We start from the raw sequence: 57,671 nt of genomic DNA on the forward strand, positions 1-57,671 counted from the left end.
GCAGAGGCCACTTCCCTAATTCCTTTTACAACACTGTCGTTTGTCTCAATCGCATTGGACATTTTTTCACCGATGTCCCGCGATGAAGACACGAGGCGGCCGGAGGAATCTTGGATACTTTCGACCATTGTGCTCATTGTTCCAATCATGTTTTGGAAGGATTCCGTCACTAGGGCAATTTCATCTTTTCCATTCGCCTTGATGCCTGACACCGTTTCCCGGGAATCGGAAAAATTACCTTCTGCCATTAAACTTGCAGCTTCGGCGATTGTTTTTAGCGGACTAAGCCTGCGGTTTAGCCACAAGCCAAGGACAAGAATGACAGCTAAAATGATTCCAGCACTGACAGCAAGCGACATTGGTAGTACACTCTTGTTCACTTCCGTTGTGATTCTGCCGATTGATTCGGCACCGATATCCACTCCAAGGATCCCGATCATTTTGCCTTCATGCATAATCGGCACGAATGCAGAAAGATAGTCGCCGTACTCCGGGTCCTTCACAATTCCGGTCATCGCTGTTTTGCCCTCAAGCGTTGGCTCGATATCTTCAAAAGTGGTGGCGGTTGTCGGTGTATTGATTTCACCCGCGTTTTTGAACGTTCTCGGTGCACCATCCACCATGAAATAAACTTTCCGTTTCTCCGGGTCTGCCTTTAAGGTATAGACATACTTTGCACCGGAGCTTTTGCGAAAAGCATTCAGTTGGTTGCGCACCATCCAATACTTCTGGTCCATCTCTTCATTCTTTAAAAAATCAGCATATCTCTCCGTGTCCATTGAAGCTTCCATTTTCTTGACGTTCTCCACACTAAAATTGGAAATGGTCGATTCCACTGCGTCGCTCGTGCTCTTGTACATTGCAGCAATGCTGCCGACAAGGATAAGCAGCATTCCTAAAACCATTGCAATAATGATTTTCCCGCTAAGCCTTTTCATCCTACTCCTCCTCATGGAAGTAAATTGCCACTACTCGTATTTATCGGCAACTAGATGATAAATGTTTAGACAATTTGCCCACTACGAAAAAAACACTTCCAGGATTAATCCAGAAAGTGCTTTTTTCGTAAAAATTATCTTTCCTTTGCAACGGAAATGCGATTGATGGCCCGCTGAAGAGCAAGCTCGGCACGCCTGAAATCGGTATGCTGCTGCTGTCTTTCGCGGAGGCGCTGTTCAGCACGCTCTCTTGCGCGAAGGGCGCGTTCAACATCGATTTCCTCCGATTTTTCGGCTGCCTGGGCAAGGATGGTCACTTGGTCTGGGCGGACTTCAAGGAAACCGCCGCTGACTGCTACTATCTCTGTTTGATTGGCGTTTTTCATACGGACAGCGCCAACTTGCAGGGGCGCAACCATTGGAATGTGGCCTGGGAGGATACCCAGTTCACCGGATTGCGCTTTGGTGCTGACCATTTGCACATCAGACTCATACACCGGCCCATCGGGAGTAACAACACTGACTTTAATCGTCTTCATTTTTTACCCTCCTGGTCCGTGATTAGACCTCTACACCCATACGTTTTGCATTTTCGATAACGTCTTCAATACGTCCAACCAGGCGGAAAGCATCCTCCGGAAGATGGTCGTACTTGCCTTCAAGGATCTCCTTGAAGCCTTTGACAGTTTCTTTAACAGGTACGTAAGATCCAGGCTGGCCTGTGAATTGCTCAGCCACGTGGAAGTTTTGAGACAAGAAGAACTGGATACGGCGCGCACGGTGAACGACTAGCTTATCTTCGTCAGAAAGCTCATCCATTCCGAGGATCGCGATGATGTCCTGAAGTTCTTTGTAACGTTGCAATGTTTCCTGAACTTGGCGGGCAACGCTGTAGTGCTCTTCCCCAACGATGTCAGGAGAAAGCGCACGAGAAGTTGATGCAAGCGGGTCAACCGCAGGGTAGATACCCATTTCAGAAAGCTTACGCTCAAGGTTCGTTGTTGCATCCAAGTGGGCGAAAGTTGTTGCCGGAGCCGGGTCAGTGTAGTCATCGGCTGGAACGTAGATCGCCTGGATAGAAGTAACGGAACCAACGTTAGTGGAAGTGATACGCTCTTGAAGCTTACCCATTTCCGTAGCAAGTGTCGGCTGGTAACCTACCGCTGAAGGCATGCGGCCAAGAAGGGCGGAAACCTCAGAACCTGCTTGAGTGAAACGGAAGATGTTGTCCATGAAGAACAGAACGTCTTGTCCTTGCTCATCACGGAAGTATTCAGCCATTGTCAGACCTGTCAGGGCAACGCGCATACGCGCACCCGGCGGCTCATTCATCTGGCCGAATACCATTGCTGTTTTCTTAATAACGCCGGAGTCAGTCATCTCGTGGTAAAGGTCATTACCTTCACGAGTACGCTCGCCTACACCAGCAAAAACGGAGATACCGCCATGCTCCTGGGCGATGTTGTTGATAAGTTCCTGGATAAGAACCGTTTTTCCTACACCCGCACCGCCGAAAAGGCCGATTTTACCGCCTTTTAGGTATGGCGCAAGAAGGTCAACTACTTTAATGCCTGTTTCAAGGATTTCTACCTCTGTAGAAAGCTGCTCAAAAGTAGGAGCTTCACGATGGATAGAATCGCGGCGTGCTGCTGATTCAATTGGAGAATCGAGGTCGATAGTGTCACCCAATACGTTGAATACACGGCCAAGAGTAACATCACCAACCGGCACGGAAATTGGCGCACCAGTGTCCACAACTTCCATGTTACGCTGAAGTCCGTCGGTAGAAGCCATCGCGATAGTCCTTACTGTATCGTCACCGAGGTGAAGGGCTACTTCAAGGGTTAAGTCGATGTCTACTTCTGTTTCATTTTGCGCTTTATTAACGATTCTCAAGGCATTATAGATTTCCGGAAGGCTGCCGCTTTCGAACTTTACGTCAACGACCGGACCCATAATTTGGAGAACGTATCCTTTGTTCATCTTTTTCCCTCCTATCAAACTCGTTACAATATATACATCATGATGGGATGCGGCATGAGAGCCACATCCCGGAAAGTTCTTTTTTCTATATCCTCTTGGAAAAATAACACGGCATTTCTCGGGAAATAACCGCTATTTCCAAGTTTCCCTCTACTCGAGTGCGGCTGCACCGCCGACGATTTCGGTGATTTCCTGGGTGATTGCTGCCTGCCGCGCACGGTTGTATTTCAAGCTGTATGAACTGATGAGTTCATTTGCATTATCCGTGGCATTCCGCATTGCAGTCATCCTCGCAGCATGCTCACTTGCCTTGCTGTCAAGGAGTGCTCCGTAGACAAGACTTTCTGCATACTGTGGCAGGAGAACATCCAAAATTTCTTCAGCGTTCGGTTCAAATTCGTAGGAAGTAAGCTTTGCAGGAACATCCAGGTCCGATAAAGGAAGAAGTTTCTTCGAAGTTACTTCCTGTGAAATGGCACTGATATAGTGGCTGTAGTAAATGTATAGCTCATCGAAAGTTCCATCAGAGTACATGCCAACAGCGTTGCTGGCAATCTCTTGGATTTCGGCAAAAGCTGGCTGATCCGCGATACCGCCGATTTCAAGCACAACATTCATGCCGCGCTTCGCAAAAAAGTCACGGCCAACACGGCCGATCGCAATAATTGCGAATTCATCATTCGATTTATGACGACTTTGGATATCCTGGTATACCTGGCGGATGACGTTACTGTTGTATGCACCTGCCAATCCGCGGTCGGAAGTAATAACAAGATAGCCGGTTTTTTTGACGGGACGTGAAACAAGCATAGGATGGCTTGCGTCCGTGCTTCCCATCGCAATTGATCCGACTACTTCCTGGATTTTTTCCATGTATGGCACAAATGCCTTCGCATTCATGACACCGCGGTTCCACTTAGCAGCGGAAACCATCTCCATCGCCTTTGTAATCTGGCTTGTCTTCTTAGTAGAAGTAATCTTGGATTTTATATCGCGTAAAGATGCCATAGGTTCTCACCACCCTTTATCAAAGAATGAACAGCATGGCGCAGGATGCTTTCGGTTCATTCGAATCCTCTTGCATCCTGACACATGCCTTTATGCTAGACCGTAATTATTATTTTTCAGAAGTTGCGAACGTCTTCTTGAAGTCATTAATTGCCGAAGCCATGTCTTCGTCGGAAGCAAGTTCCTTCGTAGTAGCAATGTGGTCAAGCAATTCTTTGCGGTTGTGATCCAACCATGTATGGAATTCTGATTCAAAGCGGCGGATATCCTCCAACGGTACATCGTCAAGGAAGCCGCGAGTAAGTGCATAAAGGATTGCAACCTGCTTTTCAACTGGCAGCGGCTTATGCAAATCTTGCTTCAATACTTCAACTGTACGCGCACCACGGTTCAGTTTCGCTTGAGTTGCTTTGTCAAGGTCAGACCCGAACTGAGCGAAAGCTTCTAGCTCGCGGTAAGACGCAAGGTCAAGACGCAAAGTACCGGAAACCTTCCTCATCGCTTTGATCTGTGCGGATCCGCCTACGCGGGATACGGAAAGACCAGCGTTGATTGCCGGACGTACGCCGGAGAAGAAAAGGTCAGATTGAAGGAAAATCTGTCCGTCAGTGATTGAGATAACGTTCGTCGGGATATAGGCGGAAACGTCCCCTGCCTGTGTCTCGATGAACGGAAGGGCTGTGATGGAACCAGCGCCTTTTGCATCGCTAAGCTTCGCAGCACGCTCAAGAAGGCGGCTGTGAAGGTAGAATACATCCCCTGGGTAAGCTTCGCGGCCTGGAGGACGACGAAGAAGCAAGGAAAGTTCACGGTATGCTGCCGCTTGCTTTGACAGGTCATCATATACAACAAGGACATGCTTGCCTTCGTACATGAAGTGCTCTGCCATGGAAACCCCTGCGTACGGTGCAAGGAACAATAGCGGTGCAGGCTGTGATGCAGAAGCCGTTACGACGATGGAATAATCCAATGCGCCGTATTTACGGAGTGTTTCAACAGCGTTACGTACTGTTGATTCTTTTTGGCCGATAGCAACATAGATACAAATCATGTCCTGGCCTTTTTGGTTAAGAATCGTATCGATCGCAACAGATGTTTTACCTGTCTGGCGGTCACCGATGATCAATTCACGCTGTCCGCGGCCGATAGGTACAAGCGCATCGATCGCTTTAATACCTGTTTGCAGCGGCTCATGAACGGATTTACGATCCATAACGCCAGGAGCGTTATATTCAATCGGACGTGTTTGTGTTGTGTTGATTGGACCAAGACCGTCAACCGGCTGTCCAAGCGGGTTGACTACGCGGCCAATCAGTTCGTTTCCAACAGGAACTTCCATGATGCGGCCGGTACGGCGAACCTCATCGCCTTCACGGATGTCTGTATAAGGTCCGAGAATGATGATACCAACGTTATTTTCTTCCAGGTTTTGCGCCATACCCATGACGCCATTCGAAAATTCAACAAGCTCTCCAGCCATGACATTGTCGAGGCCATGAGCACGGGCGATACCGTCACCGATTTGGATAACAGTACCTACATCACTCACTTGAATTTCCGCCTGATAGTTTTCGATTTGCGATTTTATCAGCGCACTAATTTCTTCAGCTTTGATGCTCATGAGTTTCACCCCTATCTACGAATCTTAGCCTAGCAATTTGCGTTCGAGACGATCGAGTTTACCGCGAAGGCTACCGTCAAAAATGCGGTTGCCGATGCGCAGCTTCGCGCCGCCAAGCAAATTAGGATCTGTAATGTTTTGAATTTGAAGCTTCAGTTTGCCAACTTGTGGGGCAAAACCGAGCGAGATGGCCTCTTCTTGAGGGCCGGTCAGCGGCTGTACCGTATAGACGACTGCTTCAGCAATGCCTTTAGACTCGTTTGAAAGCTCAATGTACTTGTCCGCAACCTCCGCGATTTGGCTCTCGCGATGGCGGTCAACAAGAATCATCAGGAGATTCTGAACGAAAGGGCTTGCAGAAGCAAAAGCCTGTTTCAACAGTTCCTTTTTCTTTTCAAGCGTAAGCTTTGGGGAACTTAACACGGATGTCAGGCCGGGATTGTTTTCAACTACCTGTTTCACTACGCGGAGTTCTTCTTCCACTGTGCCGGCAGCCTGATGCTCCGAGGCAACCTGGAAAAGAGCCTGCGCATAGCGCTTTGCTAATTGTGGGTTGCTCATCGACGCTCTCCTGCCTCTTGGATATAATCGTTAATGAGCTTCTCCTGGTCTGCTGCACTCAATTCTTTCTCGATCACTTTCGATGCGATCATGACAGACAGGGAAGCCACTTGTTCACGGATGGCAGCAACTGCCTGTTCTTTTTGCGTTTCAATTTCAAGCTTCGCAGCTTCCTTGATACGCTCGGATTCCGCGCGTGCAATGCTGATGATTTCATCGCGCTGCAAGTCGCCTTGTTTCTTCGCATTTTCAATCAAAGCAGAAGCTTCTTCGCGAGCCTGCTTCAGCATTTCGCGCTGCTCTTCGACATGCTTCGCTGCATCGGCACGGCTTTTCTCCGCCGCTTCGATTTCGCCTGCTATATGCTGTTCACGTTCTTGCATGATGCCCATCAACGGACCCCATGCGAACTTTTTAAGCAATGCCAACAAGATGATGAATATGACTAGCTGGAACAGAATATCGCCGCCATTGAATTGCAAGCCGCCTCCATGCTCCGCTGCGCCTAATACTAAACTATTTGTTAACACCCTCGATTCACTCCCTTCAAGAGTCTTTCCCTGAAAAAAGGGATGGGACCCGATTACCGGTTCCTTTTTTTATATATGCATAACCGAAAAGTTGTTAGGACATAAATGAATGGCGAAGGTTCGCTTGGAATGATCTTCGCCATCGAAAAACGACAATTGTATTAATTACCTTCCCAATACCATGAACGCGATAACAACCGCGATGATCGGAATCGCCTCAACCAACGCTACCCCGATGAACATAGTAGTTTGAAGCATACCACGAGCTTCAGGCTGACGTGCAATACCTTCAACTGTACGAGATACGATAAGACCGTTACCAATACCGGCACCAAGTGCTGCCAAACCAATTGCGATTGCTGCTGCTAAAAGACCCATTACTAAGTTTCCTCCTTTTGTGTATGAAAAAATGTTTTTTTAATAGTTTTATACCTGTTTGGAACAGGTAATATATTAATGGTCGTCGCTTACTTTATGCGCAAGGTAAACCATTGTTAACATTGTGAAGATAAAGGCTTGGATTGCCCCGATGAAAACGGAGAAGCCTTGCCATGCGAGCATCGGGATTGCTGCGGCAATGTTGCCGAAAGTCCCTGTCGCCAGTCCGCCTGCAATCAGGCTGAGCAGGATTTCCCCTGCATAGATGTTTCCGTAAAGACGAAGGCCGAGAGTGAGCGTGTTCGCAAACTCCTCGATAATTTTGATTGGGAACATAAACCAGAACGGCTTGAAGAATTCTTTGCCGTAGGCTGCAGTTCCTTTTAGCCTAACACCGTAATAGTGGGAAAGCCCCACCACCATTGTGGCTAGCGTTAGCGTTACGACAGGATCTGCTGTCGGAGATTTCCACCACAGCTCGTGGTTAACGACGACTGAAAATGGAAGACCAAGCATGTTGGATACAAAGATGTACATCATCAATGTAATACCAAGGACGTGGAATCTTCCGCCATCCTTCCAGTCCATTGTGCTGTTGATAATCCCTTTAACAAAATCCATTACCCATTCCATAAAGTTCTGGATTCCTGTCGGTTTCATCGCAAGCCTACGTGTGGAAAGAACAGCGATGATAAAAACAATGGCACTTGCCACTGTGATCATCAAAATGTTTGCCAGGTTGAAATTCAGCCCTAAAAACTCTTTTATTGGAGCTCCATGTTGCACCAGTATTCACCTCTCTTCCCCGCTATCGACTCTGCAAAGACTGGATCTTAAAATCTATCATAATGACAAAATAGGCTGTCATTAATCCCAAAACCACGCTGATCAAATGAAACTCTTCCGGATATTCGAATGCGATGAGAACAGCAAGTCCTGCTGAAGCCATCCGCGAAACCGTACCGAGCGATCTGACCTTTTCTCCTCTTAACAGCTTATCGCCAAATCCTGAAGTTCTCCTGGCTAACAGCCAGAGGTTGAACAGGCTGAGGGCTGTACCTAAAATCAGTCCCGCAAAGACTGATTTATACTCGGTGAAACCCCATCCGAGCACGTAAAGAGATAATAAAAAAAATATGTATTTCCTGTATCTTTGAAACATGACATTGATTTCCGGCATCTCTTGCTTTACTCCCCTGAGAAAAAGTGACTTACGAGACGAAGCATTGCGTACACGCCGGCGGCAAGCCCGATGAGCAAACCGAGGATTAAAAAAAGCGGTTCGGTGCCCATGCTCTCGTCCACCCACCTTCCTGCAAAAACGCCGATCAGGATGGACCCTACAAGCTGGGAAAGAATCGCGGACATCAGTGCCATCGCTTGAAACGGGCGGCGATGATCGTTACGCACAAAGCACATCTCCTCCCATAAAAAATGGAGCAGGAAACATTCTCACAGCTCTGTTGTAAAACACGAATAAAATTGTGTCAAACCGATGAAAACCTTATCATTTTACGCCCTTTGTAAGCATACAATAGCCCCATGTCAATGTCAATCACTTCAAAGTAAAAAGTTCACATACTTTTCGAATTCTTTCACTATTGAAAAACGGGGCGAAAAAGCCCCGCTTCAAAAGGAATTTTTTTCTCTCCGCCAACTTTGCAGACTGGGAATTATGCTAACATCATGAACGGATGCGTGGGCGGCCAGCCTCCTTGTTCATGTCAGCGCAAATGATTATCTTTTTAACAGTATCGCACCAGGAGGGCCAATCATGATGATTGTTTCGTACACATCCTCTCGTCCCGCTTTTTTAACAGAGACTTTGGCAATGTAACTTCCATCGGGCGGGAGCGATTCGTTTGGCAAATCCCGCTTCAAAAGGCCTTTGTTCAAGTCCCTGCCGTAATCGAGAAACCCGCGGAACCGGAAGCTGTCCTGATCAAACAAAGCAATGGAGAATTCCTCCGCACCACCAGGTAAATAGACTTCGTACCTGTAGCCTCCCTTGTCGCCTTGCGCAAACTCAAAACCCATCACCCTCGGATAGTCAGGCTCCTCGAACACATAAAGATAAGGTATTCTCACATCCTTGCCGCCGGTATGAAGGGTAATCGTTCCATCATGGATCTTCCCCTGAAGTTTCCGCGGATCCGCATGGAGGCCTATCTCCACTTCCATCTTCCCATTCGGAGCAAGCTCGAAAGGCATTGGGAGCTGCCATTCTATTCCTTGAACAGCACTCGGAACCTCGAAAGCGTAGCGCTGGGTCGTGTGATGGTGGTTTTCCACCAGTATCTTCGCAACATGCCGCTCTTTCGTGACGGAGACGGAAGGGCGGATTGGCTTAATCGGTGTGAGGTCGATTGTACGCCGGTCTGTCTGCCTTTCAGACCTGTTGGTTTGCCCGCTCCTCTCGGAAGGCTTTCCTATGTTAGGAATTTCTACGCTCCTCTCGGTCGCACTTGACCTGCGGAATGATGCTGCTGACTCGGAAGGCTTTCCTGACGCTCCAGTTGATTCAGCTTTGCTAAACTTGCCAAATCGCAGTGCCCCGGGAAGTACGAGTGTCCTCGCATGGACGGCATCAGCAATAGAGATTCGGCCAGCTCCCTGCTCATAAGCTTTATATTTTACGCCATGTTCGTTATGAATCGGGCGAGCCGTATTCATCAGGGCTGATTTGATTTGGTCTGGAGTCCAATCTGGATGATTCTGCTTTAATAGCGCAGCTGCACCAGCCACATGGGGTGCAGCCATGCTCGTTCCTTGGAGAGTCATGTAACCGCCGGGAATGGTGCTCTCGATTGCGACCCCCGGAGCCACAACATCCGGCTTCATATCCCACGTTACCGTAACAGGGCCACGCGAGCTGAAATCAGCAAGCTGATCGCTTTCTTCTATTAATACTATTCGTGAAAAAGCGTTTCCTTTTTGAACGATTTTTTTAAATCTTAATCCTTCTTCCCTCGTAACTGCCGCAACGGGTATTTCCAATGGTTCTTCCAGATTGCCGGAAAAACTCCCCTTTGTATTATTATAAATAATAATCCCCATTGCTCCAGCCTTGTTCGCATGCCTAGCTTTATCTGTAAAGCTGATTTCGCCCCGCTCTGCTAGAACGATTTTTCCAGAAGCATTCTTCACGTCTTCCTCTCTCCCAATGCCTCCATCTACTATTTCTATGCTCCTGTCAAATTCCCAGGCTACCGATCCTTGCAACGGTACAATCTTGATATTTTTATTTTCACCCGAAAAAGTAAGATGAGGAACCTTTAAGGGCGGTGTCGAGGCGCCAACCGAGATAGCCTTAGCGGCAGTTCCCGGTGAGCCGACCGTCCAATTATTCGGACCAGAGTTGCCGGAGGAAGTAACTGCAACAATCCCCTGTTCCACCGCTTTATTCAGCGCGAGCGAAATGGGGAGGTCAGGTCCGTTTACTTCATTGCCAAGTGAGAGATTGAGGACATCCACTTTATCCTCGATCGCCTTATCAATCGCAGCAAGCACCTGTTCCGTTGTCCCAAAGCCGCCAGGACCAAGCGCGCGGTAAGCTTTGATCGATGCGTCCGGTGCGATGCCGGAAATTTTCCCGTTTGCGGCGATGATCCCTGCAACATGGGTGCCATGCAACGTATCTGCCAACCCAAGATTTTGTGATTCCATCGGATCATTATCCCCATCGACAAGGTCCCGCCCCCCGCGATAATTTTTCCGTAAATCAGGGTGGTGGTAATCTACACCCGTATCGATTACCCCAACGATGACTCCTTTACCTGTCAAACGTTGGCCTTTCGCGTCAAAAATACCGCGCACCTCCTCGCTGCCGATTATTTTCATGTTCGGCAATGACTCCGCGCGGTAAGATTGCACTTCAGAGACTGCTTGGATATCAAAATGGCTTTTCAGCTCTTCCACTTGTTGAAGCTCTCCCCGCACGGAGAACCCGATGAGGGCGTGGCGGAATACGTGTCTGATCTTCAACCCGGGATGGGCGTTAGCGAACTTTTGGATTTGGGCATGATTCCACTCTGTTTTGGTGATTACAATGGCAGTTACTGTTCTAGTGGAATCCTCGCGTGGTAGCGGCGGTGTGCGCAGCGAAGCCGGCCCTGCGGCCAGGAGTATCGAAATCACGCATGTGAGCAGCACAGTAAAAAGTGATTTTTTCATCCCCGTTCCCCCTTTTTTGTTAGTTTTTTCTCATGTGGGTGGGAGTATGCAGGAGGAAAGGGGAAAGCGATTTCGGTCGATTTGTGCATTGGGTGTTGTAATCATATATAACTTAATCAGGAAGTTACTGTAGACACTTTCGCATTTACCGTTGATAAATGGCGAGTTACTGTGCGCCGAGGGCAGATTTCAAATTGAGGCACCGCATCCAGATTACAAATAAAACCACATATTACTAATTGAGGAACCTACCGTAGATATTTTCGCATTTACTGTAGATAAATGGTGCTTTACCGTTGATAAATCGTCATTTACCGTAGATAAATCGCTGATTACCGTTGATATCCTGTTTGGGACTGCGCTCGAACCTCTTTTTGCGCGTGTGGAATCGGTTACATACCGCCACCAACAGCAAAACCTTGATACTTTTTTTAAAAAACAAGCATTATCGCAGTGGATTTTCATTTAAAATGACAATTTTTCAGGGGTTTCTGCTTATGCTCTGGCCGAGGGCAGATTTCAAATTGAGGCACCGCATCCAGATTACAAATAAAACCACATATTACTAATTCAGGAACCTACCGTAGATATTTTCGCATTTACCGTTGATAAATGGTGCTTTACCGTTGATAAATCGTCATTTACCGTAGATAAATCGCTGATTACCGTTGATATCCTGTTTGGGACTGCGCTCGAACCTCTTTTTGCGCGTGTGGAATCGGTTACATACCGCCACCAACAGCAAAACCTTGATACTTTTTTAAAAAACAAGCATTATCGCAGTGGATTTTCATTTAAAATGACAATTTTTCAGGGGTTTCTGCTTATGCTCTGGCCGAGGGCAGATTTCAAATTGAGGCACCGCATCCAGATTACAAATAAAACCACATATTACTAATTCAGGAGCCTACCGTAGATACTTTCGCATTTACCGTAGATAAATGGTGCTTTACCGTTGATAGATCGTCATTTACCGTAGATAAATCGCTGATTACCGTTGATATCCTGTTTGGGGACTGCGCTCGAACCTCTTTTTGCGCGTGTGGAATCGGTTACATACCGCCACCAACAGCAAAACCTTGATACTTTTTTAAAAAACAAGCATTATTCTAAGATGTTTTCAATCAATTTTTCAGGATTTTACCTTAAATCAGTTCTTGTGCAATCCAAATCCAAACCTTCGAAACACACGCCGATTTTCATTAAAATAGCCGCACTCTCAAAAATGAAAGGTGCGGCTATCGTTTTACATTGGCTTGTAAGCTTCAGGTCGCTCTTCTGTTGCCTCGAAGTAGTAGCGAATTGCTTGGGCAATTCGCTCGGACGCTTTCCCGTCGCCATAAGGATTGACGGCTTTGGCCATCTTTTCATAGGCAGAGCGGTCTGTCAGAAGCTCTGTCGCCATTTCATAGATTGGCTGCTCTTCGTTTCCGGCAAGCTTAAGCGTACCTGCATCAATGCCTTCCGGGCGCTCTGTTGTGTCGCGGAGCACGAGCACTGGCACACCAAGCGATGGCGCTTCTTCCTGAACGCCGCCTGAATCAGTGAGAATCAGGTAAGCGCGGGAAGCAAAGTTATGGAAATCAATCACATCGAGCGGCTCTATCAGATGTATCCTGTCGTCTTCTCCAAGAATTTCCGCAGCGATTTCTCTAACGGCAGGGTTGAGGTGCACAGGGTACACAACCTGCACATCCTTCTGCTCATCGACAATCCGCTTGATAGCGCGGAACATATTTCTCATTGGCTCACCAAGATTCTCGCGGCGGTGGGCCGTCAAGAGTACAAGACGGTCAGAGCCGAGCTTATCGAGAACAGGGTGTGAATAGTTTTCTTTTACCGTTGTGGAAAGAGCATCGATCGCAGTATTTCCCGTGATAAAAATAGCTTCCTCCTTCTTGTTTTCCGCAAGAAGGTTTTCCGCTGCTTTACTTGTCGGCGAGAAATGGATATCCGCCATCACGCCTGTCAGCTGCCTGTTCATTTCTTCCGGGAACGGCGAGTACTTGTTCCATGTTCGGAGACCAGCCTCCACGTGACCGACAGGAATTTGGTTATAGAACGCGGCAAGACTTGCGACAAAAGTGGTCGTCGTATCGCCGTGAACGAGGACGATATCCGGCTTCGTCTCTTTCATCACTGTGTCGAGGCCCTCTAATCCTCTTGTGGTCACGTCGATCAGCGTCTGCCGATCCTTCATGATATTAAGATCATGGTCCGGTGTGATATTGAAAATATCGAGCACCTGATCGAGCATTTGGCGATGCTGTGCCGTAACAGTGACGATTGACTCGAAGTGCTCCCCATGCTTCTGAAGCTCAAGCACGAGCGGCGCCATTTTGATGGCTTCTGGCCTTGTTCCGAAAATGGTCATGACTTTGATCCGGCGGTTCATGTTATCCACTCCCATTAAAATGTTATCGTTGATGGTTCCCTTCAATACGACGATTATATTGCAAGAAATGTTTCATTATTTTTACATTTGACAAAAAGTAAGCGGCATCCCTGATCGGGCACCGCTTTTTCCATAAAAAAATTACTTCGTTCCGAACAATCTGTCGCCAGCGTCGCCTAGACCTGGCACGATATAACCATGGTCGTCCAGCTTCTCATCAAGCGCCGCAATATAAATATCGACATCTGGATGCGCTTCCTTTAATGCTTCCACGCCTTCAGGTGCAGCGATTAGGCACATGAATTGGATATGCTTGGCACCGCGCTTCTTCAAAGAGTGAATTGCTTCGATTGCAGAACCGCCTGTTGCAAGCATTGGGTCAACAACAATCAGTTCACGTTCTGGGATATCGCTAGGGAGCTTAACATAGTATTCAACAGGCTTAAGCGTTTTAGGGTCGCGGTAAAGACCGATATGTCCAACTTTCGCAGCAGGAATCAGTTTCAAAATTCCATCCACCATGCCGATACCAGCGCGTAAGATAGGAATAACTCCGAGCTTTTTACCTGAAAGAACTTTAGAAGTTGTTTTATCGACAGGGGTTTCAATTTCAATTTCTTGGAGAGGAAGCTCTCTTGTAATCTCGAAAGCCATCAGTGTCGCTACTTCGTCGACCAGCTCGCGGAATTCTTTTGTTCCCGTGTTTTTGTCACGGATGTAAGTCAATTTGTGCTGGATTAAAGGATGGTCGAAAACATATACTTTTGCCATGCTTATCTCTCCTTCTTATTGAAAGTTATTATGTAAAAAAAAATGCGTTCACGCACACTTCGTCTAATTTTACAGAAAAATGCCCTTAAGAGCAACTCATGCAATTAAATGTTAACAAGAATGCCTTAACACATAGAAAAAGCGGCCCAATAAGGACCGCTTTCGCATTTATCTCTCAGGGTAGAGCTCGAACTTAGCCGTTAGTTCTTCTACACGCTTGCTGGACTCTTCCAATACTTTTGCATCTTCGTGGTTTTTCAGAGTTGTCGCAATAATGCTTGCAATTTCGTCCATTTCTTCTTTTCCGAATCCGCGGCTTGTGACAGCAGCTGTACCGATGCGGATACCGCTTGTGACAAATGGACTTTCAGGATCGAAAGGAATGGTGTTCTTATTGACCGTGATGCCGATTTCATCCAATACTTTCTCTCCCACTTTTCCAGTCAAACCAAGGGAACGAAGGTCGACAAGCAGCAAGTGATTGTCAGTTCCGCCTGATACGAGGTCGATGCCTTCTTTTTTCAGGCTATCAGCAAGGCGCTGTGCATTGGAGATGATATTGGCTGCATATGCCTTGAAATCATCCTGCAATGCTTCGCCAAATGCAACAGCTTTCGCAGCGATTACATGCATAAGCGGGCCGCCTTGGATTCCAGGGAAAATCGACTTGTCAATCTTTTTCGCGAATTCTTCACGGCAAAGGATCATGCCGCCGCGTGGACCGCGCAATGTTTTATGTGTAGTCGTTGTAACAAAATCAGCATATGGCACAGGATTCTCATGAAGACCTGCTGCAACCAGGCCAGCGATATGCGCCATATCCACCATCAAATACGCGCCAATTGCGTCCGCAATTTCACGGAAACGCTTGAAATCAATTTTACGTGGATAGGCACTTGCACCCGCTACGATGAGCTTCGGTTTGTGCTGCTGTGCTTTTTCCATTACATCATCATAATTGATTAGATGCGTTTCTTTGTCGACGCCGTACTCGACGAAGTTGTACTGCATGCCACTGAAGTTAACAGGGCTGCCGTGGGTAAGGTGGCCGCCGTGAGACAGATTCATGCCAAGAACCGTGTCGCCATGCTCAAGAATGGTGAAATAAACCGCCATGTTCGCCTGGGCACCGGAATGAGGCTGAACGTTCACATGCTCAGCACCGAAAATTTCTTTCGCACGGTCGCGCGCGATATTTTCCGCTACATCGACATGCTCACAGCCGCCGTAATAGCGTTTGCCCGGATAGCCTTCAGCATATTTGTTTGTCAAAACAGAGCCTTGTGCTTCCATTACTGCTTCACTTACGAAGTTTTCCGATGCAATCAATTCAATTTTTGTACGCTGGCGCTGAAGTTCCTGCTGAATTGATTCAAAAATTTGGCTGTCCTGCTGTTGTAAATGCTTCATTCCTTGCTCCCCCTTTAGATTCTCCCGGAAATAAAAGATACGCTAGTTTGAAAATTCCTTTATATTGTATCCGATAATCACTAGAAAAGAAAGAACGAAACTAGCTGCATTCCTAGGGTAACGCTTACATTCTAAGTATGATGGGATAAAGTTTTTTATGGTATTGCTGGTGACCGGCTGAGCCGTCTACTTACGGCCCAACCAGTCTAAAATTTCATCTGCACGACTCGTTTTCCTGAGTTCGTTCATATAATGCCCGCTCGCCGCCAATCAGCTTTGGCCTCACTTTGGCAAGCGTGACGTGAGCGCTGCCGATACTCTTCTCTGTAACACGGACAGGGACCGCCACATTCTTTAAGTGCATGCCGATAAAGGTGTCGCCGATATCAATTCCAGCATCCGCTTTGATAAACTCAACGACAACAGGGTCAACCATCGCCCTGTAGGCATATGAAGCCATTGCCCCGCCTGCTGTCCTTGCCGGAACGACGCTCACTTCTTCATATCCCCGTTTTTCAGCCGTTTTCCGCTCGATTACAAGGGCCCTGTTTAAGTGTTCACAGCACTGAAATGCAAGTTCGATTCCTGCGGTTTTTGCCAGTTCGTCCAACTGTCCATAAAGCATTTCCGCTACATCATCCGTTCCAGCGGTTCCGATTCTCTTCCCTGCAATCTCACTCGTGCTGCAGCCAATAACGAGCAAGCTTCCCTTTTTCAAGTTCGCCGTATCTTTAAATTGTGAAAGAATGCTACGACATTGATCTTTCCACTGATCTATTAGCATCGTTCTCTTCCTTTCCAATCTCTTGGTAAAAAAATATCTGCAAAAAAGAGGCAGGACTCCCTTTGTCCCGCCCCTTTTCACCTTTACTTGCTTTCGTATTCTGTGATTTTACCTACGCGGTTTGCGTGACGGCCGCCCTCGTACTCAGTAGTCAGCCATGTTTGCGCTATTTCCCGGGCAAGTCCTGGGCCAATAACCCTTTCACCCATTGCAAGCATGTTGCTGTCATTATGCTGGCGAGTAGCTTTTGCACTGAAAAGGTCGTGCACAAGTGCACAGCGGATACCCTTTACTTTATTGGCAGCAATGCTCATCCCGATGCCAGTCCCGCAAATAAGAATGCCGCGGTCGAATTCTCCATTTGCTACTTTTTCCGCAACTGGAAGGGCATAATCCGGGTAGTCAACGGAAGTGTTGCATTCACAGCCGAAATCTTCGTACTGAATGCCCATTTCTTCCATAAGCGACTTGATCTCTTCGCGAATATTCACTCCGCCATGATCCGATGCAATTGCAACTTTCATATGTGGTAGCCTCCTGATTTGCCCGTTGAGCCGAGCTTGATTCTTTCATTATTTTCTCATACTCCCGGAAAAATATAAAGAAAGCTGTCGAGCAGGATAGTAAAATTTCATGACGATTTTCTTGAATGTAAAATTCTCTCAAAAATATGGCGGAGGAAGTATTTATTTCATATTGGGAAAATACATTCATGAAGAAGCAATCATCTAACAGCTTATCAATTGGGAAACTACAATCCCATCAATCGGAATAATGCGTATTCTACTTTTATCCATTTTCCAAAATAATATCAACGTAATAAAAAACTGCCGCAATGAGCAGCAGTCTTCATTAGAGAGTGAATCTCGAAATGGTCGTTTTTAATTTTTCCGCCTGATGCTTCAGCTCGTCCACAAGCTGCTCCACTTCTTCCATGACGGCAGCTTGGTCATGTGCGGATGTGGCAACTTGGATAGCACCTGCTGATGTTTCTTCTGAAATAGCAGCAACCTCTTGAGACTGCGTGGATGTATGCAAAATTCCTTCCATTTGCTTGTCCACATGTGCGGCAATTTTCTTGACAGAGGATGCTGTCTTTTGAACGGTAAGTTCCATATTTCCTAGTACAATGGACGTTTTCTGACTTTTTGTCACTTCAGATTCTACCGTCTCCGTCTGAAGCATCATTTGGCTGACAATCTCACTTACCCCGCTATGGATGCTGCCAATCAGTTCCGTTATCCCCTTAACTGCGTGAGCGCTTTCATCTGCCAGCTTTCGGACTTCCTCTGCTACGACCGCAAAGCCGCGGCCGTGCTCTCCGGCCCGTGCCGCTTCAATAGAAGCATTAAGCGCTAACAAATTAGTCTGTGCCGCCATATCTCCGACAAGTTGAATAATCTCTCCGACGCGAGCTGCATCGCTTTCGAGCTTTTGCACTGTGAGTAGGGAATTTCTGCTTCTTTCCGCGAGTATGTCCATCCCTGAAATGAGGTTTTCTAGCGCTGCTTTTGATGCATGCAATTCTTTTTCCATCTGTTTAGATTCCGAATTGGCTGTTTCCGCCCGCCGCTGGATATCTTCTGCAAGGCGTGCCATGTCGTCTACCGACTCCGCTGTCTCTTGTGTTGCTTCAGATGAACTCTCCGCCCCCGAAGATATTTCTTTAATCGTCGCTGCAATAACAGCAGCCTTGTGGGAAGCGGTTTTCGATCTGTCTGATATAGCATGCACGACTTCATTCGTTTGCTGAAAGTTCTCCTCTATCATTTGCACCATTTCTCTGACGCTTGTAAGCATTCTATTGAACGCCAATGCTAGCGACTGGATTTCATCATCGGACTCGGGAACTTCCACATTTACAGTTAAATCGCCGGCTGCTGCCTGGAGTGCCGTCTCTTCCAATTTCTTGAGTGGTTTAGTCAAGAGCCCTGCAGCGAAGTAAGCAAGAATGCCTGACCAAATCGCCCCAAGCAAAAGAACTCCAAGGCTGTAAACCATCTGACTCATGTTTAACGAATGTTCCACAAGCGGATATAGGAAGTAAATAAAAAATCCGCTAATCGTATATGTAATCACTGCTAATACAAATGTAAAAACGACAAGCTTTTTCCTTATTCCAAAGCGATAATTATTCCCTCTCCCCACAGTTTTGCCTCCCGAAATACTTGTTTTTCCCTTTCACAAGGTAAAAAACAGTTTATCTTTTTCTTCGGCATAAACGCAGGAAAAGTTAACCCTTTTCTAAAACATTATACATCTTTTATACAATCAATTACTTTCTCTATCGCTTCAGAAATCTCTCGAAAGGCAGCTCGATAACGCTCGGCATTCCCCCCAAACGGATCGGCAATATCGATTCCAGCTTCCTCGCCCGCAAACTCTTTCAAGGTGTGAACTTTCCCTTGAGCTTCGGGAAAATGAGCAAGTACCGCATCTTTATGGCTACCGGTCATCGTGAGGATCAAAGTAGCCCAGCCAACTTCCTGTTCTGTTAGAAGCGTTGACTGATGCTCCAAATCCAAGTTATTTTCGCTAAGGACCAGCTTGGCGTTTGGCGAAGCATCGTTGCCATTTGCCGCAAACACCCCCGCCGACCGAACCTCTACGCCAGGAATCTTCTTACCGGCAAGCACCGCTTCCGCCATCGGGCTCCTGCACGTATTCCCTGTACAAACAAACAGTATCTTAGCCATCGTTGTTTCCTCCCTTTTTTCCCATTATAAAATAAAAAGCCCGGCTTTTCACCGGGGCAGAAGTTGATCTATTACACTGATAGTTATGACCTACTTAACCACAAACATCAATTACAGATAAGTTTGGCTTGAATTTAGAAGAAAATAACTTTAGACCAGGTTGACGCTTAGCAGCCGATTCTCTGTAGTTCTATATACCCATTTTTACCATTTTATAGGTTAAATAACGTGTGCTAAGTTGGTGGATAAGTTAGAATAATACTTGAGTAAAAAATATTATTTTTAGCTTTCTACTTAGATAATTTTAAAAAAGGTGATGTCTATTATCAAAGTTGTATTGCATCTACTTCATCACAAATGCAGGAATTGACAGCATTGTTTCGTGAGAAAGAATAAAAATGAACAAAATACTGAATTGGTTTATAGAGCCCTACCTTATCGTGATTTCTGAACTAAAATACCTGTCTCGCTTAAAAAAAGAACCTATTTCGAAAGAAAAGAAGTCCAGAATTTGGAAGCTCCAATATTTTAATATCGTGTTCTGTGCTCTCTATTCTATTTTTGCGATAGGAACTGTTTCCTATATTATACTTTCATTCCTTGTCGCTTGGTATGGATTTATTTGTTTGATTGTAACTATTCCCATGATGATACTTGCAAAAACTGTCCAAAAGAATCGGTATTTAAAGCGCAGGGAAGCATTTTTAGCCGGTGATCCGTACATGATAAATTAGAGAAATATGGTATTTAAACTAGTAGTTAGGAAGGTTTTTAAAAGTGAACTATTTAAAAGTTTTATTTATTTTAACACTATTTTTAACAGGTTGCAGCATCGAGAAATCAACTGGGGAAAGTACTGATAGTAAAAGGGAACAAAAAGAATTATCAAAAAAAGAAAAACAGAAAATTTTACTTGAATTTGTAAATAAAAAAACTAAAAAGGTATCTGATTATGAAGAGGCAGCATTTAAGTCTTTAACTTCAGTTTCAGGAGAAAACTTCACAAATGACCAGGTTATGCACACAGAATTGGTCAATAATACAATCCCATCTTACAAAAAAGCTCTTGAAACAGCAAAAAAAATCAAGCCTGGATTTTCCGAATTAGAAGAGCCCAAAAAGCAGATAGTGAAAGCGACAGAAACCTTTTATGAGGCCCTCCTACTTGAAAAAGAGGCATTAGAAAAACAAGATAGCGACATAATGAAGCAATCAAATGAAAAGATGGTGGAATACAAAAAACAAATCGAGGAATACCATTCACAAATGCAACAGTTAGCGAAGAGATTGAATGTGGAATATACACCATATAGTAGTTGAGTATAAGTGCCACTGGCTGATGAATTCCTAAAAATGATTATCTTCAAGTAGCTTGTTTAGTCCCTAGAATTGATAAGCTTCCGTGTGTTATCAATCAAACTAAGAAATTTATCAATCTGATTCAACTAAACCCGAACTCACACCTCTCCTTGACAAGGTTTTAAGTAAAAAGAGTAACTTCGAGTTTGCTATTTTAATGATTGTGGATATTCTCAAGCCCTCGCCACACTCCAGCACGTCTGAGGGGTGGCTTTTTTTCTGGAATCAGCCAGCTTTTTCGCATTATCAACCACACTTCGAGATTTATCAACCAACTCCGAGCAAAAATCAACCAACTTACCGTCGTTATCAACCAACTTCCGTGCGAAATCAACCAAACGCAGCCGTGGCGCGGCTTCCGGGTTAAAAAGAGTAACTTCAAAAGGACTTGACCAAGTTCATGCCACACTCCAGCACGTCTGAGGGGTGGCTTTTTTTCTGGAATCAGCCAGCTTTTTCGCATTATCAACCACACTTCGAGATTTATCAACCAACTCCGAGCAAAAATCAACCAACTTGCCGCCGTTATCAACCATCTTCCGTGCGAAATCAACCAAACGCAGCCGTGGCGTGGCTTCCGGGTTAAAAAGAGTAACTTCAAAAGGACTTGACCAAGTTCATACCACACTCCAGCACGTCTGAGGGGTGGCTTTTTTTCAGAAATCAGCCAGCTTTTGCGCATTATCAACCACACTTCGAGATTTATCAACCAACTCCGAGCAAAAATCAACCAACTTACCGCCGTTATCAACCATCTTCCGTGCGAAATCAACCAAACGCAGCCGTGGCGTGGCTTCCGGGTTAAAGTGCAAATTCAACCAAACGCAGCCGTGGCGCCATTCAGGATAAGGTTATAAGCCAAAAGAGTAATTTGCAGACCCAGTCCCGGCACAGCTTCCGGCCCAAGGACCACACCCTCTCCTACTAAAGCGGCAATAACAGCTTCAAACCCATAACAAGCAAGATGGATCCGCCAAGGACTTCGCCGTATGAACCGAGGACGCCTTTCACCTTCCGGCCAATGAGAAGGCCTGCCCAAGAGAGGATAGCAGAAGCTGCGCCAAAACAAGCGATAACAAGAATGGTTCTTGCCCCGTAGATGCCAAGCGTCAGGCCGACGGAGAAGCTATCCAAACTTACGCTTAAGGCGAACAGAATCAGGCCGCTCCCGACCGGTGTTATGATGCTGTCACCGTCGGTATTAAATCCGGAGCGGATCATCTGCATCCCCATGAGCACGAGGAGACCGCCTCCGATATAGCCTGCAATTGCGCCGAACTGGTCTGATAAAAAGCTGCCGACCACGATGCCGATGAGAGGCATAAGCATATGAAAAAAGCCAATGATAAGGCCAATTTTAAAAATTTGCCGTTTGGAGAGGGAAATCATCCCCATGCCAAGGCCGACGGAAAAAGCATCCATGCTTAACGCAAATGCCATTAATAATAACGTAATCAGTTCTCCCATCGCTGCTGCCATTCCTATGCCTCCTTGGACTTGCTAGTTCAACATATGCACGTCCAAGAGGGTTTAGAAGAGGTTTATAAGCCAAATAAAAATAGCGGCAATCCGCCGCTATTTTTTGTATTATTTTTTCCTGATGATTGGATATCCCGAAGCCTTGGAGAGACGATTCATGACTGCCTCGCCCACGCCAGCATCAGAAAAGACTTCGCCAAAAATAATAGCAGCATTGCTTTCGTTGAAACGTCTAAGCGTATCATAAAGAGCTTCTGCCACCGTTTCGAGTTTTTCCCGGCTGCCGCAAGGGATAATAACATCAGCATCGTAAAAATCTTTATTCTCTTCCGTTGTCATCACACCGACTTTCATACCCTCCGCTCGCTTTTCATTGACGAGTTCTTGGATATCACCAGGGGTGCCATCTACCAAGTATAAAGGAGAATCCGGAGCATAATGGCGATATTTCATTCCTGGCGATTTCGGTGCTTGTCCCGGATCGGTGAGTGCAGGATCTACGCCAATCCTTCCGACTGATGCTTGCAGCTGCTCTCTTGTAATACCGCCCGGCCTAAGGATGACAGGATACTCCCCAGTGCAGTCCACAACAGTCGATTCCACTCCAACACCTGTCGGACCACCATCGACAACCCCGGCAATTCTTCCGTTCAAATCCTCCCACACATGAGAGGCTGTTGTTGGGCTAGGTCTTCCCGAGACATTTGCGCTTGGCGCTGCAATCGGCAATCCTGATGCCTCAATCAACGCTAATGCCACTGGGTGCTCAGGCATCCTGACTGCGACCGTTGAAAGGCCTGCTGTCGCTTTTTCCGAGAGAACGCCCTCCTTTTTGTAGAGAACGAGCGTAAGCGGTCCAGGCCAAAACTTTTCCATTAAAATTTGCGCCTGCTCCGGTATTTCTGCAACAAATTCCTCAAGCTGCGTTTTGTTGGCTATGTGGATAATGAGCGGATTATCTCCCGGTCTGCCTTTAGCCTCAAATATTTTTGCGACTGCTTTATAATTTTTCGCATTGCCCCCAAGACCGTAAACGGTTTCTGTTGGAAAGGCAACCACTTCATTTCCCTTCAATTTTTCCGATGCTTCCACAATTTGTGGATATGTGATTAAATTATCCACAAGTTTATCCACTGTCCATCGTGTTGTCTTCATATTAATCACCCTTCTAGACTGGGTCCTATTACCCTAAAAAATAGTCCTTCAATCCTTTATATACTAACATATACTGAAGTAATTCCTATGAAAGTATAAAAGAAGTAGCGAGAGAAGACAAGTTTTTATCCACAAATTGTGCATAATATCGGGGATTAAGTGGATAAGTCTGTGGATATAGCGAGATTTTTTATCGAAATTTTCATTATTATTGAGTTATCCACATTTGTTACTCTCTTAAAATGCTCTAATTCACCGACAGATCGACTTGCTTCCTCATAATGACAGCTTTCAAATCCTAGTTCCCGGAGAAAAATGGCTGCTGCCTGCTTGTCCGTTACAAGAAAAACATTCATTAGTCCTTTTTCCTTTGCCGTGCGCAACACGCGCCCTAGTAAAAGAAGGACCTCTTCATGGGAAGTGCCTTTCTGGATGACGAGCGAACGGATTAAACCAGCATTCACAGCCGGCTCCATTCCAACACAGGCCTTCAGTTTTCCAGAGCTTGTCTCCAAAAAAAAGTAGCAATCTAAATCTTCCTCCTGAAATTGGGTTCCCGGCTGCACTTCTGCTAAAAAGGACTTTAGTTTTTCAACGTCTTCCTTTGCAGCTACCCGAACAAGTTCTCCCATTCCTTCCACCCTTTCTATTAATCTTATATGCTATATGTATGTGAAAGGGAGATAACTAGAACTAAAAGGGAGACATAACCGCATCGTTGCGGTCATGCCTCCCTGGTGTCTGAATACTTCTGTTATTTGTATCATGTATCGCCTTGTTATTAGTCGTTCTTGCGCTGGCGGGATTCGCCGCCTTTTTCGCCGATCTCTTCGTAGAATTCGTCGCCATGCTTATCGCGAGTGGCTTCGCCGCCCTTTTTACCGATTTCCTGATAAAATTCTTTATCATGATTTTCGGCTGTTGCTTCGCCGCCTTTTTGGCCAATCTCTTGATAGAATTCTTTGTCATGGCTTTCAGCTGTTGCTTCGCCGCCTTTTTTACCGATTTCCTGGTAGAATTCTTTGTCATGATTTTCAGCTGTTGCTTCGCCGCCTTTTTTACCAATCTCCTGGTAGAATTCTTTGTCATGATTTTCGGCTGTTGCTTCGCCGCCTTTTTTACCGATCTCTTGGTAGAATTCTTTACCATGGTTATCGCTTGTTGCTTCGCCGCCCTTGCGTCCTCTTTCTTCACGAGTCATTTTTTCGTCATTATTTTTGTTTGCCATTATCTTTCATCTCCTTTTAGGTTGTTTTTTTTGTTTACACTCCTACATTATCCGCTGTGGACATACTCTAAACCACTTGAAACTAAACTGTAACTCTCCTGTTCTTGCAATGTAATAATTATGGGAATTTAGCTGGGATTTTTGCCACTTTATCCATATTTTTCTACAAAAAAAAGACCACAGACAGCTGCGGTCAATTAAATAGCTTTTTCCAAGCGTCTACAACGAAAAAGCGAACTTCGATTTCTTCCTCTTTTCCTTGAAAAACAGGCTGGCTTTTCTTTACTTTTTTCACTTTAGAAGTATCGGCTTCTTGCTCTTTAAGGTTTTTCAATGGAACTTCGCTGTTTTCAGTAGGAGTAGGCTCTTCTATTGCTGTAGGTTGCGCTGCTTCAGGTATCTCCACTTGTGCTGCAGGTTCTACTGTTGCTGGTTCCGGTGTTGGTTCTGCCGGTGACTGTTCTGGGCTTGATGGAGCAGAGGCCGGTTGAGACGCTGCTGCAGCCCTTGCTTCAGTCTCTTTATTCAGGTCAGCCTTTTCCTTCCCTTCCGCTTCTTCCTCTACTATGTTCTCTTCTCCTTCTTTTTTACTTTTTACGTTATCGCCTTTCTCCTCAAATCCCGGGCTTGTCGCTTCACCGTTTGAAAAATCAAGGAAGCACAGCGGCGGATACAGGACACACCACCAGTTAGCGCCTTCCCCTTTTCCAAGCGTGATTAAGATTGCCTCATACTCGCCTGCAGGGTAAAGAAATTGTCCATACAGCTTTGTCGGGAATTTTACGCGGCCAAAATCTACATTTACTGTCTGATCGCTCTTGTGGGCAGCAACCACTTTCTCCGCGATTGCTTGTATTTCCGGAAGCTTTGACTTTATCACTTTTCGTGCTTCCTTTAGAGAAGTCAGCTCTCCTACCCACACGGTAATTTGCTCGTTTACTCTGTCTCGAACTTCCCGTTTAATTTTCTGGTCGGCTGCGGTGTCGCTGTCAGCAAGAATCCTCAGCCTGATCGCCTCATGCGGAATGACGATTTCCTCCTCAGCCCTAGTTGTTTTCGGTGTATATAAGCTTAAAATTGTCGCAGCTGACAATAATATTAGATAAAAAATTGCAATATATTTTTTGTTCATCTCATAGCACCATCCCTTCACTATCAACAGTGTGGGCAAAATGCTAGATTCTTAAACTTGTAATTTTAAAAAATATTGGAGTACTATTTTTGCGGGAATCAACCAATCGCCGGACTAGCGCGCTGGAACCAGGCTTGAGCACCCCGGAAGCTTGCGCTCAAAGCGACTTTTTTCAGGAAATCAACCAACTTTTTTGAGTTATCAACCAAACTGAGGGGAAAATCAACCAGCTTGGTGCTAGAATCAACCAACTATCGTCAGAAATCAACCAATCGCCGGGCTAGCGCGCTGAAACGGGGATCGAGCGCTCCACAAGCTAACGCTCAAAGCGACTTTTTTCAGGAAATCAACCAACTTTTTTGAGTTATCAACCAAGATGAGGGCGTAATCAACCAGCTCGGTGCAATAATCAACCAGCTCGGTGCAATAATCAACCAAAGCTGAAGTGTAATCAACCAACTATCGTCAGAAATCAACCAATCGCCGGGCTAGCGCGCTGGAACGGGGATCGAGCGCTCCACAAGCTTGCGCTCAAAGCGACTTTTTTCAGGAAATCAACCAACTTTTTTGAGTTATCAACCAAACTGAGGGCGTAATCAACCAGCTCGGTGCAATAATCAACCAAAGCTGAAGTGTAATCAACCAACTATCGCCAGAAATCAACCAATCGCCGGGCTAGCGCGCTGAAACGGGGATCGAGCACTCCACAAGCTTGCGCTCAAAGCGACTTTTTTCAGGAAATCAACCAACTATCTTGAGTTATCAACCAAACTGAGGGCGTAATCAACCAGCTCGGTGCAATAATCAACCAAAGCTGAAGTGTAATCAACCAACTATCGTCAGAAATCAACCAATCGCCGGGCTAGCGCGCTGAAACGGGGATCGAGCGCTCCACAAGCTAACGCTCAAAGCGACTTTTTTCAGGAAATCAACCAACTTTTTTGAGTTATCAACCAAACTGAGGGCGTAATCAACCAGCTCGGTGCAATAATCAACCAAAGCTGAAGTGTAATCAACCAACTATCGTCAGAAATCAACCAATCGCCGGGCTAGCGCGCTGGAACCAGGCTTGAGCACCCCGGAAGCTAACGCTCAAAGCGACTTTTTTCAGGAAATCAACCAACTTTTTTGAGTTATCAACCAAACTGAGGGCGTAATCAACCAGCTCGGTGCTTGAATCAACCAAAGTTGAAATGTAATCAACCAACTATCATCAGAAATCAACCAATCGCCGGGCTAGCGCGCTGAAACGGGGATCGAGCGCTCCAATAAGCAAGCTTTCCTAAAACAAAAAAAGCCCCCTTGGACAAAGGGACTAAACGCCGATATGCGCGTACACCATGCGATCTTTTCCATTAATATCGTTCAACACTTCCACGAAAGCTCCTGGAAAAGCTTCGCGCAGCATGTTTGCGACAGTTTCTCCTTGGCCGAAGCCAACCTCAAGAGCAACGAGCGCTTTTTCCTTGAGCACTTGCGGCAGCTGTTCCATAAAGCTCCGATAAATGTCGAGGCCATCTTTGCCGGCAAACAATGCGAGATGCGGTTCATGATCTGTCACGATTTCCGACATCCACAGCTTGTCTTCCTCAGGAATATATGGTGGATTTGAAATGACGCAGTCGAATTTTTTCCCGCCTCTCATAAAAGGTTCCAACAAGTCTCCCTGAATGAAGTTAACATCTGCTCCAAGTGCCGCAGCATTTTTTTTCGCAACAGCTAGCGCGTCCTGGGAAATGTCTGACGCCGTGACCATCATATCCGGTTTTTCCAGCTTAAGTGTTACGGAGATCGCTCCGCTTCCTGTTCCAACATCTACTGTCTCGATTCCGTCTGCATCAGGGAAAAGCGAATGCATACGCTGCAAGGCGCCAAGCACGAGCTCTTCTGTTTCTGGCCGTGGAATTAAGACAGAAGGATTCACTTCAAAGGTTCTTCCATAAAAATCTTCCACACCTGTGATGTATTGGACGGGAACCCCGTCGCCATGCTGTTTGACTGCTTTTTGGAAGGCTGCCCATACGCCGTGGTCGAGCTCCTCGCGAATATCGGCAAGAAGGTGCGCGCGATCCATCCGGGCAATATGCTGCAGCAGAATTTCCCCCGCATTGTCATCTCTCTGCTTCTGCTCTAAAAAAGAAGAAGCCCAGTTCAGGGCTTCATATATTTTTTTACTCATTGCTTGCGCTCTCCAAACGGCTAGACTGGTCTTCGAAAATAAGGGCATCGATGATTTCATCCATTTTCCCTTGAAGTATTTGGTCAAGCTTCTGGATAGTCAAGCCAATGCGATGGTCCGTCACGCGGTTCTGCGGGAAGTTATACGTGCGAATTCGCTCAGAGCGATCCCCTGTGCCGACAGCCGATTTCCGAACTTGGTCATACTCAGCCTGCGCTTCCTGCTGATACTTATCATACACGCGGGCGCGGAGAACCTTCATCGCCTTGTCCTTGTTTTTATGCTGCGATTTCTCGTCCTGGCAAGAAACAACGATGCCAGTCGGAAGATGCGTCAGCCGGACGGCAGACATGGTTGTGTTAACACTCTGGCCGCCAGCGCCGCTGGAAGCGAACGCATCGAAGCGAATGTCCTTATCATGGATTTCCACTTCCACTTCCTCCGCTTCCGGAAGACACGCAACTGTGGCTGTTGAAGTATGAATCCTTCCGCCTGACTCTGTTTCCGGAACGCGCTGCACCCGGTGTGCGCCATTCTCAAACTTCAGCTTCGAGTAAGCGCCGTTTCCATTTACAATAAAAATAATTTCCTTGTAGCCGCCAACCCCAGTTGTGTTCGCTTCAATCACTTCCACTTTCCAGCCTTGCGATTCGGCAAAGCGGCTGTACATCCGGAATAGATCGCCAGCAAACAGAGCAGCTTCATCTCCGCCAGCAGCTCCGCGAATCTCCATAATAACGTTTTTATCATCGTTCGGGTCTTTCGGTACAAGAAGAATTTTCAAGCGGCTTTCATACTCTTCAATGCGAGACGCAAGCTCAGCCATCTCTTCCTTCACCATTTCCTTCATTTCAGCGTCAAGCTTTTCATCAAGCATCGCACGCGCATCCGCGTACTGCTCCTTTGCTTCCTTGTATTCACGATAAACCTGCACCGTTTCCTGGATATCAGACTGCTCCTTGGAAAACTCGCGCAATTTGTTGGGATTATTAACAATCTCAGGGTCGCTCAAAAGCTCATTCAGCCTCTCATAGCGATCCTCAACAGCTTGAAGACGATCAAACACAGGCATTCACCTCATCTATAATAAATAATACGTTCATTCCATTCTTGTCCATAACATTCTAATTATAGTATAGCAGGGATAGCAGCGTCAAAACCAATTCTTGAGCGTAAGATGCTTAGAAGCGATAGGAGATTGGTGTCAGGTGGTTATTTAAGATTAAATATAGTAATTTAAGTGCTTAATTTTTGTGTTTTTGCTTTAACCAATGATAAAAATGCTAGTTTTGGTGTGGAAACTAGAGATTTTACAATTTACAGAGAGAAATGAAGGAAAATGAAGCATGTGTAACCGATTACACACAAGCTGAGACGCTAGTTACTTTTTGCTATCTACGGTAATGCTCGATTTATCTCCGGTAAACTCCATTTTATCTACGGTAATCCTTCTTTTATCTACGGTAAATGGGGATTTGTCTACAGTAGCTAGGAGCTTGATTGTAATTATCCCTTTTAATGTAAAAATAAAAACCTCTGGGTTTTTAAAATAGCATCAATCCTTACCTGCATTGTCATTGACCAACTCACTTGAGTGAAACATGACTTTTTTTCAATAAAATGCTGCTGTTTTTCAGTTAAAACGACAAGTTTTAGATTTGGAGGAATAAAAGTAATTGTGTAACCGATTACACACAAGCTGAGACGCTAGTTACTTTTTGCTATCTACGGTAACGCTCAATTTATCTCCGGTAAACTCCATTTTATCTACGGTAATCCTTCTTTTATCTACGGTAAATGGGGATTTATCTACAGTAGCTAGGAGGTTGATTGCAATTTTTGCTTATAGTGTAAACCAGCTCCTCGCCTTCATTTGCATTCCTATTTTTAACAATAACTGTCATCCCACGCGTTCCCGAGCAAAAACAACAAGCATGCCCGCGGGGACATGCTTGTCATTTGCCGTTTTCCATATTCACATCGATATTGTAGCGAGGCAGCGCGTTGGTCAGCTTCTGTTTGATTTTAGCAGCTTGCTTTTCTTTTTCACCGGAAGATAGGTTCTTGCTGCTGAGCACGGAGACGTTCATTGTACCGCCATCAATCCAAACTTCATCTGCCTTAAAGCCTTTAACGCTAGCTACCGTTTCGCGGGCTTTTGCCACATCGTCTGAAAAGTTGTGGCGATTTCCGCCGATATCCGGAAAGTTGGGGTTCTGGTCGCTCATCGTACGGTCCATCCCATCGCTTGCGTTTATATCATGGCCGCCGCCAACATTGCCATCATCCCGCGTGGAAATAGCCTTGCCTTGCTTGTCCTCATCCTTGTATCCTGATTGGCTATTATCAAACATCCCGCAGCCTGCAAGCAATGCTAATGCCAGAAGCACCGCCAGCATTCGATTCATAAAGCCATCACCTCCGCTGTTAGCGTGCCCCCAAATCCTCCCCCCTATGCCAAAACAAATGCCAAAGCAAAAAACAAAAACCAGCCCCAATGGGACTGGCATCTGCATTGCTTAATTTATCTCGGTATTTTGGGCGGACCTCACCATATTGGGAGATTTCGGCACTTCGTGGTGGTGCCTGCACCTTGGTTCATATGCTTCAGAGGCTCCGACGAGGATGACCGGGTCATGGTAGGAAGCAGGCTTGCCATCGATGAGGCGCTGGGTCCTGCTTGCTGGCGATCCGCAGACGGCACAAACGGCCTGCAGCTTTGTCACATGCTCAGCAATTGCCATTAGCGCGGGCATCTTGCCAAAAGGCTCGCCGCGGAAGTCTTGATCGAGCCCTGCAAGGATTACTCTATGTCCGCTATTGGCCAAGTGCTGAGCTACCCCAACGATTTCCTCATCAAAAAATTGCACTTCATCGATTGCGATGACATCAACATCGCCGCTTATATGCTGGAAAATATCAGCGGAACGGGCTACCGGTCTCGCAATTATCGAGGTTCCGTTGTGGGATACGACAGCCTCCTCGCTGTAGCGATTATCGATTATCGGCTTGAATACGGCAATCTTCTGCTTCGCAAACTGCGTTCTTCGGACACGCCGGATCAATTCCTCCGACTTGCCGGAAAACATGCTGCCGCAAATCAACTCGATCCAGCCGCCATGGTTCTTCTCATACATGTAACAAGCTACTCCTTCCTGCCGGCCATGCCCGCCACTCGCTCGGCATGGTCCCCATCTATATAGAATTAGCCGACATTCCTCAAAAAGCTGCCGGAATAAAGACATTCTTTCCAATAAAAAACAGGCAAGGTATGAAGCTTCTTGCCTGTTTTATGAACGTTCTTATTGTTGTTGCTCGGATTTGATGCCGTATTTCTTGTTGAAACGGTCAACACGTCCGCCTGCTTCAGCAAACTTCTGACGGCCTGTGTAGAATGGATGGCATTCTGAACAAGTTTCAACACGAAGCTCTTTTCTAACGGAACCTGTTTCGAAAGTGTTGCCGCAAGCGCAAGACACCGTGATTGTTTTGTAGTCTGGATGAATTCCTTGTTTCATTCCTAATACATCTCCTTTTGCCCTGAATCTCGCGAAACAGAGTTATATTTATACGGAGTTTTCCGTAGTGGTTCAAGCACACTGGTATCATTATATCAAGTACTAAATCTTTTTTCAAGAAGTTTCATTTTCCATTTTTTTGATCAAATACCACGGCGGTTTCCTGACTTCATCTCGTCGCTTAGCACCGCAAAAAACTCTTCATTCGACTTTGTCTGCTTCAGCTTGCGAAGGAATTTTTCGGCAAAATCAGGAGCATCGCTCATTGCCTTACGGATAGCCCACAGCTTATCTAAATGCTCTTTCGGAATGAGGAGTTCTTCCTTCCTCGTTCCTGAACGGCGAATATCGATTGCCGGGAAGATGCGCCGTTCCGCAAGCGTACGGTCAAGGTGCAGCTCCATATTGCCAGTTCCCTTGAATTCCTCGTAAATTACGTCATCCATGCGGGAGCCCGTATCGACAAGCGCCGTAGCGAGAATAGTTAAGCTGCCGCCCTCTTCAATATTCCTTGCTGCACCGAAGAAACGCTTCGGCCGGTGGAATGCTGCTGGGTCGATACCGCCGGATAGCGTACGGCCGCTAGGCGGGATGACAAGGTTATATGCCCTGGCAAGACGCGTAATGCTGTCCATTAGGATAATCACATCGCGCTTATGCTCAACAAGGCGCATGGCGCGCTCTAGCACAAGCTCAGCAACTTTTATATGGTTCTCCGGCACTTCGTCAAAAGTCGAGCTGACAACATCGCCTGCTACTGATCTTTCAATATCGGTTACTTCTTCCGGACGTTCGTCAATCAAAAGAACGATTAATTCCGCTTCCGGATGATTTGTCGTAATACTATTCGCAATTTCTTTCAGCAGCATCGTTTTCCCTGCTTTTGGCGGCGCGACAATCAGTCCGCGCTGGCCAAAGCCCACAGGCGCAAGGACGTCCATAATTCTTGTAGACAAGTGCTTTGGCGTCGTTTCCAGCTTCATTTGCCTGTTTGGATACAGTGCCGTCAGCCCAGGGAAGTGGACACGCTCCTTCGCCGTTTCCGGATCGTCGCCGTTAACCGCCTCCACTTGCAGCAAGCCAAAATAGCGCTCGTTTTCTTTTGGCGGGCGGACTTTCCCTGAAACCTTGTCCCCGTTTCTCAAATCAAAACGGCGGATTTGCGATGCCGAGATGTAGATATCCTCGGAGCTTGGCGAGTAATTAATCGGACGGAGAAATCCAAATCCCTCCGACTGGATAATTTCCAGAACGCCTTCCATGAAGAAGTAGCCCTGTTGCTCAGCCCTTGCCTTCAGGATGGCAAAAATCAGCTCTTTTTTTGTCAGCTTGCTGTAATAGGACACTTTGTATTCACGAGCCAATTCATAAAGCTCTTTTAACTTCATATTTTCCAAACTTGAAATATTCACTTCCAAAATTGTCACCACACTAAATATATTAAGTTGCCAGTTCGCTCCATATACCATGCTTTTTCATCATGATTTTTGTCGTGTTAGGATGGAAAAGTAGAATGGAGTTCATTGAAGAATGATAGAAGGATGTAATGAAAGAATATTCGAAGACATTATTCATTAAAACACTATTATTTTAACCTTAACTTGTAAAAATAATCAAGCAGTTTTATTTCCCTTATTTGTTGCGCTCCTTTCGCCTTCACGGAAGGAGCGCAACAAATAAGGGTTTTCTTTTTCCCGAAAAAAATTTATGGCTTTAAGACAAGGTTTGGTTTTAACTCGAGCCTATGCTCTCCTTCGATAAAGCGAACCGTTCCAGACTTGGCGCGCATAACGACCGAATGAGTAAGACCCACATTTCCCTTGTACTGAACTCCTTTCAAAAGCTCACCATCGGTTACACCGGTTGCAGCAAAAATAGCGTCATCCCCTTTTACAAGGTCTTCCATGAGGAGAATCTTGTTTACATCAAGACCCATCTTGATGCAACGCTCGGCTTCAGCATCATTTTGCGGAAGGAGCTTCCCTTGGATTTCTCCGCCAAGTGATTTCAAAGCAACTGCAGCAATAACACCTTCTGGCGCTCCGCCGGAACCGAACAGGATGTCGACGCCTGTAAAATCAAATGCAGTATTGATCGCACCAGCTACGTCTCCGTCGTTGATTAGCTTGATTCTGGCGCCTGCTTCGCGAAGCTGATGAATAATGTGTTCGTGGCGAGGCCTGTTCAGGACGGTTGCTACCACGTCTTCAATATTTTTGTTCTTCGCTTTTGCGACTGCCTTCAAATTGTCGATGACAGAAGCGTTGATGTCAATTTGGCCGATTGCTTCCGGGCCGACTGCAATTTTATCCATATACATGTCTGGTGCATGAAGAAGGTTGCCGTTATCTGCAATCGCTAGTACCGCAAGCGCGTTCCAGCCTCCAGACGCAACAATGTTCGTCCCTTCCAGCGGGTCGACGGCGACATCCACACGCGGGCCATAGCCTGTGCCGAGTTTCTCACCGATATAAAGCATTGGCGCTTCGTCCATTTCTCCTTCACCAATGACGACCGTACCTTTCATTGGAATGGTATCGAATACATCACGCATCGCGGATGTTGCTGCATCGTCCGCCTCGTCTTTTTTACCGCGGCCCATCCAGCGCGCTGAAGCAAGTGCTGCTGCTTCCGTTACGCGCACTAGTTCCATCGTTAAGCTTCTTTCCATCTGTCTCTCCCCTTGCTCTCGTCTGTATTTTTGTTCCCCCGCCGCTTGTAGGCGCGGAGTTGTTGGATTAAGCGTTTTTCATGTGTTCTTGTTCTTCCTTTGTCAGCTCTTCACGCCAGACAGTTGCGCCAAGGCCATTCAGCTTTTCAACAAGGTGGCTGTAGCCCCTGTCAATATGTTCAAGCCCGGTAACTTCGGTGATGCCTTCCGCCATGAGCCCGGCGATGACAAGCGCTGCTCCTGCCCTCAAGTCACTCGCTTTCACTTTCGCTCCCTGGAGCTGGATAGGACCGTTGATGATTGCCGATCTGCCTTCTACTTTAATGTTGGCGTTCATCCTTCGCAGCTCGTCGATGTGCTTGAATCTTGCACCATAGATTGTATCGGTGACAACGCTTGATCCTTCGACTCTCGTCAATAAAGAGGTGAACGGCTGCTGAAGATCCGTAGGGAAACCTGGATATACAAGCGTTTTGATATCAACAGGCTTGTATTTTGCTGCAGGTCCTACGAATACTTGCTCATCACTCGTCTCAATTTGCACGCCGATTTCCTTCAGCTTTGCAATCAGCGACTCGATATGCTCCGGAATGACATTGTCAATCGTTATTCCGTCCCCTGCAGCTGCTGCAAGAATCATGAAGGTTCCTGCTTCGATTCTATCAGGAATAATCGTATGGCGGCAGCCGTGAAGAGAATCTACTCCATCAATTCTGATTACATCGGTACCGGCACCTTTTATCTTGGCTCCCATGTTTGTTAAGAGTGTTGCTACATCAATGATTTCCGGTTCCTTCGCCGCGTTTTCAATCACGGTCCGGCCCTTTGCCCTTACTGCTGCAAGCATGATGTTGATGGTAGCGCCAACGCTGACGACATCAAGATAAATCCTTGCGCCGCGCAGCTCTTCCGCCCGCAAATAAATCGCGCCTTGCTCATTTGTCACGCTTGCGCCAAGCGCCTCGAATCCTTTGATATGCTGATCAATCGGGCGGGGTCCAAGGTGACAGCCACCAGGCAGTCCAATGACCGCTTTTTTAAACCGGCCTAGCATTGCTCCCATCAAATAATAGGAAGCTCGCAATTTCTTTACTTTCCCATTAGGCAAAGGCATGGAGATCATGGAAGACGGGTCCACCGTCATCTCATTTTCCGAAAATTCAACAGTACCGCCGATTTCCTCCATCAGGCTCTTCAGCATATGGACATCGGAAATATCCGGCAAACCTTCAATGGTGACAGGCGACTCAGCCAAAATCGTCGCTGGGATCAGGGCAACTGCACTATTTTTAGCACCGCTGACCCGGACAGTACCTTTTAACGGGTAACCGCCTGCAATCTTTAGCTTTTCCATTCTTGACTCCCTTCTTAGCCGTTAGGTAAAGAACAGCCTGTCCGGCATGGACAGCTGTCAAAATATTTTTCCATCCAAATTCATTGGGGGACAGCTCTTATGTTATTCTCTTATTTTACACGAATTTGCCATTTCCATGTAAGAAAACAAAAAAAACTTGGGGATGCGGGTTGATATTCGTCCCGCACCCTACCAATATCCATTTTACGAGCGTTTTGCCCAATCGGCAAGGAATGCTTCAATCCCTTTATCTGTAAGCGGGTGTTTGAATAGCTGCATGATAACTTTGTAAGGAATTGTTGCGATATCCGCACCGTTCAATGCTGCTTCTGTCACGTGCATTGGATGGCGGATGGATGCCGCGATAATTTCTGTTGAGATATCATGAATAGCAAAAATGTTGGAAATAGTTGAAATCAGTTCCATTCCGTTCTGGCCGATATCGTCAAGTCTTCCTAGGAACGGAGATACGTAAGTTGCACCTGCTCTTGCAGCAAGCAATGCTTGGTTTGCACTGAAAATGAGCGTAACATTTGTTTTGATGCCTTCTTTTGCAAAAGTGGAAACTGCTTTCAAGCCGTCTGGTGTCATTGGCACTTTCACTGTGATGTTAGGTGCGATTTTCGCTAGCTCGCGTCCTTCCTTGATCATGCCTTCAGCATCAAGTGAGATGACTTCCGCACTAACAGAACCTGGAACAAGTTCAGTAATTTCTTTTAGACGGTCATGAAAAGAAACATCCTTCTCTTTTGCAACAAGTGACGGGTTCGTTGTGACACCGGCAATGCATCCAAGGGAATATGCTTCTTTGATTTCTTCCATATTAGCTGTATCAATAAAGAATTTCATGAGAAAAATTCCTCCTAGCAGGTTAGTTTACAGGAACGCAGGAAAACCGCCTCGTCCAAGGCGGTTTCCACAAGTCCCGGCGGCGTTTACGCTTTTTGAGAAGATCCGAATTCACGCATTTTTCCTTTAACAGTGTCCCTGATTGCATCGCGAGCAGGTCCAAGGTATTTGCGTGGATCGTATTCTTCCGGCTTAGCCGCAAGCACTTCGCGCACAACTTTGGCGGAAGCGATCTGGTTTTCGGTATTTACATTGATTTTTGCTGTACCAAGAGAAATAGACTTCTTGATGTCAGCAGTTGGGATGCCAGTTCCGCCATGTAGAACAAGCGGTACACCTGCAACTGTATTGATTTCTTCCATTTCTTTAAATCCAAGATTAGGCTCGCCTTTGTATGGTCCATGAACAGAGCCAAGTGCTGGTGCCAAGCAGTCGATGCCTGTACGCTCTACAAGCTCTTTACATTCATTTACATCAGCATAAATTACGCCGTCTGCCACAACGTCATCTTCTTGTCCGCCAACAGTTCCAAGTTCTGCCTCAACAGAAACTCCCTTTGCATGCGCATACTCCACAACTTTCTTCGTTGTTTCGATGTTTTCCTCAAAAGGATGGTGGGAAGCGTCAATCATAACGGATGTGAAGCCTGCGTCGATTGCTGCTTTACATTTTTCGAAGCTTGAACCGTGGTCAAGGTGAATCGCCACAGGTACAGTGGTATTATAGTCTTCCATCAGACCTTCAACCATTTTAACAACAGTTTTGAATCCTCCCATATAGCGAGCAGCGCCTTCGGAAACCCCTAGGATAACAGGAGATTGCTCTTCTTCTGCAGCCTGAAGGATCGCCTGAGTGAACTCAAGGTTATTCAAGTTAAACTGTCCAACGGCATAGCCCTCTGCGTTTGCTTTTTTCAACATTTCAGTCATTGAAACTAAAGGCATGACTTTTCCTCCTTCATTAGATCGCTCATGTTTGTCCATGCTCCCTATTAAGCTTTTCCTGCATTACTTTTGATTATGTACCCGGAAGCGTTGCGGCCAAAACAGATAATCCAGTGGAATTCACTTGTTATCATACCAGAATGAAATCATAATTGCTATTCATGGAGCCCCCTTTTTCCATCTGTCATAAAAATGCTATAAAGCAAACGTTTTCATTTGATTTTGTTGGAAGAAAGGAAAAAAAACGTGCAGTAATACGGTGCAGCGAACGAGGAAGCTTCCCACACCACCCGCGGAAAGCGAAGCGCCTGAAATGGAAATCACCAGCCTCTCACAAGGTAAAGGGAGCGCGCTCAATTAGATGCAGCTTTTTAGTTTGTGTCATGAGGTTGGCTGGACATATTTCTTCACTGCTGAGCGAATGTCATCAATGTCAAACGGCTTGGCAAAATGGGTGATGGCACCTAAATTCATGGCTTCCTGAATCATATCGAGCTCGCCATACGCGGTCATGATGATGACACGAATATCTTTGTCGATTACTTTCATTCTCTTAAGGATTTCAATGCCATCCATTCCGGGAATTTTCATATCTAGGAGCACGAGGTCTGGTGAATGCTTCTTCAACGTGTCGAGTGCCTGGACACCGTTGGCAGCCTGGAATGTCTGGTAACCTTCTTTTTTAAGCACTTCGTTGAGCAGGATGCGAATGCCAAATTGGTCATCTACAATCAGAATTTTTTCATTCATGCTGCTTCTCCCCCACTTCATTCATTTATTCTGTCATAATTCGAAAATTTTTCCACCCACTTACATACAATTCGCCAAATTCCTGTAAAATCCTTCACCAGTTTCAACATTCCTCTTTTGTCAAAAACAGTTAAAATGGAAATACTTCGTGATGGGTGGGGAATCAGCAGGAATATTTGCCATGTCTTCCACCTCCGTTATAAGATGAAAACAGTAATTACGGAGGCGATGAATTTGTTAAAAATGTTTTCAACCCAGCTGTCAGGGCTGTTCAAGAAAATCATGGAAAGAGAAGAGAACTCCATCGAGGACGGCGCACGTCTTCTCGCCCAAGCAGCGCTTGGCGAGGGAACGATTTTTATCGGTGGAATCGGAGAGATGAGGGCCATCGCAACAGAAGCTATCTATGGAGCGGAGCCGCTTCAAGGGGCAAAGAGGCTGGCGGTCCAAGAGGCGTCCAGTGTCGAGGATGGTAGCATCAAAGATTTGGCGTCGGCGGATCGCGTGCTCCTCGCGGCACGGGAATCAAATGACGAAGCAGCACTCTTCATGGCAAAAGAGCTCGTTCAGGAGGGCGTCCCATTCGTTGCGATTTTTGCGATTGCTCGGGATGGTGGGATTCAAGATCTGGCGGATGTCAGTATCAGCTTAGATATGCAAAAAGGGCTGCTTCCTGATGAAGAAGGCGGACGCTTCGGTTATCCTGTCGGAATCGCCGCCCTGTTCGTCTATCATGGCCTCAAATTTGCCATCGATGAAATGATCGCTGAATATGAGGAATGATGATTGGAAGGGGCTGGCCATAAGTGGCCGGCTCTTTTTCGGTTGGCAGAATATTTGTCTATGGCAACTGTTAACGTTCCTCATGGTCTTTGTTTCGTTTGAGAGAGACTTATTGGCGGATCCTCCCCCGATTTCCATTATAAAGATAATTGGAAACTAGAGAAACCCGATGTAGATGTGCACTTCAAAAAAAGAGTACCCGCTGTATTTGCGGGTACTCTTCCTTTATTATTTACCAGCTTTCAAAGATGCTTCCACAAATGCTTTGAACAGCGGCTGCGGTCGCGTTGGCCTTGAAATGAATTCTGGGTGGAATTGGCTTGCGAGGAACCAAGGGTGGTCCTTCAACTCGATGATTTCCACTAGACGTCCATCAGGGCTTGTCCCGGAGAAAACGAAGCCTTCTTTTTCCATTTCTTGACGGAACTCATTGTTGAACTCGTAACGATGGCGATGACGCTCGTACACGACTTCATCCTGGTATGCTTCGTAAGCTTTTGTGCCTTCTTGAAGCTTGCAAGGCTGTAAACCGAGGCGAAGTGTTCCGCCAAGGTCTTCGATATCCTTCTGCTCAGGAAGCAGGTCGATGATTGGATATGGAGTGTCCGGATTAATTTCTGCGGAATGGGCACCGTTCAGCTTAAGGACATTGCGCGCAAATTCAATGGATGCAAGCTGCATACCAAGACAGATGCCAAGGAATGGTTTCTTTTGCTCACGAGCGTATTGGATTGCGAATATCTTCCCGTCGATACCACGGTCGCCGAATCCGCCTGGAACTAGGATACCATCTACTTCATTCAATAGTTCCGCAACGTTTTCTTCTGTCACTTCTTCGGAATTGATCCACTTTATTTCGATGTCACTGTCAAAAGTATAACCTGCATGACGCAGTGCTTCTACAACGGAAATATAAGCGTCTTGAAGCTCAACGTATTTGCCGATAAGCGCGATTTTTGTTTTATTCGTAAGGCTTTGTACCTTGTTGACGAGCTCTTTCCACTCGGTCATATCCGCTTCGCCGCATTGCAGCTTTAAATGCTTGCAAACAATGGAATCAAGGTCTTGTGCTTGAAGTGCAAGCGGAACAGAATACAATGTTTCTGCATCGCGTGCTTCGATAACAGATTTTTTGTCGATATCGCAAAATAGGGCAATTTTATCCTTCATGTCTTCAGAAATAGGCATTTCTGTACGAACAACGATCACGTTTGGCTGGATGCCGAGGCTGCGCAATTCTTTTACGCTATGCTGGGTTGGCTTTGTTTTCATTTCGCCAGCAGCCTTAATATAAGGTACGAGCGTACAATGGATGTACATGACATTCTCAGAACCGATATCACTCTTGATTTGGCGGATTGCCTCAAGGAATGGCAGCGACTCGATGTCGCCAACAGTTCCGCCGATTTCAGTAATGACTACATCTGCACCAGACTCTTTTCCTGCACGGAAAACGCGTTCCTTGATTTCATTTGTGATATGCGGAATGACCTGTACAGTTCCGCCAAGATAATCGCCGCGGCGCTCTTTTTTCAGGACAGTAGAGTAAATTTTTCCTGTCGTGACGTTAGAGTATTTATTCAAATTGATGTCGATGAAGCGCTCGTAATGGCCGAGATCAAGGTCCGTTTCTGCGCCGTCGCCTGTAACGAATACTTCACCGTGCTGATATGGGCTCATTGTTCCAGGGTCTACGTTAATGTAAGGATCGAATTTTTGAATTGTTACGTCCAACCCTCTGTTTTTGAGCAAACGGCCCAAAGAAGCTGCTGTGATTCCTTTTCCAAGTGACGATACCACGCCGCCCGTCACAAAAATATACTTTGCCATAGCTGATTTCCCCCTCTTATTCTTCAGTTTGTGCAATTTGCGCCTTTTTATCGAAGCTCTTTCGATTGTTGGCGGAGAGCCGTTCGTTTTCCATTTTTACAAAAATAAAAAAACGCTCCGCATACAAAGTAAGGGAGCGTTTTAATCGCTTATCAAACAGACCGTCCTTTTTAAGGAGCCCAAAAATGATTCTACCTTCCGGCATTTGAAAAGTCAACAGAGAAACTTAAAGGTCTTCTTCTTTGTCCTCATCTTCCTCTAAATCATCATCAAGGTCCTCGTCTTCTTCAACTAAGACTTCATCTTCTTCAATGACGTCTTCATCAAACTCGTCCAAATCTTCTTCATCGTCGAAGTCCTCTTCTTCATCCTCTGCGAGGTCCTCTTCTTCAAAGTCATCGAATTCAAGATCTTCTTCTATTTCATCAAACTCTTCGACTTCGTCTTCTTCCACAGCTTTTTTCGCCTTTTTCTTGCGCGGTTTGACTGCTGGGACTACTTCATCTTCAACATGATCCACCGGATACCAGAACCTGAGGCCCCAGCGATTTTCGCCAAGACCGATGAAACGTCCGTCGATGTTCAAGTCTGTATAGAACTGGACCATTTTTTCTTCAGCCTCACCCTTTGGCACACTTAAAAGGCTGTTGATTTCCTTCACTAAATCTTTGAAAGATACAGGCTGTTTTTTCTCAGCCAAGAGCTCATAGGCAGCTTCGATGAATGAAAATTCTTTAAGCTGTTCCTTTGTGTATTGGTTTAGGCTCAACTCGCGCACTTCCTTTCTCTATTAAAGCCCGCTCTGGTTGCGGGCGGCAATCCTGAAAACAAGCAAAAATACCCAAAATGCATATTCTTCATTATAAACAATTTTATTCTGTTTATGCTAGTGTATTCTGTTGTTTTCCGTTGATTTTTCAGCGGAATTCCCGTGGTTCTTTCTTGCGGTAAGTTCCTTTTCCTCGCAGGACCCCTTTACCATCAACTTGCGCGCCAAATAGAAAAAATAAATGGAGAGGATGAAAAAGGAGATCGCGCCGAGTTGACGCTGGTATAAATAATAAAGGACCGACAGCGCCCCTGCTTTTCCCGCTACGTTTACCACCGTTCTCATATTGTTCACATCCTGGGTTTCACTCTGATTGGGAATCCAGCCTTCCATAGATATAATTCCATGAACTCAGCAATTAATCAAGTTCTATTCAGGCTAGAATCATTATATACAATAACAAATCCTCATAGATACCCAAAGGAACGGAAAGGAGAATGTGGTTTAACACACTAAAGCGCTGGGGGTCAGGCACGCTTCATGCCGGTAACACTTCGCTACTGTGACTCACCACCGCAACGGGGGTCAGGCACGCTGCACTCTAGCAATACTTCACCGCATTAAAGCTGCACAAAAATGGGGGTCAGGCACCCGGGGTTGCGGTGATCCGCTAAAGGGTGCCTGACCCCCGCCTTTTGCTACATGTTTCGGCGGTATTGGCCGCCTACTTCGTAGAGGGCGCTTGTGATTTGGCCTAAGCTTGCATATCGGACGGTTTCCATCAGTTCGGCGAAGATGTTGCCGCCGGTTACAGCTGCTTCTTTCAGCCTTGCAATTGCTTCGGCGCTCTTATCTTCATTTCTACCCTTGAACGCTTCCAAATTCCTGATTTGCGTTTCTTTCTCTTCTTGGGTTGCACGCGCGATTTCCATGTTGTCGAGCGCTTCTTCTGAAGGAGGGTTCGGGTTCAGATAAGTGTTGACACCAATAATCGGCAGTTCACCAGTATGCTTTAACATTTCGTAGTGCATCGACTCATCCTGAATCTTGCCGCGCTGATATTGCGTCTCCATCGCGCCGAGCACGCCGCCGCGGTCGTTGATCCGCTCAAACTCCTGGAGAACAGCCTCTTCCACAAGGTCTGTCAGCTCTTCAATAATGAACGCACCTTGCAGCGGGTTTTCATTCTTCGTCAAACCATGCTCCTTCGTGATGATCATCTGAATAGCCATCGCCCGGCGTACAGATTCCTCCGTCGGTGTTGTGATCGCCTCATCATACGCATTTGTATGAAGCGAGTTGCAGTTATCGTGTAGCGCCATTAACGCTTGAAGCGTCGTACGGATATCGTTGAAATCAATCTCTTGCGCATGCAGCGAGCGTCCTGATGTTTGAATATGATACTTCAGCTTCTGGCTACGCTCGTTCGCCCCATACTTCTCCCTCATGACAGCAGCCCAAATTCGGCGCGCTACCCGGCCAAGTACTGAATACTCCGGATCAAGGCCATTCGAGAAAAAGAAGCTCAAGTTCGGCGCGAAATCATCAATTTTCATGCCCCTGCTGAGGTAGTACTCCACATACGTAAATCCATTCGCCAGCGTGAACGCCAGCTGGGAAATCGGGTTCGCCCCCGCTTCTGCAATATGGTAGCCCGAAATCGAAACAGAATAATAGTTGCGCACCTTCTTGTCGATGAAATACTGCTGGATATCTCCCATCATTCGCAATGCAAACTCCGTGGAGAAAATGCATGTATTCTGGCCTTGATCCTCTTTCAGAATATCAGCCTGAACCGTTCCGCGGACAGTCTGCAGCGTCCACTCACGAATTTGCGTCACTTCTTCCTCTGTTAACGGACGGCCAAGCTCTGCCTCCTTCTTCTCCAGTTGCTGTTCAACAGCCGTGTTCATGAACATCGCGAGAATAATCGGCGCCGGCCCGTTGATCGTCATTGAAACAGAAGTCGTCGGATGGCATAGATCAAAGCCTGCATACAGTTTCTTCATATCATCAAGCGTACAGATGTTAACGCCGCTCTCCCCGACTTTTCCGTAAATGTCAGGACGGTGATCCGGATCTTCCCCATAGAGCGTTACCGAGTCAAATGCCGTACTCAAGCGCTTCGCATCATCATCCTTAGATAAATAGTGGAAGCGGCGATTCGTCCGCTCTGGTGTACCTTCCCCGGCAAACTGACGCTTCGGATCCTCGCCTTCGCGCTTGAACGGGAACACACCCGCTGTATAAGGGAAAGAACCAGGCACATTTTCAAGATAAACCCAGCGTACAATCTCGCCGTAATCCTGGTAGCGCGGCAATGCTACTTTCGGAATGCTGAGACCAGCAAGGCTCTTCGTGCGAAGCTCTGTCACGATTTCCCTATCGCGGATTTTCGTTACAAACCGCTCACCTGCGTACTTCTCCTTCAGCGCCGGCCAGCCCTCCAGAATTCTCTTCGTTTCCGCTGTCAGGCTCTCTTCAATCTCTTCCTTTATTTTCAGCAAAGCATTTTCCGCTGCTTCACCCGCACCGCTTTCCTTCAAAGCAGCAAGCGCACCCTCGACTTGGAACAGCCTGCGAGCTGCATCCGCCTGCTCTGCTGCCTTCTTGTGATACCCGCGAACCGTCTCTGAAATTTCGCGCAAGTAATAGCGGCGGTCATTCGGTATAATCACGTTCTGTTTTTCTACTTTCGCTTCCTTTGAAAAAGAAGTGCTCCAGTCTGTGCCCGCTTTTTCGTTGATTTTTTCAATAAGCGCCGCGAACAATGCGTTTGTCCCCGGATCGTTGAACTGGCTCGCAATTGTGCCATATACCGGCATATCGCCATAATCTTGTTCGAAAAGCTTATGGCTGCGCTGGAACTGTTTTTGCACTTGGCGCTGGGCATCCTCGGAGCCTTTGCGCTCAAACTTATTGATGACAATCAAATCTGCGTAATCGATCATATCGATTTTTTCAAGCTGGGAAGGCGCTCCGAATTCGCTGGTCATCACATACATTGAAACATCGCAAATGTCGGTGATTCCTGCATCGCCTTGCCCGATACCGCTCGTCTCAACGATAACTAAATCAAATCCGGCAGCCTTGACGACTGCAATCGCATCATGGATTGCTAAGGACAATTCTGAACGTGAATTACGGGTAGCCAGGCTTCGCATATACACGCGCGGTGAAAAAATAGCATTCATCCGAATCCTGTCGCCCAAGAGCGCTCCGCCCGTCTTTTGCTTCGTCGGATCAACGGACAGGATCGCCACACGCTTTTCCGAAATTTCATTAATGAATCGGCGAATCAGTTCATCCGTCAGCGAGCTTTTTCCCGCTCCGCCAGTACCCGTGATTCCGATGACAGGAACCGAAGTACCGATAGACTTCACCTTTTCCATCACTGATTCGACCGCTGCCGCAGTTTCTGCTGGTGCCCCAACCTGCTGTTCAGCAAGGGTGATCAGCTTCGCTACCGCCTGGACGCCGCCGGAAGCAAGCTTTTCCACTTCCCCTGCATCTTCCGGGGTGACCGTAGGAAAATCGCATTCTTTCAGCATCATTTGAATCATACCTTCAAGGCCTAACAAGCGGCCGTCTTCCGGTGAAAAAATCCGTGCAATTCCGTAATCATGCAGTTCCTTGATTTCCTTTGGGATGATAACGCCGCCCCCGCCGCCGTAAATGCGGATGTGGGAAGCGCCACGCTCATTTAAAAGATCCCGCATATATTTAAAATACTCCACATGGCCGCCTTGGTACGATGAAATGGCAATTCCTTGGGCGTCCTCCTGGATGGCTGCATTCACCACTTCCTCAACAGAACGGTTGTGGCCAAGATGGATTACTTCCGCGCCTCCTGCCTGCAGGATGCGGCGCATGATGTTGATTGAAGCGTCATGCCCGTCAAACAAACTTGAAGCCGTCACAAAGCGAATATGATTCTTCGGCTGATACGTTTCCGTCGTGTTCATGCTCTTCCCCCTGTTCCCTGTTTTTTCGTTAACCCCTTTATTCCCTCTAGCAGCAATTCTGTTTGAAGTTTGATATATTCATCAAGACTATATAATTTTTGCAGCGCCCAGCGGCGGAAAGCCCACATTTGCCCCTGGACGAAAATATTGTGGGCAATGATCGCAATCTGTTCTTCCGAGAGGTCGAGCTCGCCGTTTTTGACGCAACGGAGAATCGACTCCTCGAACATGCCGACCATCTCCAATTCTTTTTTCAAGACATAGGGCAAAGCGTCCTTTGACAGCGACTTTGCTTCCTGGTACATGACGAGCACCTCATCCTGAAGCTCGCCCATTACTTTAAAATAATTGGCAATCACAAGCTTCAGGCTGTCGAGCGTCCCCTGATCAGGGTCAAAGCTTTGCTGCAGTTGATCGCGCACCTCGTCATAAATGCTGTCGCACACTAAATAGAGGACATCCTCTTTCGTGCGGATATATTCATAGAGCGTTCCGATGCTGAAACCGGACGCCCGGGCAATTTCCCTGGTCGTAGTCCGATGGAAGCCTTTTTCCTTGAAAAGAGTGACTGCACCTTTGATCATCTGGTTGCGCCGTTTGACCACAAGGCGCTCATCCTTCACCGATGCCTGGACTTCGCGCTTTTTCATCATCTCCCCGCCCCGGATCTACTTCGTCAGCATCCTTGAGATGACAAGGCGCTGAATTTCCTGCGTACCTTCATAGATTTGCGTGATTTTCGCGTCACGCATATAGCGCTCAACAGGATAATCCTTCGTGTAGCCATAGCCTCCGAATACTTGAACAGCATCTGTTGTTACTTTCATTGCCGTATCTCCTGCAAGCAACTTCGACATCGCCGATTCTTTGCCGTACGGAAGGCCTTCCGATTCAAGCCATGCAGCCTGATATGTCAAGAGCCTTGAAGCCTCGACCATTGTTGCCATGTCCGCAAGCTTGAAGCCGACACCTTGCTGTGCTGCGATTGGCTTGCCGAACTGCTGCCGCTCTTTCGCGTATTCAACCGCTGCATCAAGCGCTCCTTGAGCAATCCCGACCGCTTGTGCCGCAATACCGTTACGGCCGCCGTCGAGCGTCATCATTGCGATTTTGAAGCCTTCGCCAAGCTCGCCGAGCATGTTTTCCTTCGGCACGCGGCAATCTTCAAAAATAATTTCCGTTGTCGGAGAAGAACGAATGCCGAGCTTTTTCTCTTTTTTCCCTACGGAGAAGCCTGGAAAGCCGCTTTCCACAATGAAAGCTGTCGTTCCTTTCTGCTTGCTTTCCGGATCAGTCAAGGCAAAAACGACATAAATGTCAGCAATGCCGCCATTCGTGATAAATATCTTCGAGCCGTTGAGGATATAATCATCGCCATCAAGCTTGGCAGTCGTTCTCATTCCGCCTGCGTCAGAACCGCTTCCAGGCTCGGTCAGCCCGTACGCGCCGATTTTTTCTCCTTGAGCCATTGGCTTCAAGTACTTTTGCTTCTGTTCTTCGGAGCCGAATTTAAAAATCGGCCAGCCGGCAAGGGACGTATGCGCAGACAATGTCACACCAGTTGATGCGCATACGCGTGACAGCTCTTCCACCGCGATGCAGTATGCGAGATAGTCGCTGCCGATGCCGCCGTACTCTTCAGGCCAAGGAATGCCTGTCAGTCCAAGCTCGGCCATCTTGTCAAAAATCTCTCTGTCAAAGCGCTCTTCCTCATCGCGCTCCGCCGCACTCGGTGCCACTTCGTTTCTCGCAAAATCGCGTACCATTTTTCGAATCATTTCATGTTCTTCTGTCAGTTTAAAATTCACTGTTTACCCCTCCGTTTCAATTTTCCGAATCTTAATCTTGCAGCACTCCCGCAATTGCAAGGCGCCGCCTGATGAAAAATAATATAAGTTTCCCTTACAGCTGCTTCGAAATCAAAAGAACGCTATGTCAAAAATCAATTTAACCTTCCTTACAGCTGCTTCGAAATGACGAGACGCTGAATTTCGCTCGTACCCTCATAGATTTCTGTTACTTTCGCATCGCGGAAGAATCGCTCTACAGGATAATCTTCTGTATAGCCGTAGCCGCCGTACACTTGGATTGCTTCTGTTGTTGCTTCCACTGCTGTCCTAGAAGCAAAAAGCTTCGCCATCGATGCTTCCTTGCCGCACTTCATCCCGCTGTTGCGCAAATCTGCTGCGCGGTAGACTAATAGCTTTGCTGCTTCAATGTTTGATGCCATGTCTGCAAGCTTAAAGCCTACTGCCTGCTGCGCTGCGATTGGCCGGCCAAACTGGTGGCGGTCCTTCGCATATGCTGTTGCCGCTTCAAGCGCTGCTTCCGCAATTCCAAGTGCTTGGGCAGCGATGCCGATCCTGCCGACATCAAGATTGGCCATTGCAATTTTGAAGCCTTCGCCTTCTTCGCCAAGCAGGTTATCTGCCGGAACTTTCATATCTTCGAACGTCAGCTGGACGGTTCTTGAACCGTGGAGGCCCATTTTGTGCTCATCCTTGCCGATAACTAGCCCTGGAGTATCCTTCTCGACGATGAAAGCGGAGATCCCCCTTGAACCTGCTTCCGGGTTTGTTGAAGCAAAAACGATATAAGTATCCGCTTCGCCGCCGTTTGTGATGAACACTTTTGAACCGTTCAATATATAATGGCCGCCATCCTTCACAGCGCTCGCCTTCAAGCTGCCCGCATCGGATCCCGCGCTTGGCTCTGTAAGCGCGAACGCGCCAAGATATTCGCCAGCAGCAAGCTTTGGAACGTACTTTTTCTTCTGTTCTTCGTTTCCGAAGTAAAGGATCGGGTTCGTGCCGACCGAAGTGTGTACCGAAAGGATAACGCCAACTGTCGCGCTGACCTTAGACAGTTCGTGAATGGCGATGATATAAGAAACAAAGTCCATTTCGGCGCCGCCATATTGCTCTGGCACTGGAATACCCATAAGGCCAATCTCGCCCATTTTGGCAAGAATTTCCCGCGGGAACTCGCCTTTTTCCATGTTCTCAACAAACGGAGCAATTTCACTTTGGGCAAAATCGCGCACCATTTTCCGCATCATTTCCTGCTCTTCCGCGAACCTTAAATCCATGTTGATCCCCCCCTATGTCTCGTGCGCTTCCTGCCTTTTTTCTCTAGTCGTATACGTAAAAACCGCGGCCGGACTTTTTGCCGAGCCAGCCTGCCTTCACATATTTGCGCAGGAGCGGGCATGGGCGGTATTTTGTATCGCCAAAGCCTTCATGGAGTGTCTCCATGATATAAAGGCATGTGTCGAGGCCGATAAAATCAGCGAGCGTCAGCGGTCCCATTGGATGGTTCATGCCAAGCTTCATCACGTCGTCAATCGCTTCTTTTGTTGCTACGCCTTCATATAGCGTGTAGATTGCTTCATTGATCATCGGCATCAAAATCCTGTTGGCAACGAATCCTGGGAAGTCATTCACTTCGACTGGCACCTTGCCGATTTTTTTCGTGATGTCTTCAATCGTGCCGTATACTTCATCAGCAGTCGCGAGTCCGCGAATGATCTCCACAAGCTTCATGACAGGAACCGGATTCATAAAGTGCATGCCGATTACTTTTTCTGGACGCTTCGTTGCTGCGGCAATCTCCGTGATCGGAAGCGATGATGTGTTGCTTGCCAGAATCGCGTGTTCAGGAGCAAGCTCATCAAGCTGAGCGAAAATTTTTGTTTTGATTTCCATGTTCTCTACTGCTGCTTCGATGATAAGATCCACTTCTTTAGCGCTTTCAATATTTGTCGTGCTTTCGATATTGCCGAGCACTTCATCCATTGCGAACTGCTCCATACGGCCTTTCGAAACCTGCCTCGAAAGGTTTTTCGAAATGACGCCAATTCCGCGCTCGAGATACTCCTCTTTCAAGTCGTTCAAAATAACTTTATAGCCGGCATGCGCGCATACTTGCGCAATGCCCGAGCCCATTTGCCCCGCACCAATAACCATGATTTTTTCAACGTTCACCGCGATTCCCCCTTATGTTAAAAAAAAGAATTTACTGTTTTGGTACTTCAATCATGACCGCATCCCCTTGGCCGCCGCCGCTGCAGATAGCCGCAATGCCGATTCCGCCGCCGCGGCGCTTAAGTTCGTGCATCAGCGTCAGAATTATCCTTGTTCCACTTGCGCCAATCGGATGTCCGAGGGCAACCGCACCGCCGTTCACATTTACTTTTTCGGGATCAAGATCTGCAATCTTTCCGCTCGCCAGCGAAACAGCTGCAAATGCTTCATTGATTTCAAAAAGATCTATCTCTTCAAGAGACTTGCCTGTTTTTTTCAAGATTTCATTGATCACAAGACCGGGAGTCTTTGGAAAGTCTTTCGCTTCCGTCGCGATTTCAGCATGGCCGAGGATGACTGCCATCGGCTCTTTGCCTTCCTTCTTTGCGCGGTCTTCGCTCATCAGGACGAGCGCTGCGGCACCATCGTTGACACCCGGTGCATTCCCTGCCGTAATCGTACCTTCATTGTTAAAAACAGGGCGCAGTCTTGCCAATTTTTCCATTGCCGTGTCTTTTCGCGGTGCTTCATCATGCTCTACGACAATCGGATCACCTTTGCGCTGAGGAACCTCAACAGGAACAATTTCCTCGCTGAACCTGCCTGCTTCGATTGCCTCCACTGCCTTTTGATGGCTGCGGAACGCCCAATTATCCTGTTCCTCACGGCTGATTTCCATTTCCTCTGCAACACTGTTTCCGTATGTACCCATATGGACACCGGTGAAGGAGCATGTCAAACCGTCATGCGTCATCATGTCCTTGAGCTGGGCATCACCCATGCGCAGACCCCAGCGGGCTTTAGGCATGAAGTATGGCGCGTTGCTCATCGATTCCATTCCGCCTGCGACAACCACTTCTTCTTCGCCTGCACGGATAAGCAGGTCGCCAAGCGTAACGCTTCGCATGCCGGAAGCGCACACTTTGTTAATTGTCTCTGTCTTCACTTCCCACGGAAGCCCGGCATTTCTAGCCGCCTGCCTTGACGGAAGCTGTCCTTGGCCACCCTGCAAAACGGTGCCGAGAATGACTTCGCCGACTTCTATAGGGTTAACGCCTGCACGAGCGATTGCCTCCTTTACCGCAATGCCCCCCAGCTGCGATGCAGTAAAGCTGCTTAGCCCGCCGCCAAACTTTCCGAATGGTGTTCTCGCCCCAGCGAGTATGACTGTTCTACCCATTTTGTTCTCCCCCTTTTCGTTTTTCCGTGAATGTCCGATTGATTGACTGAACGCTCGCTCAAGCTGCGCCCCCAAAAAAACAAATTGGCTGCAAGCTGTTTATGTAAGCGTTTTACCACTACTCCAGTTTACTGCAAAAATAGTAGAAATTGAAACACTTTGCAAAAAATTCGGTTAATTATCCGATTTCTCGTGTGTTCCAATTCCTACCGAACATGTATTAAGACGCCAATTCTTTCTTGTCTCCAAAGATGGATTTCTCCAACAGCTCTGCCACATCGTATGTGGATACATTCTCTTCGACTTCTTTTGCTTTCGTTCCGTCCGACAGCATTGTCAGGCAGTAAGGGCAGCCCGCGCTGATGACGGAAGGGTTGACGGCTAGCGCTTGCTCCGTGCGGGCGACGTTGATGCGATGGCCTGTCTCTTCTTCCATCCACATCAGGCCTCCGCCGGCACCGCAGCACATTGCGTTGTCGCGGTTCCGCTCCATTTCCTTCAGCGTAACGCCAGGAATGCTTTTTAGGATATCCCGCGGCGCATCGTATACTTCGTTATAGCGGCCGAGGTAACACGAATCGTGGAATACAATCGTTTCGTCAACAGCATGCTTCGGTACAAGCTTGCCTTCTTTCACAAGCTTTGCAAGCAGTTCTGTATGGTGATATACCTCTCCTTCGAAACCGAAGTCAGGGTATTCATTTTTGAAAATATTGTAGGCGTGAGGATCAATCGTAATGATTTTCTTCACATCATTCTTCTCAAATTCTTCGATGTTCTTCGTTGCAAGCTCCTGGAACAGGAATTCATTTCCGAGTCGCCTTGGCGTATCGCCGGAATTTTTCTCCTTGTTTCCAAGGATGGCGAATTTCACGCCAGCTTCGTTCAAAAGCTTCGCAAAGCTCAAGGCAATCTTTTGGCTGCGGTTATCAAACGCTCCCATCGAACCGACCCATAGAAGGTATTCGAATTCTTCGCCTGCTTTTTTCAGTTCCTTCACAGTTGGTACGACAACATCGTCCCTTAGATCACGCCATTTTTCTTTTTCCTTGCGATTCAGTCCCCAAGGGTTTCCTTGACGCTCGATGTTTGTCATCGCACGCTGGGCATCGGCATCCATTTTTCCTTCTGTGAGGACGAGGTAGCGGCGCAGGTCAATAATCTTGTCCACATGCTCGTTCATAACGGGACATTGGTCTTCACAATTGCGGCATGTTGTGCACGCCCAGATTTCTTCCTCTGTGATAACATCGCCAATCATGCTCACGTCGTAAGCGAGTCCAGCAGCGGCTTCTTTCGACCCCGCCCCTGCAGCAGCAAGAGCAATCTTGTTGCCTTTCGTATTGCTGAATGCAAACGCCGGAACCCATGGCTGCTTCGATGTCACCGCAGCACCATGATTCGTCAAATGATCACGCAGCTTCACGATCAAATCCATCGGTGACAGCATTTTGCCTGTCCCTGTTGCAGGACACATATTCGTACAGCGGCCGCATTCCACGCACGCATAAAAATCGATCATCTGCTCCTGTGTGAAGTCAGTGATTTTTCCAGCGCCGAACGTTTCCTGCGACTCATCTTCAAAATCAATTTTGTTAATTTTCGCCGGAGGATCAAGCCTTGTTAAATAAACATTTGCAGGCCCTGCGATCAAGTGGGCGTGCTTTGACTGCGGCACGTACACAAGGAATGATAACAGGAACAGCAAATGGATCCACCAGGCGACATAGAATACAGCGATAGCAGCTGTTCCCGGAATGCCTGAGAAAAGCGCTGCGATGCCGGAAGCAACCGGCTCCGTCCATGTTGCTTCATGGCCATGCCAAATCATGCTCATTCCGTTCCCTAAAAGAACGAAAAGCATCAACCCGCCAATGAACAAGAGAACAAGTCCATTCTTAAAGCCTCGCTTTAGTCGGACAAGCTTTTCCACATAGCGGCGGTAAAACGCCCACACTACTGCCACAAGAATGACAAGTGTGACGATTTCCTGGAAAAAAGTAAATCCAGCATAGAGCGGGCCAAGCGGCAGGTGCGAGCCTGGCTTGATTCCTTTCCAAATAAAATCAATTGCTCCAAACTGCACGAGGATAAAACCGTAAAAAAACATGACGTGAATCATGCCGCTCTTCTTGTCTTTCAGAAGCTTCTTCTGCCCGAATACATTGCCCCAAATGCGATCAAGGCGTTCCTTCACATTGTTATCGAACTCAGATTTTTTCCCGAGCTTGATGTACTGGATTCTCGTTCTGACAACGTAAACGAATAAGCTGATTGCGTAAGCGGTTACAATTAAAAACGCAATCAAGTTAACCAAAAGCAAACCGTTCATGATTAAAAACTACCCCCTTATTCTCCTTTTGCTAGCTCCCCTTTTTGAAGAATCTTTCCAAAGAAATAAATTTTCAGAATTAGTCATCTATTCTTATTATATAATGAGTGAGCATTCAGTCAACCAATTTTGTGAAAAATTTCCGTTGGTTTGATTTTCCTGTTACAAAGGTAGTAACATAGAAGCGGCATTTTCGGTAAAGAATATAGGCACCTGACACAAAGGAGCCGGATGCTGCTGTGGGAATTCTTTATTGGCTGGCTGCTGCTGCAGCCGGGATTACATTGATTGTCTGCTGTGACTTTTATATCGGGAGGAAGCTTCATCTAAAGGACCTGAGGAAGATGGCATTCCCTGCCCGCTTGGGAAAGATGGATATCTTTACACGGGGACCTGAGTTATTCTCTGATTACTTCGCAGAACTGACCCGTGCAGCGGAGCATATCCATATTGTCTTTTATATTGTAAAGAATGATAAAATTAGTGCGGAATTTTTATCAATATTGAAGGAAAAAGCACTTGGGGGAGTAGAAGTACGGCTTCTCATTGACTGGGAAGGCAGTGCTGTTTCCGGGAAGAGTGTCCGTGAACTGAAAGATGCCGGTGTGGAGGTTGCATTTAGCTGCAAACCGAAGCTTCCGTTCCTTTTTTATACATCTCAGGTGAGAAACCATCGGAAGATCACAATCATCGATGGAAAAATTGGCTATCTTGGCGGCTTCAATGTCGGCAAAGAGTACGTGGATGGCGATAAAAAGCTTTCGCCGTGGCGCGACTACCATTTGAAGCTGACAGGCCAGGGGGTCCAAGATTTGCAGAGCGTCTTTTTGTCTGACTGGAGTAAAGCAGCGGGAGTGAATCATGTAAATAATAGCGTGTACTTTCCGGAGCAGCCTTTAGGGAAAGTGCGCCACCAGCTAGTGCCAACAGAAGGAATGCTCCTGGAAGGTACGGTTGCCCGTCTTATTCAAAAAGCAGAGGATTCGATTATCATTGGCACGCCATACTTCATTCCGAGCCGAAAGGTGTTCAACCTCCTGCTCCGTGCGCTGGAGAACGGGGTTACACTATCCATCCTTGTTCCATACCGTGCCGACCATCCGCTCGTGAAGGAAGCCTCCTACCCTTTTCTCCGCCAATTGATGAAACGAGGAGCAAAGGTTTATCAGTATGTCGGCGGTTTTTACCATGCAAAGGTGCTGGTAATCGACGAAGGTTTGTGTGATGTGGGTACGGCTAACTTTGACAAGCGAAGCCTGTTTTTAAACCGCGAGCTGAACTGCCTGATTTTCGACCATGATTTCATTCGTACTGTCAGGAATGTCCTTGAAACAGATATGCGGCATTCGAGAAGGCTGCGTCTTCGGGAACTGAATTCCTTCAATCCGTTCCGGTCGCTGAAAGAGGCGGCAGCGAGGACGATTTCGTATTTTTTATAAAGAGAAGGAGAATCCTCATGATTATTAGGATGGGTTATGTCTCCCACGCCATCAGCCTGTGGGACGCTTCTCCTGCAAGAACGCTCACCTTTACACGCTACAGCCAGCTTAGCGAGGATGACCGGATGGAGAAGCTGCTTGATGTGACAAAGAAAAATATCGACAGCACCAAAAGGATGGTACATTACAATATCGCGCATGATATCCCGCTGTACAGGATGTCCAGCTCCATCGTACCGCTTGCGACCCACCCGGAAGTGCGCTGGGATTTCGTCACGCCATTTGCCGAAGATTGGCAGGAAATCGGTGAGCTTGTGCGGAGAAGCGGCCTCCGGACAAGCTTCCACCCCAGCCAATTTACCCTTTTCACTTCGCCGCGTGAAGAGGTGACGGATCATGCTGTCACTGATATGGAGTATCATTACAAAATGCTTGAAGCGATGGGGTTGGAAAATGAGGGAACGATCAACATTCACATCGGCGGCGCATATGGTGACAAGCTCGCAACTCTTCCACGCTTTTATGAAAATCTGAGCAAGCTGCCTGATACGGTAAGGAAGCGAATGACGCTGGAAAATGATGATAAGACATACAACGCCGATGAGACGCTGGCCGCTTGTGAAAAAGAAGGCATCCCCTTCGTCTTTGATATCCACCACCACTATGCAAATCTTGGTGAAAAAAACCTTGAGGAACTCCTGCCTGCAGCTTTTGTGACATGGGAGGACACCGGACTGCGGCCGAAGATTCATATCTCTTCGCCAAAGTCAGAGAAAGCTTACCGCTCCCACTCTGATTACGTCGATCCCGACTATATCAGACCAATGCTCGACGTGTTAAAAGGAATCGGGCAGGATGTCGACTTCATGATCGAAGCGAAGCAAAAAGACCTGGCTGTGCTCCGGCTCGCCGAAGTTCTCGGGGAAATCCGCGGAATGAAACGGATTGGCGGTACGATTCTTCAGATTTAAATAGTAGTCTAATAGAGTTAAGGGAGCGGTGTTTTCACCGCTCCCTTAACTTACTAATCACTATTTATCCTTTAACTATTTTACGTATGCTTTTACAGGATAGTGATCAGAATAATCATTATACTCATAGATTGCCTTCCACGTTGGAGACTTTGGAGTGATCGTTTCATTTACGAATGGACTTGGTTGTTTATGGTCTTTTTCGACAAATATATAATCTAAATGCTGTGGCGCATAATCAGGGTATTTGTAACCTGTAATGCTGTTCGTTTCCGGGTCCCAAGTTGAGGTATGTCCTAAATATTCGGCAGGCGGGTTGACATTCAATGTTGATAACATGCTATTGTACTCTGTTGTGTCATTTTTTATTACATTAAAGTCACCGCCAATAAATATTACTTCCTCTTTAGGAATGTTTTTACTTTTTATGAAGTCGTTGAGTTCTTGAAACTGTGTATGACGAATTTTGGCTCCTTCACCTTGATGACACCCAGTATCTTCTGCTTGAGCGTGAGTACTGATAAGATGGTAGAATTTATCTTCTTTTTGTACTTTCGCATAGACAAATCCTTTATTGGCATAATAATCTGCACCACAGCCATTCGCGTAAACGTGCTGTATTTTCTCCACGATTGGCCATTTACTGACAATTGCTACACCGCCATCTTCTGGTACTACATTCGAATAACTTCCTCTCGTTTCATCCCATCCAGTCTTCGAACGGCCAAGCACTGGCGTTTGATATGGATATTCGTTAGATAAGTTCTTTAAGAGTATGTCCGAATTTCCGTTGTCAAAAAGCTCATTTAAGAGGAGAGCATCATGTCCCTTGAAGTAATCTGCGTTACTCATATATTTTGTACGTTCGTCCTGACCCCAAGATGAAACTAATTTAGGCAATAAAAACACATTATGTTGCAATAGTTTAAAATCGTTTGGATAATTCTCCGCAGCTTGTGAAGGCTTCAGCGGGATGGAAACCCCTAATAATAGAGTCATCGTCAATACTAATAAACATTTTTTCATCAAAGTAATCACCATCCTGTTGTTTTAGACATCTGAAATTTTTCACAAAATCTAAACTTCACTCGGTATTCATTCATGAACTAATGACTATCCTTTTCTCGCCAAGAACTAAAGCAAAAACAATAAACGAAGATCCCTTTCTTAACTGATATTCATATCCTCCTTTATTTTTTAATTTTCAAGGTTCTATGAATCTTGAAAATTTATAAATGACAATAGATGTTTGACCAAAATTATCGTAACAAACTAGTATTAGTATTTTTATGAATCATTATTATTTTTTTGTAAAACAATGTTAACAATAGAAAGACTCTCAAGAAGGCACGGCGTTCAACAACCACTGATAAGGCTTGACTTAGAATCTCTTGGCCGTTCCGTATGCTTTGAGACAAAAAAAGAAACCTTGAAAGGCATTTAGCAAATCAAGGTTTTATTAATTATTTATTAGAATATTTCTTAATCCAATCTTTAATGTCTTGTTCTACGTGTAAATATTCTTCTGGACTATCTTTTAAATCAACACCAGAAACTACCTGAAGAAAATCCCACACTATATCATCTACGATATTTGGTTCATCCTGCATTACATATTCTGACGCCCAATCCGCTACATCTTCTCTTGAAAGTTTTCCTTGTAAAATCATATTTAATTTATTTATTATCTCTTCTTTTGTTGGCTGACCCATTTTTTCACCACTTTCCGATATAATTTCTACTACCATCAAATCGGTAATGAACTTTTGAACCACCTGTAAATTTAACGTCAGGTCTAACTTGCCTAATCATTCCATTATGGTCTAAAGTTTCATGCCATGTTCTTTTTAGACCTGTTGCAGGGTTCCATTCTCTAACTACTCTTCTCCCTGCCATTTCACCAGCTTTTGAAGCGGGGGTCATCTCACCGTAGTATCTAATTCTTCCATCTGATAGTTCTCTTACTCCAGCTTTACCATACTTTTCACTTTGCTGATAATGAGTTTTTAATTTATCAAATTGAGCAGCACTATGTGCAGGATTACCTTCACCCTTATTACCAGCAAACTTCTGCAAATCCATCTTTACCAGTGACTTTTGTTTAGGTGGATCGAGGCTGTCTAAGTTTCCTGCTCTACTTGGATTTCCTGCCCGCTTCTCTATCCTCGTTTGGGTTTGCCTTCTTGGCTGCTGGGCTCGCTTGGCCACTTTCGGCTTTGCTTTCTTCGTTGTCCGGATTACTTTGGCGGCTGAGCGGCTTTCTTTTCTCGGACTGCTCTTTATGGATCTTGCCGGCACTGTTTTCGGCCTCTTGTATACCTTTGCGGCTACACGCTTGGCTGTTGAACGGTATGTCTTTTTAGAGACTATCTTGACCGTCCTGTATGCCTTGACTACCCTTGAGGTTCCTTTGTAGGCTGCCTTTGATGCTTTTTTAATCCCTTTTTTGAGCTTCTTTAGCCACTTTGGCGCTAGGCCATCCGGGTCGATGTTATTAACAGGGTCACCTTCGGC

At 46.5% G+C, this 57,671-nt stretch carries 52 protein-coding genes and 1 pseudogene (1 of these 53 running past the window's edge); 4 read left to right on the plus strand and 49 right to left on the minus strand.

Annotation, left to right across the window (positions count from 1 at the left end):
- The 20 genes and pseudogenes from BQ5796_RS15125 to BQ5796_RS15215 all read right to left on the minus strand — a co-directional run.
- Window positions 1-938, minus strand: the 5' portion of a protein-coding gene (locus BQ5796_RS15125; protein WP_071460974.1) for a methyl-accepting chemotaxis protein. Its footprint begins 799 nt before the window's first position; the window shows 938 of its 1,737 coding nt (coding positions 1-938); the start codon lies at window positions 936-938; the stop codon falls past the left edge of the window.
- 134 nt (window positions 939-1,072) lie between these two features.
- Window positions 1,073-1,477 (minus strand): F0F1 ATP synthase subunit epsilon, encoded by a 405-nt coding sequence (locus BQ5796_RS15130; RefSeq protein ID WP_071460975.1) that lies wholly within the window; start codon window positions 1,475-1,477, stop codon window positions 1,073-1,075.
- Between the two features lie 22 nt (window positions 1,478-1,499).
- Window positions 1,500-2,921 carry a F0F1 ATP synthase subunit beta gene (gene atpD / locus BQ5796_RS15135; RefSeq protein ID WP_071460976.1) on the minus strand — a complete coding sequence of 474 codons (1,422 nt, stop codon included), beginning with the start codon at window positions 2,919-2,921 and terminating at the stop codon, window positions 1,500-1,502.
- 150 nt (window positions 2,922-3,071) lie between these two features.
- Window positions 3,072-3,929, minus strand: coding sequence for a F0F1 ATP synthase subunit gamma (locus tag BQ5796_RS15140; protein ID WP_071460977.1), 858 nt, complete (start codon window positions 3,927-3,929; stop codon window positions 3,072-3,074).
- A 109-nt stretch (window positions 3,930-4,038) separates the two neighbouring features.
- Entirely contained in the window at window positions 4,039-5,550 is a 1,512-nt protein-coding gene (gene atpA, locus BQ5796_RS15145; protein WP_071460978.1) for a F0F1 ATP synthase subunit alpha, read from the minus strand.
- A 24-nt stretch (window positions 5,551-5,574) separates the two neighbouring features.
- Complete coding sequence (locus BQ5796_RS15150; protein WP_071460979.1) at window positions 5,575-6,111, minus strand: F0F1 ATP synthase subunit delta; 537 nt, start codon at window positions 6,109-6,111, stop codon at window positions 5,575-5,577.
- Entirely contained in the window at window positions 6,108-6,641 is a 534-nt protein-coding gene (gene atpF / locus BQ5796_RS15155; protein ID WP_071460980.1) for a F0F1 ATP synthase subunit B, read from the minus strand. Before atpF ends, BQ5796_RS15150 begins: the two co-directional genes overlap by 4 nt.
- Before the next feature lie 165 nt (window positions 6,642-6,806).
- A complete protein-coding gene (gene atpE / locus BQ5796_RS15160; RefSeq protein WP_071460981.1) occupies window positions 6,807-7,019 on the minus strand; it encodes a F0F1 ATP synthase subunit C in 213 nt (70 codons plus the stop codon).
- A 75-nt stretch (window positions 7,020-7,094) separates the two neighbouring features.
- The gene (gene atpB, locus BQ5796_RS15165; protein ID WP_071460982.1) at window positions 7,095-7,805 is read right to left on the minus strand and encodes a F0F1 ATP synthase subunit A; all 711 of its coding nucleotides are present in this window, start codon (window positions 7,803-7,805) and stop codon (window positions 7,095-7,097) included.
- 22 nt (window positions 7,806-7,827) lie between these two features.
- Complete coding sequence (locus BQ5796_RS15170) at window positions 7,828-8,199, minus strand: ATP synthase subunit I (RefSeq protein WP_071460983.1); 372 nt, start codon at window positions 8,197-8,199, stop codon at window positions 7,828-7,830.
- Window positions 8,200-8,207: 8 nt separating this feature from the next.
- Window positions 8,208-8,396 (minus strand): AtpZ/AtpI family protein, encoded by a 189-nt coding sequence (locus BQ5796_RS15175; RefSeq protein WP_234969397.1) that lies wholly within the window; start codon window positions 8,394-8,396, stop codon window positions 8,208-8,210.
- Window positions 8,397-8,756: 360 nt separating this feature from the next.
- A complete protein-coding gene (locus BQ5796_RS15180) occupies window positions 8,757-11,192 on the minus strand; it encodes a S8 family serine peptidase (RefSeq protein WP_071460985.1) in 2,436 nt (811 codons plus the stop codon).
- A 1,246-nt stretch (window positions 11,193-12,438) separates the two neighbouring features.
- Entirely contained in the window at window positions 12,439-13,587 is a 1,149-nt protein-coding gene (gene wecB / locus BQ5796_RS15185; protein ID WP_071460986.1) for a non-hydrolyzing UDP-N-acetylglucosamine 2-epimerase, read from the minus strand.
- Window positions 13,588-13,728: 141 nt separating this feature from the next.
- Window positions 13,729-14,358 (minus strand): uracil phosphoribosyltransferase, encoded by a 630-nt coding sequence (gene upp / locus BQ5796_RS15190; RefSeq protein ID WP_071460987.1) that lies wholly within the window; start codon window positions 14,356-14,358, stop codon window positions 13,729-13,731.
- 168 nt (window positions 14,359-14,526) lie between these two features.
- Window positions 14,527-15,768: a serine hydroxymethyltransferase gene (gene glyA, locus BQ5796_RS15195; protein ID WP_071460988.1), complete on the minus strand. Its 1,242-nt coding sequence runs from the start codon at window positions 15,766-15,768 to the stop codon at window positions 14,527-14,529.
- A gap of 214 nt (window positions 15,769-15,982) precedes the next feature.
- Window positions 15,983-16,552 carry a TIGR01440 family protein gene (locus BQ5796_RS15200; RefSeq protein ID WP_071460989.1) on the minus strand — a complete coding sequence of 190 codons (570 nt, stop codon included), beginning with the start codon at window positions 16,550-16,552 and terminating at the stop codon, window positions 15,983-15,985.
- 83 nt (window positions 16,553-16,635) lie between these two features.
- Window positions 16,636-17,076, minus strand: coding sequence for a ribose 5-phosphate isomerase B (rpiB, locus tag BQ5796_RS15205; RefSeq protein ID WP_071460990.1), 441 nt, complete (start codon window positions 17,074-17,076; stop codon window positions 16,636-16,638).
- A gap of 328 nt (window positions 17,077-17,404) precedes the next feature.
- On the minus strand, window positions 17,405-18,352 hold the full coding sequence (locus BQ5796_RS15210) for a methyl-accepting chemotaxis protein (protein WP_428839322.1): 948 nt from the start codon (window positions 18,350-18,352) through the stop codon (window positions 17,405-17,407).
- Window positions 18,344-18,562 (minus strand): annotated as a pseudogene (locus BQ5796_RS18885) (HAMP domain-containing protein); the annotation flags it as partial. The gene BQ5796_RS15210 and the pseudogene BQ5796_RS18885, both read right to left, overlap by 9 nt.
- 242 nt (window positions 18,563-18,804) lie before the next feature.
- A complete protein-coding gene (locus BQ5796_RS15215; protein ID WP_071460992.1) occupies window positions 18,805-19,248 on the minus strand; it encodes a low molecular weight protein arginine phosphatase in 444 nt (147 codons plus the stop codon).
- A 777-nt stretch (window positions 19,249-20,025) separates the two neighbouring features.
- Here BQ5796_RS15215 and BQ5796_RS15225 point away from each other — a divergent pair.
- Entirely contained in the window at window positions 20,026-20,568 is a 543-nt protein-coding gene (locus BQ5796_RS15225) for a hypothetical protein (protein ID WP_071460994.1), read from the plus strand.
- Window positions 20,569-21,531: 963 nt separating this feature from the next.
- Here the strand turns inward: BQ5796_RS15225 and BQ5796_RS15235 are convergent.
- The 16 genes from BQ5796_RS15235 to BQ5796_RS15310 form a co-directional block, all read right to left on the minus strand.
- The gene (locus BQ5796_RS15235) at window positions 21,532-22,086 is read right to left on the minus strand and encodes a manganese efflux pump MntP (RefSeq protein WP_071460996.1); all 555 of its coding nucleotides are present in this window, start codon (window positions 22,084-22,086) and stop codon (window positions 21,532-21,534) included.
- 108 nt (window positions 22,087-22,194) lie between these two features.
- The gene (locus BQ5796_RS15240) at window positions 22,195-23,241 is read right to left on the minus strand and encodes an L-threonylcarbamoyladenylate synthase (protein ID WP_071460997.1); all 1,047 of its coding nucleotides are present in this window, start codon (window positions 23,239-23,241) and stop codon (window positions 22,195-22,197) included.
- Between the two features lie 155 nt (window positions 23,242-23,396).
- Window positions 23,397-23,873, minus strand: coding sequence for a GNAT family N-acetyltransferase (locus BQ5796_RS15245; protein WP_071460998.1), 477 nt, complete (start codon window positions 23,871-23,873; stop codon window positions 23,397-23,399).
- 149 nt (window positions 23,874-24,022) lie between these two features.
- Window positions 24,023-24,469: a KGG domain-containing protein gene (locus tag BQ5796_RS15250; RefSeq protein WP_071460999.1), complete on the minus strand. Its 447-nt coding sequence runs from the start codon at window positions 24,467-24,469 to the stop codon at window positions 24,023-24,025.
- Window positions 24,470-24,662: 193 nt separating this feature from the next.
- The gene (spoIIR, locus tag BQ5796_RS15255) at window positions 24,663-25,601 is read right to left on the minus strand and encodes a stage II sporulation protein R (protein WP_071461000.1); all 939 of its coding nucleotides are present in this window, start codon (window positions 25,599-25,601) and stop codon (window positions 24,663-24,665) included.
- Between the two features lie 1,315 nt (window positions 25,602-26,916).
- Window positions 26,917-27,780 carry a peptide chain release factor N(5)-glutamine methyltransferase gene (prmC, locus tag BQ5796_RS15260; RefSeq protein WP_071461001.1) on the minus strand — a complete coding sequence of 288 codons (864 nt, stop codon included), beginning with the start codon at window positions 27,778-27,780 and terminating at the stop codon, window positions 26,917-26,919.
- Complete coding sequence (gene prfA, locus BQ5796_RS15265) at window positions 27,773-28,846, minus strand: peptide chain release factor 1 (RefSeq protein ID WP_071461002.1); 1,074 nt, start codon at window positions 28,844-28,846, stop codon at window positions 27,773-27,775. Before prfA ends, prmC begins: the two co-directional genes overlap by 8 nt.
- 889 nt (window positions 28,847-29,735) lie before the next feature.
- Window positions 29,736-30,188 carry a hypothetical protein gene (locus BQ5796_RS15270; RefSeq protein WP_071461003.1) on the minus strand — a complete coding sequence of 151 codons (453 nt, stop codon included), beginning with the start codon at window positions 30,186-30,188 and terminating at the stop codon, window positions 29,736-29,738.
- A gap of 111 nt (window positions 30,189-30,299) precedes the next feature.
- Window positions 30,300-30,917 (minus strand): thymidine kinase, encoded by a 618-nt coding sequence (locus tag BQ5796_RS15275; RefSeq protein ID WP_071461004.1) that lies wholly within the window; start codon window positions 30,915-30,917, stop codon window positions 30,300-30,302.
- A gap of 165 nt (window positions 30,918-31,082) precedes the next feature.
- Complete coding sequence (gene rpmE / locus BQ5796_RS15280; RefSeq protein WP_071461005.1) at window positions 31,083-31,298, minus strand: 50S ribosomal protein L31; 216 nt, start codon at window positions 31,296-31,298, stop codon at window positions 31,083-31,085.
- Between the two features lie 143 nt (window positions 31,299-31,441).
- Window positions 31,442-32,719 (minus strand): transcription termination factor Rho, encoded by a 1,278-nt coding sequence (gene rho, locus BQ5796_RS15285; RefSeq protein ID WP_200792923.1) that lies wholly within the window; start codon window positions 32,717-32,719, stop codon window positions 31,442-31,444.
- A 284-nt stretch (window positions 32,720-33,003) separates the two neighbouring features.
- On the minus strand, window positions 33,004-33,969 hold the full coding sequence (gene glpX / locus BQ5796_RS15290) for a class II fructose-bisphosphatase (protein ID WP_071461006.1): 966 nt from the start codon (window positions 33,967-33,969) through the stop codon (window positions 33,004-33,006).
- 67 nt (window positions 33,970-34,036) lie between these two features.
- The gene (gene murA, locus BQ5796_RS15295; RefSeq protein WP_071461007.1) at window positions 34,037-35,323 is read right to left on the minus strand and encodes a UDP-N-acetylglucosamine 1-carboxyvinyltransferase; all 1,287 of its coding nucleotides are present in this window, start codon (window positions 35,321-35,323) and stop codon (window positions 34,037-34,039) included.
- A 204-nt stretch (window positions 35,324-35,527) separates the two neighbouring features.
- A complete protein-coding gene (gene fsa, locus BQ5796_RS15300) occupies window positions 35,528-36,172 on the minus strand; it encodes a fructose-6-phosphate aldolase (protein WP_071461008.1) in 645 nt (214 codons plus the stop codon).
- Between the two features lie 86 nt (window positions 36,173-36,258).
- Window positions 36,259-37,116 carry a class II fructose-bisphosphate aldolase gene (locus tag BQ5796_RS15305; RefSeq protein WP_071461009.1) on the minus strand — a complete coding sequence of 286 codons (858 nt, stop codon included), beginning with the start codon at window positions 37,114-37,116 and terminating at the stop codon, window positions 36,259-36,261.
- A 381-nt stretch (window positions 37,117-37,497) separates the two neighbouring features.
- Window positions 37,498-37,866, minus strand: coding sequence for a response regulator (locus BQ5796_RS15310; RefSeq protein ID WP_071461010.1), 369 nt, complete (start codon window positions 37,864-37,866; stop codon window positions 37,498-37,500).
- Between the two features lie 234 nt (window positions 37,867-38,100).
- Between BQ5796_RS15310 and BQ5796_RS15315 the strand changes: the two genes are divergently transcribed.
- Window positions 38,101-38,649, plus strand: coding sequence for a DUF2529 family protein (locus BQ5796_RS15315; protein ID WP_071461011.1), 549 nt, complete (start codon window positions 38,101-38,103; stop codon window positions 38,647-38,649).
- Window positions 38,650-38,877: 228 nt separating this feature from the next.
- Here the strand turns inward: BQ5796_RS15315 and pyrG are convergent, their stop codons facing one another.
- The 10 genes from pyrG to BQ5796_RS15370 form a co-directional block, all read right to left on the minus strand.
- On the minus strand, window positions 38,878-40,479 hold the full coding sequence (gene pyrG / locus BQ5796_RS15320) for a CTP synthase (RefSeq protein WP_071461012.1): 1,602 nt from the start codon (window positions 40,477-40,479) through the stop codon (window positions 38,878-38,880).
- A gap of 226 nt (window positions 40,480-40,705) precedes the next feature.
- Complete coding sequence (gene rpoE / locus BQ5796_RS15330) at window positions 40,706-41,248, minus strand: DNA-directed RNA polymerase subunit delta (protein ID WP_071461014.1); 543 nt, start codon at window positions 41,246-41,248, stop codon at window positions 40,706-40,708.
- A 117-nt stretch (window positions 41,249-41,365) separates the two neighbouring features.
- Window positions 41,366-41,593, minus strand: coding sequence for a hypothetical protein (locus tag BQ5796_RS15335; protein WP_141769949.1), 228 nt, complete (start codon window positions 41,591-41,593; stop codon window positions 41,366-41,368).
- A gap of 353 nt (window positions 41,594-41,946) precedes the next feature.
- Window positions 41,947-45,213, minus strand: coding sequence for a fused isobutyryl-CoA mutase/GTPase IcmF (icmF, locus tag BQ5796_RS15340; RefSeq protein ID WP_071461016.1), 3,267 nt, complete (start codon window positions 45,211-45,213; stop codon window positions 41,947-41,949).
- Window positions 45,210-45,863, minus strand: coding sequence for a TetR/AcrR family transcriptional regulator (locus BQ5796_RS15345; protein WP_071461017.1), 654 nt, complete (start codon window positions 45,861-45,863; stop codon window positions 45,210-45,212). Before BQ5796_RS15345 ends, icmF begins: the two co-directional genes overlap by 4 nt.
- An 18-nt stretch (window positions 45,864-45,881) precedes the next feature.
- The gene (locus BQ5796_RS15350; RefSeq protein ID WP_071461018.1) at window positions 45,882-47,021 is read right to left on the minus strand and encodes an acyl-CoA dehydrogenase; all 1,140 of its coding nucleotides are present in this window, start codon (window positions 47,019-47,021) and stop codon (window positions 45,882-45,884) included.
- A gap of 149 nt (window positions 47,022-47,170) precedes the next feature.
- Window positions 47,171-48,301, minus strand: coding sequence for an acyl-CoA dehydrogenase (locus BQ5796_RS15355; RefSeq protein ID WP_071461019.1), 1,131 nt, complete (start codon window positions 48,299-48,301; stop codon window positions 47,171-47,173).
- 43 nt (window positions 48,302-48,344) lie between these two features.
- Window positions 48,345-49,196, minus strand: coding sequence for a 3-hydroxybutyryl-CoA dehydrogenase (locus tag BQ5796_RS15360; protein ID WP_071461020.1), 852 nt, complete (start codon window positions 49,194-49,196; stop codon window positions 48,345-48,347).
- Between the two features lie 31 nt (window positions 49,197-49,227).
- Window positions 49,228-50,415: an acetyl-CoA C-acetyltransferase gene (locus tag BQ5796_RS15365; RefSeq protein ID WP_071461021.1), complete on the minus strand. Its 1,188-nt coding sequence runs from the start codon at window positions 50,413-50,415 to the stop codon at window positions 49,228-49,230.
- Between the two features lie 220 nt (window positions 50,416-50,635).
- Window positions 50,636-52,747 (minus strand): heterodisulfide reductase-related iron-sulfur binding cluster, encoded by a 2,112-nt coding sequence (locus BQ5796_RS15370; protein ID WP_071461022.1) that lies wholly within the window; start codon window positions 52,745-52,747, stop codon window positions 50,636-50,638.
- A 239-nt stretch (window positions 52,748-52,986) separates the two neighbouring features.
- Here BQ5796_RS15370 and cls point away from each other — a divergent pair, with 239 nt between their 5' ends.
- Together cls and uvsE are read left to right on the plus strand one after the other, a co-directional pair.
- Window positions 52,987-54,186, plus strand: coding sequence for a cardiolipin synthase (gene cls, locus BQ5796_RS15375; RefSeq protein ID WP_071461023.1), 1,200 nt, complete (start codon window positions 52,987-52,989; stop codon window positions 54,184-54,186).
- 17 nt (window positions 54,187-54,203) lie between these two features.
- Complete coding sequence (uvsE, locus tag BQ5796_RS15380) at window positions 54,204-55,157, plus strand: UV DNA damage repair endonuclease UvsE (RefSeq protein WP_071461024.1); 954 nt, start codon at window positions 54,204-54,206, stop codon at window positions 55,155-55,157.
- A 75-nt stretch (window positions 55,158-55,232) separates the two neighbouring features.
- Here the strand turns inward: uvsE and sph are convergent, their stop codons facing one another.
- The 3 genes from sph to BQ5796_RS18520 form a co-directional block, all read right to left on the minus strand.
- Complete coding sequence (gene sph / locus BQ5796_RS15385; RefSeq protein ID WP_234969398.1) at window positions 55,233-56,183, minus strand: sphingomyelin phosphodiesterase; 951 nt, start codon at window positions 56,181-56,183, stop codon at window positions 55,233-55,235.
- A 437-nt stretch (window positions 56,184-56,620) separates the two neighbouring features.
- Window positions 56,621-56,869, minus strand: coding sequence for a DNA-binding protein (locus BQ5796_RS15390; protein ID WP_071461328.1), 249 nt, complete (start codon window positions 56,867-56,869; stop codon window positions 56,621-56,623).
- Between the two features lie 4 nt (window positions 56,870-56,873).
- On the minus strand, window positions 56,874-57,455 hold the full coding sequence (locus BQ5796_RS18520; protein ID WP_071461026.1) for a hypothetical protein: 582 nt from the start codon (window positions 57,453-57,455) through the stop codon (window positions 56,874-56,876).
- Between the last annotated feature and the right edge of the window lie 216 nt (window positions 57,456-57,671).

Origin of the sequence: Bacillus massilinigeriensis, assembly GCF_900111815.1 — a bacterium.
Taxonomy (GTDB): domain Bacteria; phylum Bacillota; class Bacilli; order Bacillales; family Cytobacillaceae; genus Mesobacillus_C; species Mesobacillus_C mediterraneensis.

Coding starts and splice junctions, on each gene's coding strand:
- glpX (WP_071461006.1), bottom strand. CDS start 33,969: ATGGAAAGAAGCTTAACGATGGAACTAGTGCGCGTAACGGAAGCAGCA.
- rpmE (WP_071461005.1), bottom strand. CDS start 31,298: ATGAAACAAGGAATTCATCCAGACTACAAAACAATCACGGTGTCTTGC.
- icmF (WP_071461016.1), bottom strand. CDS start 45,213: ATGAACACGACGGAAACGTATCAGCCGAAGAATCATATTCGCTTTGTG.
- BQ5796_RS15235 (WP_071460996.1), bottom strand. CDS start 22,086: ATGGCAGCAGCGATGGGAGAACTGATTACGTTATTATTAATGGCATTT.
- BQ5796_RS15140 (WP_071460977.1), bottom strand. CDS start 3,929: ATGGCATCTTTACGCGATATAAAATCCAAGATTACTTCTACTAAGAAG.
- BQ5796_RS15390 (WP_071461328.1), bottom strand. CDS start 56,869: ATGGGTCAGCCAACAAAAGAAGAGATAATAAATAAATTAAATATGATT.
- atpA (WP_071460978.1), bottom strand. CDS start 5,550: ATGAGCATCAAAGCTGAAGAAATTAGTGCGCTGATAAAATCGCAAATC.
- BQ5796_RS15210 (WP_428839322.1), bottom strand. CDS start 18,352: ATGCTTACAAGCGTCAGAGAAATGGTGCAAATGATAGAGGAGAACTTT.
- BQ5796_RS15170 (WP_071460983.1), bottom strand. CDS start 8,199: ATGCCGGAAATCAATGTCATGTTTCAAAGATACAGGAAATACATATTT.
- wecB (WP_071460986.1), bottom strand. CDS start 13,587: ATGAACCGCCGGATCAAAGTCATGACCATTTTCGGAACAAGGCCAGAA.
- BQ5796_RS15275 (WP_071461004.1), bottom strand. CDS start 30,917: ATGTATGAGAAGAACCATGGCGGCTGGATCGAGTTGATTTGCGGCAGC.
- fsa (WP_071461008.1), bottom strand. CDS start 36,172: ATGAAATTCTTTATTGATACAGCTAATATGGAAGAAATCAAAGAAGCA.
- BQ5796_RS15335 (WP_141769949.1), bottom strand. CDS start 41,593: ATGAGAACGGTGGTAAACGTAGCGGGAAAAGCAGGGGCGCTGTCGGTC.
- BQ5796_RS15365 (WP_071461021.1), bottom strand. CDS start 50,415: ATGGGTAGAACAGTCATACTCGCTGGGGCGAGAACACCATTCGGAAAG.
- BQ5796_RS15175 (WP_234969397.1), bottom strand. CDS start 8,396: ATGGCACTGATGTCCGCGATTCTTTCCCAGCTTGTAGGGTCCATCCTG.
- atpE (WP_071460981.1), bottom strand. CDS start 7,019: ATGGGTCTTTTAGCAGCAGCAATCGCAATTGGTTTGGCAGCACTTGGT.
- pyrG (WP_071461012.1), bottom strand. CDS start 40,479: ATGGCAAAGTATATTTTTGTGACGGGCGGCGTGGTATCGTCACTTGGA.
- BQ5796_RS15370 (WP_071461022.1), bottom strand. CDS start 52,747: ATGAACGGTTTGCTTTTGGTTAACTTGATTGCGTTTTTAATTGTAACC.
- glyA (WP_071460988.1), bottom strand. CDS start 15,768: ATGAAGCATTTACAACAGCAGGACAGCCAAATTTTTGAATCAATTCAG.
- spoIIR (WP_071461000.1), bottom strand. CDS start 25,601: ATGAACAAAAAATATATTGCAATTTTTTATCTAATATTATTGTCAGCT.
- BQ5796_RS15150 (WP_071460979.1), bottom strand. CDS start 6,111: ATGAGCAACCCACAATTAGCAAAGCGCTATGCGCAGGCTCTTTTCCAG.
- BQ5796_RS15200 (WP_071460989.1), bottom strand. CDS start 16,552: ATGCTAATAGATCAGTGGAAAGATCAATGTCGTAGCATTCTTTCACAA.
- upp (WP_071460987.1), bottom strand. CDS start 14,358: ATGGCAAAAGTATATGTTTTCGACCATCCTTTAATCCAGCACAAATTG.
- BQ5796_RS15215 (WP_071460992.1), bottom strand. CDS start 19,248: ATGGCTAAGATACTGTTTGTTTGTACAGGGAATACGTGCAGGAGCCCG.
- BQ5796_RS15355 (WP_071461019.1), bottom strand. CDS start 48,301: ATGGATTTAAGGTTCGCGGAAGAGCAGGAAATGATGCGGAAAATGGTG.
- uvsE (WP_071461024.1), top strand. CDS start 54,204: ATGATTATTAGGATGGGTTATGTCTCCCACGCCATCAGCCTGTGGGAC.
- sph (WP_234969398.1), bottom strand. CDS start 56,183: ATGAAAAAATGTTTATTAGTATTGACGATGACTCTATTATTAGGGGTT.
- BQ5796_RS15180 (WP_071460985.1), bottom strand. CDS start 11,192: ATGAAAAAATCACTTTTTACTGTGCTGCTCACATGCGTGATTTCGATA.
- BQ5796_RS15250 (WP_071460999.1), bottom strand. CDS start 24,469: ATGGCAAACAAAAATAATGACGAAAAAATGACTCGTGAAGAAAGAGGA.
- BQ5796_RS15245 (WP_071460998.1), bottom strand. CDS start 23,873: ATGGGAGAACTTGTTCGGGTAGCTGCAAAGGAAGACGTTGAAAAACTA.
- rpiB (WP_071460990.1), bottom strand. CDS start 17,076: ATGAAAGTTGCAATTGCATCGGATCATGGCGGAGTGAATATTCGCGAA.
- murA (WP_071461007.1), bottom strand. CDS start 35,323: ATGGAAAAGCTAAAGATTGCAGGCGGTTACCCGTTAAAAGGTACTGTC.
- BQ5796_RS15310 (WP_071461010.1), bottom strand. CDS start 37,866: ATGAATGAAAAAATTCTGATTGTAGATGACCAATTTGGCATTCGCATC.
- prmC (WP_071461001.1), bottom strand. CDS start 27,780: ATGAGTAAAAAAATATATGAAGCCCTGAACTGGGCTTCTTCTTTTTTA.
- BQ5796_RS15130 (WP_071460975.1), bottom strand. CDS start 1,477: ATGAAGACGATTAAAGTCAGTGTTGTTACTCCCGATGGGCCGGTGTAT.
- BQ5796_RS15345 (WP_071461017.1), bottom strand. CDS start 45,863: ATGAAAAAGCGCGAAGTCCAGGCATCGGTGAAGGATGAGCGCCTTGTG.
- BQ5796_RS15240 (WP_071460997.1), bottom strand. CDS start 23,241: ATGAAGACAACACGATGGACAGTGGATAAACTTGTGGATAATTTAATC.
- BQ5796_RS15270 (WP_071461003.1), bottom strand. CDS start 30,188: ATGAATCGAATGCTGGCGGTGCTTCTGGCATTAGCATTGCTTGCAGGC.
- atpD (WP_071460976.1), bottom strand. CDS start 2,921: ATGAACAAAGGATACGTTCTCCAAATTATGGGTCCGGTCGTTGACGTA.
- BQ5796_RS15305 (WP_071461009.1), bottom strand. CDS start 37,116: ATGCCTTTAGTTTCAATGACTGAAATGTTGAAAAAAGCAAACGCAGAG.